Annotated in this window: 42 protein-coding genes and 1 tRNA gene; 31 read left to right on the top strand and 12 right to left on the bottom strand. The window is 62.1% G+C overall.

The window, feature by feature from the left end; all coding sequences use genetic code 11:
* Positions 1–184 precede the first annotated feature (184 nt).
* A complete protein-coding gene (locus HY921_08045; protein ID MBI5630819.1) occupies positions 185–532 on the top strand; it encodes a sterol desaturase family protein in 348 nt (115 codons plus the stop codon).
* A gap of 44 nt (positions 533–576) precedes the next feature.
* Here the strand turns inward: HY921_08045 and HY921_08050 are convergent, their stop codons facing one another.
* The 3 genes from HY921_08050 to HY921_08060 are packed head-to-tail and all read right to left on the bottom strand — an operon-like array spanning position 577 to position 2,826.
* Positions 577–1,395, bottom strand: coding sequence for a UbiA family prenyltransferase (locus tag HY921_08050; GenBank protein ID MBI5630820.1), 819 nt, complete (start codon positions 1,393–1,395; stop codon positions 577–579).
* Positions 1,392–2,216, bottom strand: a complete 825-nt coding sequence (locus HY921_08055) for a UbiA family prenyltransferase (protein MBI5630821.1) — start codon at positions 2,214–2,216, stop codon at positions 1,392–1,394. The genes HY921_08050 and HY921_08055 overlap by 4 nt, the downstream gene beginning before the upstream one ends.
* 7 nt (positions 2,217–2,223) lie before the next feature.
* Positions 2,224–2,826: a phosphatidylserine decarboxylase gene (locus tag HY921_08060; protein ID MBI5630822.1), complete on the bottom strand. Its 603-nt coding sequence runs from the start codon at positions 2,824–2,826 to the stop codon at positions 2,224–2,226.
* A 33-nt stretch (positions 2,827–2,859) separates the two neighbouring features.
* On the opposite strand from HY921_08060, the gene HY921_08065 reads away from it, so the two are divergent.
* Positions 2,860–3,804, top strand: coding sequence for a hypothetical protein (locus HY921_08065; GenBank protein ID MBI5630823.1), 945 nt, complete (start codon positions 2,860–2,862; stop codon positions 3,802–3,804).
* On the opposite strand, the gene HY921_08070 is transcribed toward HY921_08065, so the two are convergent.
* The gene (locus HY921_08070) at positions 3,786–4,631 is read right to left on the bottom strand and encodes a hypothetical protein (protein MBI5630824.1); all 846 of its coding nucleotides are present in this window, start codon (positions 4,629–4,631) and stop codon (positions 3,786–3,788) included. The two genes, HY921_08065 and HY921_08070, sit on opposite strands and share 19 nt — an antisense overlap.
* Positions 4,632–4,667: 36 nt before the next feature.
* Here HY921_08070 and HY921_08075 point away from each other — a divergent pair, with 36 nt between their 5' ends.
* Genes HY921_08075 through HY921_08085 form a run of 3 tightly spaced genes read left to right on the top strand, consistent with a single transcriptional unit; the run spans position 4,668 to position 7,421 of the window.
* Positions 4,668–5,900, top strand: coding sequence for a glycosyltransferase (locus tag HY921_08075; protein MBI5630825.1), 1,233 nt, complete (start codon positions 4,668–4,670; stop codon positions 5,898–5,900).
* Complete coding sequence (locus HY921_08080) at positions 5,866–6,663, top strand: ABC transporter permease (protein ID MBI5630826.1); 798 nt, start codon at positions 5,866–5,868, stop codon at positions 6,661–6,663. Before HY921_08075 ends, HY921_08080 begins: the two co-directional genes overlap by 35 nt.
* Positions 6,660–7,421 (top strand): ATP-binding cassette domain-containing protein, encoded by a 762-nt coding sequence (locus tag HY921_08085; protein ID MBI5630827.1) that lies wholly within the window; start codon positions 6,660–6,662, stop codon positions 7,419–7,421. The genes HY921_08080 and HY921_08085 overlap by 4 nt, the downstream gene beginning before the upstream one ends.
* Here HY921_08085 and HY921_08090 read toward each other — a convergent pair.
* Entirely contained in the window at positions 7,411–8,640 is a 1,230-nt protein-coding gene (locus HY921_08090) for a response regulator (protein MBI5630828.1), read from the bottom strand. The two genes, HY921_08085 and HY921_08090, sit on opposite strands and share 11 nt — an antisense overlap.
* Positions 8,641–8,804: 164 nt before the next feature.
* On the opposite strand from HY921_08090, the gene HY921_08095 reads away from it, so the two are divergent.
* From HY921_08095 to HY921_08175, 17 genes are all read left to right on the top strand, one after another.
* Positions 8,805–11,558 carry a vitamin B12-dependent ribonucleotide reductase gene (locus HY921_08095; protein ID MBI5630829.1) on the top strand — a complete coding sequence of 918 codons (2,754 nt, stop codon included), beginning with the start codon at positions 8,805–8,807 and terminating at the stop codon, positions 11,556–11,558.
* 12 nt (positions 11,559–11,570) lie between these two features.
* Entirely contained in the window at positions 11,571–12,626 is a 1,056-nt protein-coding gene (locus HY921_08100; GenBank protein ID MBI5630830.1) for a flippase-like domain-containing protein, read from the top strand.
* Between the two features lie 26 nt (positions 12,627–12,652).
* Entirely contained in the window at positions 12,653–13,147 is a 495-nt protein-coding gene (locus HY921_08105; protein MBI5630831.1) for an NADH-quinone oxidoreductase subunit J, read from the top strand.
* On the top strand, positions 13,144–13,440 hold the full coding sequence (locus tag HY921_08110; GenBank protein MBI5630832.1) for an NADH-quinone oxidoreductase subunit K: 297 nt from the start codon (positions 13,144–13,146) through the stop codon (positions 13,438–13,440). The genes HY921_08105 and HY921_08110 overlap by 4 nt, the downstream gene beginning before the upstream one ends.
* A gap of 1 nt (position 13,441) precedes the next feature.
* Positions 13,442–15,304 (top strand): NADH-quinone oxidoreductase subunit L, encoded by a 1,863-nt coding sequence (locus HY921_08115; protein MBI5630833.1) that lies wholly within the window; start codon positions 13,442–13,444, stop codon positions 15,302–15,304.
* The gene (locus HY921_08120) at positions 15,295–16,743 is read left to right on the top strand and encodes an NADH-quinone oxidoreductase subunit M (protein MBI5630834.1); all 1,449 of its coding nucleotides are present in this window, start codon (positions 15,295–15,297) and stop codon (positions 16,741–16,743) included. The genes HY921_08115 and HY921_08120 overlap by 10 nt, the downstream gene beginning before the upstream one ends.
* Positions 16,740–18,116: a hypothetical protein gene (locus HY921_08125; GenBank protein MBI5630835.1), complete on the top strand. Its 1,377-nt coding sequence runs from the start codon at positions 16,740–16,742 to the stop codon at positions 18,114–18,116. Before HY921_08120 ends, HY921_08125 begins: the two co-directional genes overlap by 4 nt.
* 1 nt (position 18,117) lies before the next feature.
* Entirely contained in the window at positions 18,118–18,471 is a 354-nt protein-coding gene (locus HY921_08130) for an NADH-quinone oxidoreductase subunit A (protein MBI5630836.1), read from the top strand.
* Positions 18,462–18,938 (top strand): NADH-quinone oxidoreductase subunit NuoB, encoded by a 477-nt coding sequence (gene nuoB, locus HY921_08135; protein ID MBI5630837.1) that lies wholly within the window; start codon positions 18,462–18,464, stop codon positions 18,936–18,938. The genes HY921_08130 and nuoB overlap by 10 nt, the downstream gene beginning before the upstream one ends.
* Positions 18,939–19,418: an NADH-quinone oxidoreductase subunit C gene (locus tag HY921_08140; GenBank protein ID MBI5630838.1), complete on the top strand. Its 480-nt coding sequence runs from the start codon at positions 18,939–18,941 to the stop codon at positions 19,416–19,418.
* Positions 19,415–20,734: an NADH-quinone oxidoreductase subunit D gene (locus HY921_08145; protein MBI5630839.1), complete on the top strand. Its 1,320-nt coding sequence runs from the start codon at positions 19,415–19,417 to the stop codon at positions 20,732–20,734. The genes HY921_08140 and HY921_08145 overlap by 4 nt, the downstream gene beginning before the upstream one ends.
* 368 nt (positions 20,735–21,102) lie before the next feature.
* Positions 21,103–22,497, top strand: coding sequence for an NADH-quinone oxidoreductase subunit NuoF (gene nuoF / locus HY921_08150; protein ID MBI5630840.1), 1,395 nt, complete (start codon positions 21,103–21,105; stop codon positions 22,495–22,497).
* A complete protein-coding gene (locus HY921_08155; GenBank protein MBI5630841.1) occupies positions 22,490–24,001 on the top strand; it encodes a (2Fe-2S)-binding protein in 1,512 nt (503 codons plus the stop codon). Before nuoF ends, HY921_08155 begins: the two co-directional genes overlap by 8 nt.
* Positions 23,998–25,050: an NADH-quinone oxidoreductase subunit H gene (locus tag HY921_08160; GenBank protein ID MBI5630842.1), complete on the top strand. Its 1,053-nt coding sequence runs from the start codon at positions 23,998–24,000 to the stop codon at positions 25,048–25,050. Before HY921_08155 ends, HY921_08160 begins: the two co-directional genes overlap by 4 nt.
* Positions 25,041–25,565 (top strand): NADH-quinone oxidoreductase subunit I, encoded by a 525-nt coding sequence (locus HY921_08165; protein ID MBI5630843.1) that lies wholly within the window; start codon positions 25,041–25,043, stop codon positions 25,563–25,565. Before HY921_08160 ends, HY921_08165 begins: the two co-directional genes overlap by 10 nt.
* Complete coding sequence (locus tag HY921_08170; GenBank protein ID MBI5630844.1) at positions 25,562–26,446, top strand: DNA integrity scanning protein DisA nucleotide-binding domain protein; 885 nt, start codon at positions 25,562–25,564, stop codon at positions 26,444–26,446. Before HY921_08165 ends, HY921_08170 begins: the two co-directional genes overlap by 4 nt.
* Entirely contained in the window at positions 26,443–27,489 is a 1,047-nt protein-coding gene (locus HY921_08175) for a DHH family phosphoesterase (GenBank protein MBI5630845.1), read from the top strand. The genes HY921_08170 and HY921_08175 overlap by 4 nt, the downstream gene beginning before the upstream one ends.
* 38 nt (positions 27,490–27,527) lie before the next feature.
* Here HY921_08175 and HY921_08180 read toward each other — a convergent pair whose 3' ends face one another.
* From HY921_08180 to HY921_08195, 4 genes are all read right to left on the bottom strand, one after another.
* Positions 27,528–28,268 carry a hypothetical protein gene (locus tag HY921_08180; GenBank protein MBI5630846.1) on the bottom strand — a complete coding sequence of 247 codons (741 nt, stop codon included), beginning with the start codon at positions 28,266–28,268 and terminating at the stop codon, positions 27,528–27,530.
* 154 nt (positions 28,269–28,422) lie between these two features.
* On the bottom strand, positions 28,423–29,403 hold the full coding sequence (locus tag HY921_08185; GenBank protein MBI5630847.1) for an electron transfer flavoprotein subunit alpha/FixB family protein: 981 nt from the start codon (positions 29,401–29,403) through the stop codon (positions 28,423–28,425).
* Entirely contained in the window at positions 29,403–30,188 is a 786-nt protein-coding gene (locus tag HY921_08190) for an electron transfer flavoprotein subunit beta/FixA family protein (protein ID MBI5630848.1), read from the bottom strand. The genes HY921_08185 and HY921_08190 overlap by 1 nt, the downstream gene beginning before the upstream one ends.
* Positions 30,189–30,348: 160 nt before the next feature.
* A tRNA-Tyr gene (locus tag HY921_08195) sits at positions 30,349–30,432 on the bottom strand.
* 234 nt (positions 30,433–30,666) lie between these two features.
* Here HY921_08195 and HY921_08200 point away from each other — a divergent pair.
* Positions 30,667–31,497, top strand: coding sequence for a class I SAM-dependent methyltransferase (locus HY921_08200; protein MBI5630849.1), 831 nt, complete (start codon positions 30,667–30,669; stop codon positions 31,495–31,497).
* Between the two features lie 102 nt (positions 31,498–31,599).
* The gene (locus HY921_08205; GenBank protein ID MBI5630850.1) at positions 31,600–32,193 is read left to right on the top strand and encodes a hypothetical protein; all 594 of its coding nucleotides are present in this window, start codon (positions 31,600–31,602) and stop codon (positions 32,191–32,193) included.
* Here HY921_08205 and HY921_08210 read toward each other — a convergent pair.
* Entirely contained in the window at positions 32,190–34,421 is a 2,232-nt protein-coding gene (locus HY921_08210; protein MBI5630851.1) for a hypothetical protein, read from the bottom strand. The genes HY921_08205 and HY921_08210 overlap by 4 nt on opposite strands.
* A gap of 86 nt (positions 34,422–34,507) precedes the next feature.
* On the opposite strand from HY921_08210, the gene HY921_08215 reads away from it, so the two are divergent.
* Together HY921_08215 and HY921_08220 are read left to right on the top strand one after the other, a co-directional pair.
* Positions 34,508–35,182: a hypothetical protein gene (locus HY921_08215; protein MBI5630852.1), complete on the top strand. Its 675-nt coding sequence runs from the start codon at positions 34,508–34,510 to the stop codon at positions 35,180–35,182.
* A 136-nt stretch (positions 35,183–35,318) separates the two neighbouring features.
* A complete protein-coding gene (locus tag HY921_08220; GenBank protein MBI5630853.1) occupies positions 35,319–37,952 on the top strand; it encodes a hypothetical protein in 2,634 nt (877 codons plus the stop codon).
* Here the strand turns inward: HY921_08220 and HY921_08225 are convergent.
* Both HY921_08225 and HY921_08230 read right to left on the bottom strand, forming a co-directional pair.
* Entirely contained in the window at positions 37,917–39,149 is a 1,233-nt protein-coding gene (locus HY921_08225) for an aminotransferase class V-fold PLP-dependent enzyme (GenBank protein MBI5630854.1), read from the bottom strand. The two genes, HY921_08220 and HY921_08225, sit on opposite strands and share 36 nt — an antisense overlap.
* Complete coding sequence (locus tag HY921_08230; protein ID MBI5630855.1) at positions 39,146–41,125, bottom strand: CHASE2 domain-containing protein; 1,980 nt, start codon at positions 41,123–41,125, stop codon at positions 39,146–39,148. The genes HY921_08225 and HY921_08230 overlap by 4 nt, the downstream gene beginning before the upstream one ends.
* 437 nt (positions 41,126–41,562) lie before the next feature.
* On the opposite strand from HY921_08230, the gene HY921_08235 reads away from it, so the two are divergent.
* From HY921_08235 to HY921_08255, 5 genes are all read left to right on the top strand, one after another.
* Positions 41,563–42,843, top strand: a complete 1,281-nt coding sequence (locus HY921_08235) for a tetratricopeptide repeat protein (protein MBI5630856.1) — start codon at positions 41,563–41,565, stop codon at positions 42,841–42,843.
* A gap of 6 nt (positions 42,844–42,849) precedes the next feature.
* Positions 42,850–44,154 carry a FecR domain-containing protein gene (locus tag HY921_08240; protein MBI5630857.1) on the top strand — a complete coding sequence of 435 codons (1,305 nt, stop codon included), beginning with the start codon at positions 42,850–42,852 and terminating at the stop codon, positions 44,152–44,154.
* A gap of 119 nt (positions 44,155–44,273) precedes the next feature.
* Positions 44,274–45,233: a hypothetical protein gene (locus HY921_08245; protein ID MBI5630858.1), complete on the top strand. Its 960-nt coding sequence runs from the start codon at positions 44,274–44,276 to the stop codon at positions 45,231–45,233.
* Positions 45,230–46,549, top strand: a complete 1,320-nt coding sequence (locus HY921_08250; GenBank protein MBI5630859.1) for a hypothetical protein — start codon at positions 45,230–45,232, stop codon at positions 46,547–46,549. Before HY921_08245 ends, HY921_08250 begins: the two co-directional genes overlap by 4 nt.
* Positions 46,536–46,705 (top strand): hypothetical protein (locus HY921_08255; protein MBI5630860.1); only part of this gene is annotated, 170 nt, incomplete at its 3' end. The genes HY921_08250 and HY921_08255, both read left to right, overlap by 14 nt.

Consider the following 46,705-nt stretch of genomic DNA (forward strand, 5'->3'; position numbering starts at 1 on the left):
AGCAATGTTCCTGCGCTGGCCGCGATTGGAACCGAAGAGCAAGCGGAGGTGAGGCAACTAGTCGCGGCCTAAAAAGTTAGAATGAATCCCTCACCAATTAGGTTACGCTACGCAATTTCCCCGGACATCGGGGCACGGCCGCGACACCGCTGCCTTGGCCGCTCTCGGCGCAAGCCTGCAAGCCATGATCGCCTGGAAAATGGCGGTTTACGGGGCCGTCTACTTCGAGCACAGCAATATTTTCCTCGGGGCGTCCCTCGAAGGCGTGCTGCGCAAAGGGGTGGTCACTCCGCCCATGCACATGGTCCACCATTCAACGGCCAGGTCCCAGGCCGACTCGAACTACGGCGTTATATTCTCCTTTTGGGACCGAATTTTCAGGACCTACGGAGCGGTCGCGGACCCGGAGGGCATCGCTTTGGGGCTGCCGCAGGAGCCCATCCGGGGCGCTGAAGTCATGCGCTTGCCGGAAGGCGCGCAGGAAGTAGAGAAAGCAAGCCAAGGACGATCCGGAACATGTTCAGAGGGGTAGGACGGGTTTCTCCGAGAGGGACAGCTTTAGTTTGGAGAGCGCCTTCACGGCAGGCAGAGGAGGAGGGCGGCGCACTGGGCCAGGATGAGCCCGTGATAATATAGGCTGCCGCGGGCGGCCGGCGCGCCCAGGGCGAAGGCGGCGACGATCAATGGGAGCCCTCTTTCGGGATGCCGTCCGGCCGGCCAAAAAACAGGAAGGCAGGCGGCCAGCATGAGGAGGCACACCATCCCAGCCGCGGGCCCGGCTCCCATAATCAGGGGAATAGTCCTATTCCCGCTGTCCCGGTCTCCCTCCATGTCCCTGATATCCAGCAATACCGCGGTGCCGAATATGATCAAGAAGAGGGGAATGCTGCCCAGGAGTATCCTCGGCAGGCCACGCCAGGGGAAGGGATGCCAAGCCAGGATCGGGGCCATGACGATGATCCAGAACCCGTTGAGCATGGTGACGCCCGCCTTGCTTAGGGGAAACTTTTTCAGGCGCCAGCGGTTTTCTCCCAGGGGCAGGCTGTAAAGGATGTTGAGAGCGCCCAGGCCCAGGTAAGGCCCCCAGAGCCGCGGCAGGCCCAGGCGGAAAAGATAAGCGAGAGGCGCCATAAACGCCAATGCCGAGGCGCACGCGAGAATCTTCCATTGGCGCGCGGTCAGGCAATTTTCCGGTGTGTTGACGGCGTCTTCCCGGGAATCATGCAGCTTGTTGAAAAGGTAGACGAAGGCGGCCAAGGACGCGAAGCAGGCGCCCAGCATCGCTTGGCGCGCGTCCAGCCTTCTCAGGAATTTCACGCTAAAATCCAGGTAGGCGGCGGCAAAGAGGAGCACGATGTCCCCGCGGAATTTGAAGAAGGCGTTGAGCAAAGTCATGGATGGGGGCCTGCCGCCAATGCCAGCCCGATCAACAGGCACTCGCCGATGACCAAGGCGTGGTAATAGAAGCCCGTCCTGGCGCGCAGGCAGCCCAAGGCGAAGGCCAGGATGAGGCCCGAGAGAGCCGCGATCATCGGGAGATGGAGCGCCGCCCCCAGGGCGAGGTTGCCCGCCATGAGCAGGGCGGCCAATGCCGCGGTCCTGCGCGCGCCGATCAATACGGGCAAGGTGCGGATACCGGCGGACTCGTCACCGGCGGCGTCCCGGATGTCCCAAAGCCATTCGGCGGCCATCACGCTCATAAGAAGGGGCAGCGAGCGCAGGAACGCCAGGCCCGCGGCGGCCGGGCCCAGATGGTAGCGGGCCGATAGGGGCAGGAGTATCAGCATGCCGAAGGCCAGGCAGACCGGGACGAGGGCCTTGGTCGCGGCGAAGGATTTGAGGCGCAGCTTTCGCGCCCCCAGGGGCAGGCTGTAGCAGGCGCCGACCAGGCCCATGACGAGGTAGCAGGCGAGCAACGGGCCTCGGGAGAGCCGGATCAAATAGGCGAGGGGGAGGCAATAGAGGATGAGGCTCAGCTTCAGGACGGCCCTTCGCTCTTCCGGTCCCAGGCATTCCGAGGGCGCGTTGACCGAGTCCTCGCGAGTGTCGCACGCTTTGTTGAAGAGGTACACAAAGCCGTAGAAGGACATGACGCATATCCCCAGCGGGAAAAAGCTCGGATGCCCGGCTCCCAGGATGAGGCGCGCGCAATAGAAGTAGGCCAGGCCGTAGAGGGCTACGACATGCCCACGAAATTTAAGGAAGCGGCCCGCCATCTAAGGCCTAATCGTAGCGGGCCAGGATGGTTTCTCCCGCCCGCACCTTACGGCCGGGAAAGGCCGCGGGACGGGCCGACTCGGGCAGCAGCAAGGTGACGGTGCTGCCGAGCCTGATGCGCCCCAGGCGCTGGCCCAGGGAAACGGATTCTCCCGGCTTCACGCAGGTTTCTATCCTCTTGGTGATCAGAGTCGTCATTTGGCGTACGACGTAGGGGCCGAGGCAGGATTGTATGGTCGTGACGGCGCGTACCCCCAGCCAATAATCCGCGTCGTCCGGATAGTAAAAATCCGCGCCTTGGCTTTCGACGCTCACGACGGTTCCGGCGAGGGGTATCCTCTGCACGTGCACGTCGGTCAGGCGCATATGGACGATGTATTCTATTTTCCCCGCTCGGGGCTTGATTTCCAGGATCCCATCGGCCGGCGAGACCACGACGGCGCCATCGGCGGGGGGGACGCGCTCGGGGTCCCTATCGAAAAACTCTTGGAATCCCCTCGGTAAGGAGTTTCGGCGCAGGCTCTCGAGCAGGGACTCCATGGTCCACGGGGATTGCGCGGGGACGTCGGCCTCGTCATAGATGTACTCCTTGGGAAAGGAAGTCATCATCGCGGATGATACCATTTTTTATAGAATTGGCCCGTGCTCGGCCCCCCAGCCCAAGGCGTCGCGATTCCATGGAAATTCCTGAAGTCCCTCTATTGGATCGCGGCCCTCTGCGCGACGGTGGCGGCCGGCGACGCTTTCGCGGGCGGGCCGCTCCGGCGGATACTCCCGCGCAATCCTCATGAACTCCTCTATTTCAACGTGTTTTTCGGTCTTCCTCATATTGCCGCGAGCCACCTGCTCTGGGCGGGATACTCCGACTATCGGGAGTTTTACGGGAAGCTCGAGCTGAGAGCCCTTATGGCTTCTTTGGCCGTGGTCGGCGCCTGGCTGTTCTTCAAGGAGCGCGCGGTTTTCATGGCCGCTTTCGGCGCCGCCACGGCGTACCACGTGGTGGGCCAGCAGATAGGTTTTGTCCCCGGGCATCGGCCGGAGTTGCGCCTATGGAAGCGCTTGGCCTGGGCTTTCGCCATATTGAACAATTTCAGCTGGCAAGCCCTGCCTGCGGGGTGGGCCCGGGCCGCGACTGTTCTCAGCGTCTCGTCGCTGGCCTGCCTTCTTTGGAGCACTTGGCGCTGCCGCCGCTTGGCGCCGCCCGGCAGGGGGCGGGATTTCCTATGGCTTAACGCCGCGATGCTGTCGGGCGTCGGGGCGCTGGGTTTGGCCGGGTATCCTTTTTTCTCCATTTTGGCCGCGAGACTGATCCATGACGTCACGGCGTTCACTTTTTACATCGTCCACGACTGCAACAAGAACCGGGAGGCCGCGGTCCATGCTCTCTACCGGCTGCTCGCGGTCCCGCCGCGCGCCGTGCCGGCGGCCTGCGTGGGCTCCGCGGTTCTTCTAACCCTCTTCCTGCAGGCTATGCGCGAGCCGGCGCTAGCGCTTGTCGCTTACAGCCTCACCTTGGCCCATTATTATATGGAGGGGGTGACTTGGAAGGCGGGATCTCCCTACCGCATTCAGGTCCCGTTCGGCTGAAACAGCCGCCGTATCCAGCCTGGATTTCGGCGCGACAGGGCCAAGGAGGAGGCGATGTGCGCGTAAGCCCACAGCTCTCCTTGGCGGCGCCACTCCAGCAGGCCCCAGCGCGTCAAAAGCCCCGCGTAGGGCATGGCGAGGAAAAACGCGGCGGTGGCGGCGGCGGCCTGCCCCAGGAATAGCAGCGCCGGCCTGGCTCCGGCGGCCCGCAGATCGAGGACCGGCAGGATTATCCAGACGCAGAGGTGGTAGAAAACGACGTCCAGGAATTGGACCGACCCTCCGGCCAGAACCAAAGCGGCCAAGACTCCCGTGCCCTCGAAAACGAGAAGGTTTCCGAATTGGGGCTTGCCCAGAGCCGGAAGGGAGCGCCAGGCGGCCGCGAGGAGCCAGGCCGAGCACAATAGGACGGCCCCTTGCCACGCGCGCTCGGGCATGAGCCGGAAGAACGGATCAGAGCCCCAAAGCAAAGTCCCGTATGCCGCGAAGCTCAACGAAATCCTGGCCGCCGTCAACAGCCGGCCATGCCTGGCGGAGCCCTCCGGCGACAAATAGGCTTCCGTAAAGGCGTGATGAGCGCCGAAGATCACGATCACTGATGGGATCGAGGCTGCCATCATCGACGCCCCCGCGGCTCCCAGGAGGGCCAGGCGCTCGCGCGCGGCGCGAGACGACCATAGAGCTCGGATCCTCCCGCGTGAATAGACGGCGGCCAGGACATAATGGGGGAAAAGCGCGGCGAAGAACAATGACCGGTACAACAGGGGAGGGCAGCCCGCTTTGAGCGCAAGGACAAGCAGAATGCCGGCGATCCGGATCGCGGCCATGCCGTTCGATGATAACATTTGTAAAATAGCCCCGATATGACAGAAGCCAGGCAGGACTCTCGCCCCAAGGTGCTCATGATCTCTCCTTGGGCGCCCTATCCTTGGGACGGAGGGTCCAAGAGAATACATACCCTCTGCCGGATGTTGGGCGAGCGCTTCCAATTTTCCCTGCTCACATTCGCGGCGGAGAATTCCGGCTCCCATGCCGCGGCCGCGGATCTCGCCGCGGAGCACCGACATCTGAGGCCGGTCTTCGGTGGGATTCATTGGGTGGGGAAAGGCCCCGAGCCTTCGGCTCGGGGCCTGCCGGAGGACGTGTCCCGCTTTTATCGGGAGTCCATGCGCCTGCGGCTTGCGGATACCTTGGCGCGGGGAGAGGCCGATCTCGTGCACGTCGAGTACGAGTTGATGGCGCCCTACGCGCGGCATATTAAGGGGGCGATTCCCTTGGTTTGGACCCAGCATGACATGGGAAGCCTTTCTATTTTCAATTCCTATTTTCGGGAAATGTCCGGCTTTGGGCGCCTGCGGCGCCTGCCAGATTGGTTCAAGAGGGCGGCTCTGGTCCGCAAGGCCGGCTCGTGGTTCGACCGGGTGGTGGCTATGACCGCCGAGGACCAAAGGAGGCTCTCGCTTTGGATGGACGAGCGGAAAGTCCGGACGATTTCCACGGGCGTGGACGTGGAGCATTTCAGCCCCCGCGCGGGGGCTGAGGCTGCCGAGGATAGCCTCGTCTTTCTCGGGCATTACCCGCATTACCCCAACGAGGACGCCGTCCTTCATTTTCACCGCGACATCTGGCCCATCATCCGGGCGCGCCGGCCCGGGCTGCGATTCTACGCGGTGGGCTCCTCCCCGACTCCGGCGGTGCGTCGTTTGCCTCACGAGGATTCCAGAATAACCGTGACGGGAACAGTGGAGGACGTGCGCCCCTATCTCCAGAAAGCCGCCGTGTTCGTAGCACCCATGCGCCTCGGCTTCGGCATCAAGGGAAAAATTCTCGAGGCCGCGGCCGCGGGCGTGCCGGTGGTGGCGACCTCGCGCGCGGCCGAGGGGCTGGCGTTGCGCGCCGGCCATGATTTCCTAAAGGCGGATGGCGCGCGGGAGTTCGCCCAGGCGGTCCTTCGCCTCTTGGAAGATTCCGGGTTGCGGCGGGAAATCTCGCTGCGCGCCCGGGCGGCCGTGGAAAAACGCTATGATTGGAAGGCCCAAGCATGTCTCTTGGGAGACCTTTATGAGGAATTGCTCAAAGAACGCGCGGGCCGCTGAGGCCTTCCCGTACGGATTCCTCTTCTGGGAGATGACTCGGACCCAGTTTCTGCTGAGAGACCAAGGCACGGCGTTGGGATTTTTCTGGACCCTCATGCACCCCCTGCTCATGTTCGCGGTGCTCTACGCACTGTTCATCAAATGGGTGGGCCGCTTCGTGAACCAATACGCGGCTTACCTTCTCGTGGGCCTGGTCCTATGGAATTTTTTCCAGAAGGCGACCTCATCGGCGGTGGGGTCGCTGCGGCGATCCCGGGGGCTGGTCCTGAACTACATATTTCCCCGCGAGATCATCGTGCTGTCGGCGGTGGGGGTGGCGCTTTTCACGGCCGCGCTCGAGGCCGGGCTCCTCATGGCCCTTCTCCCGTTCTTCGGCCAACCGATCCGCCAGGCCTGGCTTTTCCTCCCGGTTCTCATCGGGTGCCTTGCCTGCTGGGTGTCTGCCGTTGCCCTGCAGTTGGCGGCCTGGGGTGCGCGCTACCAGGACATGGAGCGCATCTGGGAGGTGCTTTGCGCCGCGCTGTTTTATCTCACTCCGGTCTTCTACCATTTGGACATGCTGGAGTCTCGCTGGCGGGGGCTTCTGGCCATGAGCCCTCTGGCATACATCCTCACCGCTTTTCGGGCCTGCGCCATCGAGGGGCGAATGCCCGCGTGGCCTTGCCTCGGTCTGGCCTTGGGGCTGGGGGCCGCGGCCGCGGCCGGGTCCCTATGGGCTTTCCGCAGGCAAGAGCAGAAGTTCGCCGATAGGCTCTTGGTATGAGTTCCATTGCGGTCGAGGCCTGCGGTCTCGGCAAGATTTTTTCCATCGCGATAAAAGAGGAGAGGAATACTTTCCTCAATCAGCTGCGGCGAAGCCTTACCGGTCAGGGCGCGCGCGGACGCTTCTGGGCCTTGCAGGATTTGAGTTTTAAGATCGCCAGGGGGGAGGTCTTCGGGGTGATCGGCCCCAACGGAGCGGGCAAGAGCACGTTGCTCCTGATCCTGGCCGGGATATTGGCTCCCAGCGAAGGCCAGGTCAATGTCCATGGAAGGCCCAGCCCTTTTTTCCAGCTTAGCGCGGGACTTCAGCCGCTGCTCACGGTGCGCGAGAATTTCTCCCTATGCGCCGCCCTCTTGGGTATGCCGCGCCGGGAATATCTGCGTCGGCGCGAGGAAATCCTGGCCTTCTCTGGCCTCGAGAAATATTGGGAGGCGCGCTACGGGGAGCTCTCAACGGGCCTTGCCGCGAGGATCGCCTTGTCGGCGGCCCTCCACTCGAACCTCGACGTGATCCCCATTGACGAGATGTTCTCGGTGGGGGACCTCGCCTTTCAAGGAAAGTGCTTGGAAGCCTTCGCACGCTTGCGCGCGAAGGGAAAAACCTTCGTGCTGGTCTCGCATGACCTGGGACTTATCGAGGCGGTCTGCGGCCGGGTGCTGTATTTAAGGGAGGGGCGCCCGGCCTTTCTCGGACCCGCCGCCCAGGCCGTGGAGCGCCTGCGCGCCGACAGTGGGAATCCCATTCGAACTACAAGGTGACGCGCATGCCTTCCTGCGCGGCAAAGCAATTGAAGGAATGCCCGCCCTTGGCCACGTGCTCGCGGCACTCGGCCACGAAGCGGTCCATCATCTCGTCGGTGTGCGAGGGGTCGTGGTGGAAGAGGGCGAGATTCTTGACCCCGGCCTTGGCGGCCAGGCCCACGACGTCGGCGAAGGTGCTGTGCCCCCAGGACTTCTTGGCGCGGTACTCCTCCTCGGTGTATTGCGCCTCGCTGATGAGCAGATCGCAGCCCGAGGCGAACTCCGCCACGGCCAAGTCCTCCTGCACGCTGAATTCTCCCTTGGCGTTGAGCCGCGAGTAGGGCTCGTGGTCGCTGAGGTAGCAAACGCTCCAGTCCTTGGTCTCCAGGCGAAAGCCGATCGTGATCCCGGGGTGGTTGAGGTAGTGGTAGCGCGCCTTGACCGCGCCCATCTCCCAGGGCCCGGAAAGCTCCACCGTCTCGACCTTCGAGTCGAGGTCGCGGAAGGAAACCGGGAAGTAGGTCGGGTGCATCTGGCCGCTTAGGACATCCTCGAACTTCTGCGTGGTCCCGTGGGTTCCGTAAATCGTGAACTTATTCTGGGGCGCGTAGAGGGGGCCAAAGAAGGGCAGTCCCTGGATATGGTCCCAATGGGTGTGGCCGATGAGCAGATGCGCGCGCAGGGGCCTTCCTTGGCTTTCCTCGGCGAGCGCTTGCCCGAGCTCCCGGATCCCGGTTCCCGCGTCGAGGATGAGGAGGTCGTCTCCCGCGCGAAGGCTCGTGCAGGGGGTGTTGCCGCCGTAGCGCAAAGTTTGGGGCCCGGGAGAGGCGATGGAGCCCCGTGTGCCCCAGAACTTAAGTTCTAGGGCTTTGGCATCCTTTTCCAGAAGAATCTTCACCTGACCGAGCAGCTCATCGATGGCGTACGGCTTGACGATGTAGCCGTCGGCGCCCGCCTGCTTGGCGGTTTGAATGTCCTTGGAGTAGGATTTCGACGAGCTGATGAGCACCTTGATGCGGCGCAAGGTCTCGTCGGCCTTGATCTTCTGGCAGACCTCGAAGCCGTGCATGCGCGGCATCAGAAGGTCAAGCACCACCAAGTCCGGCATGGCCTTCTTGACGAGCTCGAGTCCCGCCGCCCCGTCCTCGGCCTTGAGCACCTCGTAATGCGGGCCCAGGATGTCGGCGATGAGCTCCCGCATCGCGGGATCGTCGTCTACCACCACGATTTTCTTCATCTTTATTCGGCCTCGAAGGTCGAATTCCTTACCTTATAACAGGGATTGGACTGGGCGTCAATACTCGAAGCCGCCCGATGATTTGACGTTTCATCGGCGGCCATGTACAATCTGTATTCGGCGGCGGCACATTTGCGCGAGAGGCAGCCCCTAGGAGAAGCCCGATGCCCAGGACGATATCGAAGGCGCAAAACCCCAAGAAGGCCGGTTCCCTCCAGCTCTCGCGCTACTTCACCTCCAGCAAGGAGGATCCCTTGGGGGCCGTCGCGTACGAGCGGCGCGTCTCCAGCATCACCGACGCGGACGGGAGCTCGGTTTTCGAGATGAAGGATGTGGAGGTCCCGCAGGCCTGGTCTCAGCTGGCCACCGACATCCTGGCTTCCAAGTATTGCCGGCCGACTTCGCCGGACGCCTCGAGCCGCGAGAACAGCGCCAAGCAGGCGGTGGGCCGCGTGGTCCGGGCCATCCGCGGCGCCGCCGGGGAACAGGGGGTGCTCGGCGGCCCTGCCGCCAAGATCCTCGAGGATGAGTTGGCCCATCTCTTGATCCGCCAAATGGCGGCTTTCAATACCCCGGTATGGCTGAACGCAGGGCTTGCGCGGGAGTACGGCGTCCGCGGCCAGGGCGGCAACTGGTTTTGGAATCCCGAGACTGGCAAGGTCGAGATGGCGCGGGACGCATACACCCGCCCGCAATGCTCCGCTTGCTTTATCCAGTCGGCCGAGGACAGCCTCCCCGCCATTTTCGACTTGCTCAAAAGCGAGGCCCGCATTTTCAAATACGGCTCGGGATCGGGCTCTAACTTCTCCAAGATCCGCAGCCGCTACGAGAAGTTGTCCACCGGCGGGAGCCCCTCGGGCCTCATGTTCTTCCTGGAGGTGTTCGACAAGGGCGCGGGGGCGATTAAATCCGGGGGAATCTCCCGGCGGGCGGCCAAGATGGTCTGCCTCGACATGGACCACCCCGAGATCGTCGATTTCCTGCAATGGAAGCAGCGGGAGGAGAAAAAAGTCGCCGTCATGGTGGCCGCGGGATACCCTTCCGACTTCAACGGCGAGGCCTATCGCACGGTGAGCGGCCAGAACTCGAACAATTCGGTCCGGGTCTCGGACGCCTTTATGAGGGCCGTCCTCGAAGACGGAGCCTGGGAGACCGCTCTCCGGACGACGGGCCGGGTCTTCGAGAAGCATGAAGCCCGCAAGCTCATGAAGCTCGTCGCCCAAGCGGCGTGGTCCTGCGCGGACCCGGGCGTGCAGTTCGATTCCACGATCAACCGCTATCACACCTGCCCGGCCGCCGACCGCATCCGCGCTTCCAACCCCTGTTCGGAATACATGTTCCTGGACGACACCGCGTGCAACCTCGCTTCGCTCAATCTCCTGAAATTCCTGCGCGAGGACAACGTCTTCGACGTCGAGGCCTTCCGGCGCGCGGCGCGCGTCGTGTTCCTGGCCCAGGAGATACTGGTCGACTACTCCAGCTATCCCACGGAAAGGATCGCGAAAAACTCCCATGACTACCGCCCGCTCGGGCTTGGCTACGCCAATCTGGGGACCTTGCTGATGATCTTGGGCCTGCCTTACGATTCTCCCGAGGCTCGAAGCTGGTGCGGGGCCTTGACCGCCATCTTGACCGCGGAGGCCTACAAGACCTCCGCGGAGATCGCCGCCGCGAGGGGGGGCCCCTTCGCGGGCTTTGAGGAGAACCGGGAGCCCATGCTGGCGGTCATGCGCATCCACCAGGCGGCCGTCCGGCGCATTGAGCCGGGCTGCCCGGAATATCTTCTCAGGGCGGCCGGCCAGTCCTGGGCTCAGGCGGTGAGGCTGGGCGAGCGCCATGGCTACCGCAACGCCCAGGCCACGGTTCTGGCGCCGACCGGCACGATCGGACTCTTGATGGATTGCGACACCACGGGGATCGAGCCGGATTTCGCCTTGGTGAAATTCAAGAAGCTCGCCGGCGGGGGTACCATCAAGATCGTCAACCACTCCGTGGAGCGCGCGCTCAAGAATTTGGGGTACGCCGAGAGGGAGCGCAAATCCATCATTGCCCACGTTCTGGAGACCGGAGGGGTGGAGAATGCCCAGTATCTCAAGCCCGAGCATTTGCCGGTGTTCGATTGCGCCGCGCCCTGCGGCGGCGGAACGCGCTTCATCGCGCCGATGGGGCATGTGCGGATGATGGCCGCCGCCCAGCCATTCATCTCAGGCGCCATTTCCAAGACCGTCAATCTGCCCCATCAATCCACGGTCCAGGACATCGAGAGCATTTTCATCGAGAGCTGGAAGCTGGGCCTCAAGGCGATCAGCGTCTACCGGGACGGCTGCAAGCTTTCCCAGCCCTTGTCGGTCGCCCAGGGCAAGGGGGCCGAGAGCGAGGTGAAAATGGCGGGAGCGATCCTGGAGCGGCGCTACCTGCCCCAGAAGCGCGCCGGACACACCTACGAGGCGGCCATCGCCGGCCAGAAGATATACGTCAAGACCGGCGAGTATCCCGATGGCCGGCTGGGCGAGGTCTTCATTGATTTCAACAAGCCCGGCTCTCCCCTCCAGGAAATGCTCAATTGCCTCGGGATCGCCGTTTCCCTGGGCCTTCAATACGGCGTGCCTCTCGAGGATCTCGTCAACCGCCTCACCTTCACGCGCTTTGAGCCCGCCGGCCCGGTCAAGCATCCCCACATCAAGCAGGCGACCTCGGTGATTGACTTCATCTTCAGGCTGCTTGGGGTCGAATACCTGGGCAGGAGCGAGCTTGCCCATGTCCCGCCGGACAGGGAATGCCCCGCCAAACCCAAGGAGGACTCTCAGGCCTCGGGGGCCGCGGACGCGCCTTTCTGCGACGGCTGCGGGCATGTCACCGTACGAAACGGCACTTGCTATAAGTGCCTCAATTGCGGCAATTCGCTCGGCTGTTCCTAAGGGCCCAACTGCTTGAAGGAATCATGGTCTAAGGTCAAGCGGCAGGCGGCGGTCGCGGCGGGGGGCGTGCTCTCGCTGGCGATCTTGGCCTGGCTCGTCATTAAAAGCCTCCATCCCCTGCTTCACGTCGTGTCCGGCATCCTCTGGGGCTGGGTGGCGGCGGGACTCTTCTGCGCCTTGTCGAGCTACGCCATGGTGGGCCTGGCCTTGGGCCAAATCCTGTCCCTTCTCGGATTTTCCCAGCCTCTTGCCGAACTCCTGGGCGTGGCCTTGGTTTCCACCACGGCCAATTACTTCATCTCTTCGGCGGGGTTGAGCGGCTTCGCCCTGAAGGCCTACCTCCTAAGGAAGCGGCACGTGCCGTACGGCGTGACCGTGACCGCCTCGGTGCTGAGCTCGGCCATCCTTTATATCGTGCTGGCCGTGATCCTGGGGCAGGGCTTGATTTACCTCGTCTATCATTTGGGAGGGGGAAGGCTCCCTGTCATGGAAAGCGCCTTGGGCATGCTGATTCTGCTCGGCGTAGCCGTCCTCATCCTGGGCTTCTTCTTCAACCACAAGCTGAGAAACCGCCTCTCCCAAAAGCTCTTCCATGCCTTGAACCACGCGGTCTTCTATTTCTCGAAGGCGGAGATCCCACGCGAGGCTTTCGAGGAGTTCGAATCCCAGTTGAACCGGGGCCTCTCGAGGGTGCGGCAACATAAGAAACGGCTCACCAAGACCGTGGTTTACACGGGGCTTGACTGGTGCCTGGCCATGCTGGCGCTTTACTGCAGCTTCCGCGCTGTGGGGGTGAGCCTCGACGTCGGACATCTCAGCGCGGGGTTCACCGCCGGCCAGGCCGCCACTTTCATCCCCCTTCTGCCTGGAGGGCTGGGAGTTCTCGAGGGCTCCATGGCCGCGGTGTTCCAGGGGCTGGGGGTTTCCTGGGAACAGGCCTTGATGGGGGCTCTCCTTTATCGCCTGACATACTACTTGATTCCCGGCCTCATGAGCGTTTTCGTGCTTTGGGGTCTCAGTCTGGCGCGGCGGCAGGACCACCCGCCAGCCTGCCCATTGCGGGAATAATCCCAAAAAAATAAAATAAACAGCTCATGGTATTCAAAAACCTCGCCATGTGCGCGGCCGGGGCGGCGGCGGTATTGTTTTCCGGCCTCATGATCCGCCAGCGCTCCCTTTACGTGGGCGCCGTATGTCTGTTGGCGGTTCTTCTTCAGACCGCGGTGTTTTTCTTTCTGTCCCAGGCCCCGCTTTTGGCCTTTTTGCAGATCATGGTCCATGCTGGGGCCGTCATGGTCCTGATTGTGATTGCGATAATGGCTTCCTCCTCTTCCTTGGAGGAAGCCGGGGGTATTTGGGCGCGGCTGTCTATACCTTGGCCTTTGGCGGCCTTGGGCTTGCTCATCCCCTTCCTCCAGGTCGCTTATTTAATGCTCCGGGACGGGATGGCTCCGTTCGGAGCCATCCCGTCTTACTCGGTGCAGTCCCGGCTGGGCGCGGTCCTCTTCGGTTCCTACGCTCCGGCCACGGAGGCGGTGGGGCTTCTCCTGTTCGTCTCGGCCCTGGCCTTGGTGAACGGCAGAAGATGAGAGCCATGGTCTGGAGCGTGAGCGGTTTTCTATTCGCCTCCGGGCTGGCCATGGCGGTTTTCCGGCGCCAGTTCCTGGCCATGCTTTTTGGGCTCGAGCTCATGATCAGTGCCGCCAATATCGCGTTGGTTTATTGCGCGGGGATTTCCGTCGACCCGGAGGGGATGGGTGCGGCGGCCCTTATCATCGCGCTGGCCGCCGCCGAGGCCGTGGTGGGACTTTCCCTCATCCTGCGCCTCCAGCGGGAGGGGGCTCTCCTCGATTCCGCCGGTCTTGGGAGCTTGCGGGGCTAGCATGCACGCATTCCCGATGGAGGTCTACGTTCTTTTGGGCGCTCCCGTCGCCGCCCTCTTTTTGGGTTTCTTCGTCTTTAGGCGATTCAAGCCCGAGTGGACTCACCTTCCCATTCTTGCCTCCTGCGCCGCGGTCTGTGCCGCGAGCGTTTCCCTGGCGGCTCGGGTCTGCGCGGGCTGGGGCATGGACGCGCCCTTCTACACGTGGGTGGCGGTCGGCGACGTGGGCATCTCCTTCGGGGCCCGCTTGGACGGGCTTTCCATCTCGGTGTTGGCCATGGTCTCCTTGGTGGGCGGGCTCATCCATGTGTATGCCTGGGGTTATATGAAGAAAGATCCGGGATTCTCCCGCTTTTTTCTCCTGTTCCACCTGTTCTTTTTCGCCATGATCGGGCTTCTCATATCGAACAACTACGTCCAGCTCTACCTGTTCTGGGAGTTGGTCGGGGTATCCTCCTATTTTCTGATCGGATTCTGGCATCAAAAGGAGTCGGCCCGCCGCGCGGCTCTCCAGGCCTTCATGGTCAACCGCGTGGGGGACTTCGGCCTGATGCTGGGCGTGCTCATCCTGATGGCGACTTTCAAGGCCAATACGCGGTTTAGCTTCATATTTCAGATGATCTCTCTGGCGGACCCCGGATTTCTAGCCTTAGCCGGGCTCTGCTTCTTTTGGGCGGCCTGCGCCAAATCCGCTCAGTTCCCTCTCTATTTTTGGCTTCCAGACGCCATGGAGGGCCCGACCCCGGTCTCGGCCCTCATGCACGCCGCGACCATGGTGACGGCCGGCGTGTTCCTCCTGGCCCGCTCCTGGCCCTTGATATCGGCCGTGGCGTTTTTGGGGCCGGTCATGGCTTTAACAGGGGCTTTTACCTGCGCCGCCGCGGCGCTTTTGGCCTGCACCCGGACCGATTTAAAAAGGATACTAGCCTACTCCACTGTGAGCCATTTGGGCCTCATGGTCTTCGCCTTGGGCCTGGGTCAGACCGGGGCCGCGGTGTTTCATCTCGTCACCCACGGCTTCTTCAAGGCCGTGCTCTTCCTTTGCGCGGGGAATATCGCCCACGCCCTGCACAAACCCACTGTCTCGCTCTCGGAAGCAGGGGGGCTCTACAAGAAAATGCCGCTCACTTTTTTCTGCTTCACGGTCGCGGCTTTGTCCTTGGCCGGGGTATGGCCTTTCGCGGGTTTCTTCAGCAAGGACGCGATCCTGGAGGCGGCCCTGCGTGCCGGGGGGCTCACCGCCGCGACCGGGATCTTGATCGGGGTTCTAAGCGCGTTCTATATTTTCCGCATGCTGTTCCTGACCTTCTTGGGTGCTCGCCGAAGCCAGGCCCGCCCCTTGGGCGCGCATGAGGCCGAGGCCGTCATGGCCGCTCCCATGTTCTTCCTGAGCTTGGGGGCCTTGGGGGTGGGCTGGCTTGCCAAGGGTTTCATCTCGATGCTCCGCTCGGGCTGGGTTTTCGCAGCACCTCCCGAACTTCCCCCGTTCTCCATGGCGGTGCTCGCCGTGGGCTCGGCCGCGGCCGCGGCCGGAATCGCTTTGGCCTGGGTTTGGAGCTTGGGGCGGCCCGAGTGGGATTGGGAGTGGCGGCGGCGTTGGCCGGGGCTTGAGCGGCTTCTGAACTGCGATTTTGGCTGGAAGCATGCCGCGGGCCTTGTGGCCCGCGCCGCAGAGAGGTTGTCTGAGCTGCTGGGACGCCTTTGGGACAGGGCTCTCTGGGACGGTCTCATCGAAAGCTCCGGGTCTTTTTCCCAAATGGCGGGAGAGGCAGGGGGGCTCCTGGCCACTGGGCTCCTCAATGATTACCTCTGGTGGATGCTGGCCGGGGTCGGGGCCCTCTTGACGACGGTGCTATGGCTCTGACCTTCCTTTGGCTTGTTCCTTTCGCGGGGGCAATCGCCACGGCCTTGTCAGGCGTGGCCTCGGAGCGCGGGCCGCGGCGTATGTCTCTTTTATTCGCGGCCCTGAGCTTGGCAGCGGTTCTGGCCCTCCCCTGGGGCAGCGGCATCCAGGGGATCTCGGCCTTCGCGGAGCGCGGACCGGCCTGGGCCTTCGGGATTCATTATGCTCTGTCCATCGATGGGCTTTCCTGGTGCTTGTGCCTGCTTAACGCCTTCCTCACGGTGATTTCTTTGTTGGCTTCATGGGGAGAGAAGCGGGCCTGCGGGTATTGGGCGGCTTTCCTCTTGCTGTCGGCGGCATTAATGGGCGTGTTTCTGGCCGCGGACCTGTTTCTGTTTTACATCTTTTGGGAAGCCGCGCTCATCCCCATGTTCTTCATCATCGGCCTTTGGGGCTCGGAAGGCCGCAGGCACGCGGCCGTCAAATTCTTCCTATTCACGTTCTTCGGCAGCCTCTTCCTTCTCGTGGGTTTTCTGGCCTTGGTGACCCAGCATCATCAGGCTCTCGGGGCCTGGACCTGGGAACTGGCGAGCCTGAAGGCCCCGGCATCCGGCCGCTGGGCCAAGACGATTTTCCTGGCTATGCTCGTGGGCTTCGGGGTCAAGATTCCCCTGGTGCCGCTTCACACCTGGCTTCCCGACGCCCATACCGAGGCGCCCGCGGCCGGCTCCATGATGCTGGCGGGGGTGATGCTGAAAATGGGGGTTTACGGCTTCCTGCGGATACTTATTCCCCTGTTTCCAGACCTTTCCTGGGACTGGCTTCCCGCTCTTGGGGCCTTGGCCGCCGTCAACATCCTTTACGGCGCGGTCTGCGCCATGGCCCAAAGCGACTTGAAGAGGCTGGTGGCTTACTCGAGCATCGCCCACTTGGGGTTCTGCCTCCTGGGGATATTCTCGAAGACTTCCGAGGGGCTTTCCGGGGGTGCGCTCCAACTGATCAACCATGGACTTACCACCGGAGCCCTCTTCCTGATGGTGGGGATTCTCTACGAGCGCTCGCATCGCCGCGGCCTCTCCGACTTCGGGGGCCTGGCCTTGCGTGCTCCCTGGCTCTGCTTTTTCTTCGGCTTCTCGATCCTGGCGTCGATAGGCCTTCCCGGCTTGAACGGCTTCGTGGGGGAATTCATGGCGCTTCTCGGCATGATTCGCGTCCTGCCGGCCCTGGCCATAGCGGGTGTTTTTGGGGTGACCTTGGCCGCGGCCTACGCCTTGCCCGCCTACCAAGCCGTGTTTTGGGCCGAGGCCGGGCCGGGCTCGGCGTCCGGGCGGGTCACCGATCTCGACTTGCGCGAGAAGGGGCTTCTGTGGACTTTGAGCCTTCTCATGCTCGCGATAGGCCTTTATCCCAAGCCTTGGCTCGATGTCCTGCTTCCAGCGGTACAGGGGATTATCCGATGAGGCTCTTCATGCTGGGGCCCCAGTTGGTCTTGAGCGCCGGGGTTTTGGGAAGCCTCTTGACGGGGACGATTTTCCCCGACCCCCAGGCCAACGTCCGGCGCTTCTTGAAGGGACTGGTCGTAGCGGCGATCGCGGCGGCGCTCATGCTGGCCGCGTCGGGCGTTCCCTCCGAGTTCGGGCCGCTCATTCGCGTCGATGGGATTTCCTTGTCATGGCAAGTCCTGCTTTACGCGGCGGCCCTGCCCCTGGCCTTGATTTTAGGCGTTTGCGACGAGGTTCCGGCGGCCCTGCTTCTGGCGAGCGTCCTGGGCATGGGGCTCTTGGCCGTGTCCTGGAATTTGTTCATGCTTTTCATAGGCCTTGAGTTCATGTCCCTTCCGGCCTACCTCCTGGTCTCCCGATCCCGGGGCTCGAATTCCGCCGCTCTCGAGGCTTCGGTCAAATATTTTTTCGCCGGAAGCCTGGCAGGCGCCCTCTATCTCATGGGGATGGCGCTTTATTACGCCAGCGCCAAGAGCCTGGCCTTGGCCTCGGCTACGGGCCGCTTGGCCGATGCCAGCCTGGTCCTAATGGGAGCGGCGGCCCTGTTCAAGCTGGGTGCCGTACCTTTCCATTTTTGGCTGGCGGACGTGTACGAGGGCTCCGACCCGGAGCTCGCGGGGTTTCTCTCCACCGCCATGAAGTCCGCGGCCGTCCTATTCCTGATGCGCCTTGCGGCCCTGGCGCCGCATTCGACATTGGCGCGCGCGTTGCCTTGGGCGGCGGCTTTGACGATGCTCGCCGGGGCGCTCCTGGCCTTGCGCCAGGAAAACCTGCAGAGGCTCTTGGCCTACTCCTCCATAGCCCATGCCGGCAACGTTCTCCTTGGAGTCGGGTGCTGGGCGGCCCAGGGAGCGCTCCATTCCCAGGCCCTTGCGGTCTTCTTCTACCTGGCGGCCTACGCCTTCATGAGCAACGGGGCTTTCCTTTGGCTCAAGGCCTCCGGGATTTCCACCCGCCGTGAGCTCATCGGCTACGCGCGCCGAGATCCCCTTTCGGCGGGAGCCTTCGCGGCCTTGCTCCTGGCCTTGGCCGGGGTGCCGCCCGGGGCCGGGTTTTTGGCCAAGCTCCTGATATTCTGGGAGGCGTTGAAAACAGGCCTCTATATCCCGCTCGTCTGCGCCGGGTTGTCGGCCTTGATCGCGATGGGGTACTATCTGTCTTTGGTGAGGGATATGTATTTTGAAGAAGAGTCGGGGACGGGCTCCTCAAGCCCGTCTTCCCCAGGGGGAACGTTGGCGAGGACTTTGGCATTGGCATGCGCGCTCCCTTCGGCTGTTCTTGGTTTGATGCCCTGGATACTTGATTTCCTGGCAAGGGGGCTGGCCCGCTGAGATGAACGCCGTCGCCTTCCTCTTCAATTTGATCCTGGTCTCGGTCTTGATCACGGTATTGCTCAAGGCTGGGTCCTGGCTCGGGCCGCGCCCGGCCCATCAGGGAGACGCGGATATGCCCTACGAGACCGGGATGCCGCCGATCGAGGCGGCTGTCGGGAAAATGTCCGTGCTTTTTTATCGCTTCGCCGTGCTGTTCGTGGTATTCGACGTGGATCTGGCCTTTCTCCTGCCCTGGGCCCTCAATCGGCCCTTTTTTGGCCTAGGCCAGCTCCTGGTCCTGACCTCCTTCGTGGGGCTCCTGGGCCTCATGCTCTCCTATTTCTGGCGCAAGGGAGTCCTGGAATGCCGGTAGACGATTTCGCTCCCGCGGGCACGCTCACGACCCAGCTTGACGCGGCCCTGGGCTGGGCGCGCAAGTATTCCATCTTTCAATATCCCTTCGTGACCGCCTGCTGCGGCATGGAGTATATGTCCACCGCGGCCTCGCATTACGACATGGACCGCTTCGGTGCGGGGTTTCCGCGCTTCTCTCCGCGTCAGGCAGACGTCTTGATGGTGGTGGGTACCATAAGCCACAAGATCGCCCCGGTCTTGAGGCGCATCTACGACCAGATGGCCGCTCCCAAGTGGGTGGTGGCCTTTGGGGTGTGCACCTGCACTGGAGGTTTTTACAACGACTATGCCACGGTGCAGGGCATAGACACGATTCTTCCCGTGGACCTCTACATCCCGGGCTGCCCGCCTCGGCCCGAGACGGTCCTGCAGGGGCTCATTCTCCTCCAGGAGAAAATCCAGAGGCAGGGCAGGCGGGGGGCTTAAATGGAATTCGAGAGCCGCTGGGTGGGGCCGGGACGGGCCTTCGATGTGCTCAAATACCTCAAGGAGGAGGGATACAACGTTTTAGCGGATCTCTTTGGCGTGGATTATTCCAAGCTGGGACGAGAGCCTCGCTTCGAGGTGGTCTATCGCCTGGCGTGCCTCAACCCTGACACGGGCTTGGAGGACAAGCCTCGCGTGGAGGTCCATTGCGCGACGGCAGAGGAGCCGGAGCTGCGCTCGGTGGCTTCTCTTTGGCCGGCCGCGGATTGGCTGGAGCGCGAGGTTTGGGACATGTTCGGAATCCGATTTGTCGACCGCCCCGAGATCAAGCGGATCCTCCTTTACGAGGCGTTCTCGGGGCATCCCCTGCGCAAGGATTATCCCATCGCCAAGAGACAGCCCCTCATCGGCCCGCCCGCCGGCGAGGCAGAGAACAACCCGAGCTTCAACAGCCAAAGGCCCGCGCTCAAGTACGAATGAGAACCCAAAAAACCTATATGCTCAACATGGGCCCCGCCCACCCGGCGATGCACGGGGTGGTGAGGCTTATTCTGGAATTGGAGGGAGAACGCATCGTTTCCACCGACGTCGAGATTGGCTACCTTCACCGGGCTTTCGAGAAGCACGCGGAGTCCGAGACCTGGAACAACGTCGTGCCCTGGACGGACCGTTTGAACTACGTCTCTCCCCTCATCAACAATTCGGGCTACTGCCTGGCCGTGGAGAAGCTGGCCGGGATCACGATTCCCGAGAGAGGCCAATACCTGAGAGTGATCGCCTCCGAGCTCTCTCGCGTGACCGACCATCTGACCTGCGTCGGGGCCAGCGCCATGGAGCTCGGCTCCTTCACTGTCTTCCTTTATCTTGTCAAGGCTCGGGAGTACCTCTACCAGCTCATCGACAGCTTGACTGGCGCGCGCGTCACCACCTCCTACACCCGGGTGGGCGGGGTCAAGGCCGACATGCCGGCGGATTTTCCCGCGGGTTGCCTCGCGGCCTTCAAGAAAGTCCGAGAGGCCCTTGCCGAATCAGACAAGCTCCTCACCCGCAATAGGATTTTCATGGACCGCATGGAGGGAACCGGCGCCATCACCCAGGCAGACGCCTTGGCTTACGGCATAACGGGGCCCTTCCTGCGTTCGACCGGCATCCCCTACGACGTGCGCCGGGCCCATCCGTATCTCGTCTACGACCGGCTCGACTTCGAGGTCCCGGTGGGCGCCAAGGGGGATAATTTCGACCGCTATCTCGTGCGCCTGGCCGAGATGGAGCAGAGCCTGCGCTTAGTCGAGCAGTGTTTCAAGAAGATCCCGGACGGGGCGCACAGCCTCGAGCCCTCGGAGATGAAGGACGCCTTCGAGTTCCAGGACGCGGGCAAGCAGGGCGAGACGGCTCTCTTATCCAAGTACAGAGCCAAGGTGGATCAGACTTTGCAGGGGGCGGGCCGGGAGAGCTTCGGCGCGGTCAAGGCCGCGGAGCGTTCGGCCGTGCTGCCGCCAAAGGAGGAGACCTACGGCAATATCGAGGGGCTCATGAACCATTTCGAGCTTATCATGTGGAGCTGGGGGATCAAAATCCCGGCCGGCGAGGGTTATTGCGCCGTCGAGGGGGGAAACGGCGAGCTCGGGTTCCACGTCGTGTCATCGGGAGAAGATCGGCCTTACCGCGTGCGCTGCAGGCCTCCTTGCTTTTTCATCATGGCGGCTCTGCCCAAGCTCTTGAATGGCTCCTACGTGGCCGACGTGATCCCCACCTTCGGCTCCGTGAACATGATCGCGGGAGAGCTGGACCGGTGAACACATCCGAGGCCGCGTTCACATCCGAGCAAGCCGCCGCGCTCAAGGCGTGGGCTTCCTATTACCCCTACAAGCCCATGGGCCTTCTAGAGGCCCTGCGCCTGGTCCAGGAGTGGAACCTCTGTGTCAAGCCCGAGCATGAGCGCTTCGTGGCCGAGATCTTCGATTTGCCGGCCTCGCGCGTGCGCGAGGTGGCCACGTTCTTTCCGTTCTTCACCCAAGAGCCCACGGGCAAGAAGCGCATCGGCCTCTGCCACGGCCTTTCCTGCGCCATGGCCGGAAGCTCGGCCATGGCCTCTTGCCTTGAGAAGAATTTGGGTGTTCCGCCATTTAAGTCCACGCCTGACGGCCGTTTTAGCTTCGAGGAAATGGAATGCCTGGGGGCCTGCGACTACGCCCCGGCCCTGCTGGTCAACGAAACCTTGGTCGGAGCCGCGAGCCAGGAGTCCATCGCCGCGTCGCTGGGCCAGGGGGATATCCCCGATTTCCGGTCCCGCCGCGATCCCGTGGCCCAGGGCTACGAGACCACCCGAATATTGACGAGGCATTTCAATGAAGAGAGGCTTGCCGAACTGCCGGTGTACCGTTCTTTGGGAGGCTATCAAGGCCTTGAAAAGGCTCTGAGCCTCTCCCGGATTGAACTGATCGAGGAAGTCAAGAAGTCGAATCTGCGGGGCCTGGGCGGGGCGGGATTTCCGACGGGGATGAAGTGGGCCACGGTGCCTGCCGATGGAAAGGTTCCGGGCCCCCGCTACGTGGTGGCCAATGCCGACGAGTCAGAGCCCGGCTGCTTCAAGGACCGCGTGCTCATCGAACGCTCCCCCCATCAACTTTTGGAGGGCCTCCTTATCGCTGCTTATGCCATCGGGGCCAAGGACGCCTTCGTCTTCATTCGCGGGGAGTACGGGATCCAGTACCGCGTCTTAAGGAAAGCCGTGGCAGAGGCCGAGAAAGCGGGCCTTGTCGGCGGCAATATTCTAGGAAAGGAATTTTCCTGCCGGGTCAGGATCATGCGCGGGGCCGGGGCCTATATCTCGGGCCTGGACACGGCACTTCTGGAGAGCATGGAAGGCAAGAAGGCATGGCCCCGGCAGCCTCCGCCCTTTCCGACCGTGGCCGGCCTCATGGGCAGGCCCACGGTCGTCAACAACGTGGAGACTCTGTCCATGCTGCCCGCAATCGCTTTTAACGGCGGGGAGTGGTTCGCCAAGATCGGCGTCCCCAAATGCGGCGGGACCGCGGTGTACAGCGTGAGCGGCCACGTTGAGCGGCCGGGGGTCTACGAGTTCCCGATGGGTGCCCCGTTGCGCCGCATACTCGAAGCGGCGGGGGGCGTGCGCGACGGCAAGAAGCTCAAGGCCGTGATCCCGGGCGGGGCCTCCACGCCCGTACTCTCCTCCCATGAGATCGACGTGTCCATGGATTTCGAGGGCCTGCGCGGGGTCGGCTCCTTCCTGGGAGCGGGAGGCGTGATCGTCCTCGATGAGACCGTGAACATGGCGGAGGTCGCCCACAACATCGAGCGCTTCCTCGCCCACGAGTCCTGCGGACAGTGCACTCCCTGCCGGGAAGGCAGCGAGTGGACGGTGAGGATCTTGGAGCGGATCCTCGCGGGGCGGGGCGTGGGGGGGGATTTGCCCAACCTTCAGCGCATCGGCGAGAATATCACCGGCAAGGTCATCTGCGCCCTGGGCGACACGGTCGGGGTCGTGACCCGGGGCTTCATGAAGAAATTCCCCAAGGATTTCGAGAGGCATGGCTAAATTCACCTTGAACGGCAAGCCCGTGGAGGCTCCCGAGGGAACGTTGGTCTTGGAGGCCGCCAAGAAGGCCGGCGTCGAGATCCCGCATTACTGCTACCACCCGGCCCTGGGCAACCCCGGCAACTGCCGCCTATGCGTGGTGGAGGTGGAGGGCGCGCCCAAGCCCATGGTTTCCTGCCGCCTGCCGGTCAAGGATGGCCTCGTGGTGAAAAGCGATTCCGAGGCTGCTCGCCGCGCGCAGTCGGCCTCGCTCGAGTTCCACCTCGTGAACCACCCGCTGGATTGCCCGGTCTGCGACCAGAGCGGGGAATGCGGCCTGCAGGACTATTACATGAAGATCGGCCGCTACCAAAGCCAGGTGCGAGAGGATAAGCTCCACAAGGGCAAGCGCATGCCCATCGGCCCCCACGTGATGCTCGACCAGGAGCGCTGCGTTCTTTGCACCCGCTGCACGCGCTTCGTGGATCAGGTGACTGGCACCCGCGAACTCGGGATTTTCGGCCGCGGCCATATGGAGCGCGTGGACCTCATCCCCGGCATGGCCTTGGACAACGCTTATTCCGGGAACGTCGTGGACATCTGCCCGGTCGGGGCCCTCACGGAGCGTGATTTTCGCTACAAGGTTCGGGTATGGTACCTGGAAGAGACCGACACTATTTGCCCCGGCTGCGCGCGGGGCTGCAACATCTCGCTTCACACCAACACCCAGAGGACCTGGCACAACGAGGGGCGCCGGGCCGCGCGCATCAAGCCCCGCCACAACCCCGAGGTCAACGGCTACTGGATTTGCGACGAGGGCCGCTACGGCTACAAAAGCCTGGATCAAGACCGTCTGGGCCGCGTCATTAGGCTCAAACCCCGACAGGAACTATCCTGGGAGAGGGCTTTGGACGAGGTGGCCGCGGCCCTGAAAAATGGTTTCAAGGCCAAGGGTCCGGAGGGGCTTGCCGTGATCGCCTCGGGGGCCTTTTCCAACGAGGATTGGGCCGCCATGAAGAGGCTATTTTGCGACGTGCTGGGGGTGCGCCGCTTCCTATTTTCCCCGGAGCCCGACCAGGTCGGGGAGGAGGACGGGCTCCTGCGCCGCCGCGAGAAAGTGCCCAACCTCAAAGGGGGGGAGGCCTTCGGCTTCGGGACCGAGATCCCATCTAAGTCCTGGGAGTCCTTGGCTCGGGAGATAGAGGCAGGCCTGGTTTGGGGCCTCTACATCGTGGACCGGGACGCGGCCAAGGTGTGGAAGGACAAAGCCGCCGGGCTTTTCTCGCGCCTTGACCTCGCAGTTTTTCAGGGCTCATGTAAAGGAAAGACCGGTGATCTGACCCATTACCGCCTGCCCGCCACGGCCTACGCGGAGGAGGACGGCCATTTCACGAATTTCGAGGGCAAGACCCAATTCTACCGCAAGGCCTTGGAGCCGTTGGGCCAAGCGCGAACGGATTGGCGCATTTTTTCCGAGCTCGGCGAGCGCCTGACCCAAAGCGCGCCGCTGGAGGCGGCGCCGTGACCTTGTGGATTTTGGCCAAGGTGGCCTTCGCTTTGGGCTTGGGCTTGGGTCTTGCCGGGTTCCTTGGCTGGGTCGAGCGCAAGCAAAGTGCCGTGCTCCAGGACCGCGTCGGCGCCAACCGGGCCTCAATTTTCGGGATAAGACTGTTGGGGCTGTTTCATCCCATCGCGGACGCTCTCAAGATGCTGACCAAGGAGGACTTCGTCCCGAGGAACGCCCGTAGAGTTCTCCACACCGCGGCCCCGGCTATTTCCTTGGGATTCGCTCTCCTCTGTCTGGCGGCGTTCCCCTACGGGGGTGCGGTTGAGTTCGCGGGGAAGGCCTGGAGCCTTCAGCCAGTGGAAAGCCCCGCGGGCTTGGTCCTGGTCCTGGCCCTCTTGTCCTTGGGGGTTCATGGGATTGTGATGGCGGGCTACGCCTCCGGCTCGAACTACGGCCTTTTGGGAGGGCTTAGGGGTGCCGCGCAAATGATTTCCTACGAGGTGTGCCTGGCCTCCAGCGTGGCCGGGGTCGCCTTCATTTACGGGAGCCTCGACCTGCAGGAGGCCTGCCTCTGGCAGGGCCGGCTCCTGGGCGGCTGGCTTCCGGCTTGGGGGATTTTCCTCCAGCCCGTGGGTTTCCTTCTCTTCTTGACCGCGGGGGCGGCCGTCACCAAGCGCACGCCCTTCGACCTTCCGGAGGGGGAGGCCGAGATCGTGGGCTACCATGTGGAATACTCCGGCATGAAATTCGGCATGTTCCTCATGACCGACTTCGTTGAGTCCATCGTGATATCTGCCCTGGCCGTGACCTTGTTTCTTGGCGGCTGGCAGATTCCCTTCGTAGCGCCCGCCGGGCCTTGGGGGGGGGCGGCCATGGTGGCGAGCTTTACCGCCAAACTCATGCTCGTCCTCTTCTTCCTGATGCAGGTGCGCTGGACTTTGCCTCGCCTGCGCTTCGACCAGCTCCTGGATCTAAGCTGGAAGAATATCCTGCCTTTGTCCCTCCTCAATTTCATCGCCACGGTCTGGGGAGTCTACTTCTTGAAGGGGGGACGGCTATGGCGGTGATAGTCCGTCCCGTTTCTCGCCCGAGCCGCACTTTCAGGGAACAGATTTACCTGTGGGAAGTGTGGAGAGGCCTTCTCGTCACCTTCCGCCACCTGTTCGTGAATCTTTCTCGCCACGCCAGGCGCTCCGTGGGCCTTGCGGCGCCGGAGGGAGCCGTCACCGTCCAGTATCCGGAGGACCCGGCTGTCCTGGGAAAAAGGGCGCGCACCCGGCACAGGCTGCTCAAGCGAGGGGACGGCTCGCCGCGCTGCACGTCCTGTCTTCTCTGCGAGACCATTTGCCCGGCCAAATGCATCCATATCACGGCCGAGGACAGCCCCGACGTCCTGGTGGAGAAGCGCGCCAAGACCTTCGACATCGACCTCGGGCTTTGCGTCTTCTGCGGCTATTGCGTGGAGGCTTGCCCAGTGGACGCCATCCATATGGACGCCAACGAGGTCGAGCTTTCCTCGTACAGCCGCAAGGACATGATCTGGACCTTGCCCGAGCTCATGGGGGACAAGAAAAAGCAATGAACCAGAACCCTTTCGAGGCCTTCGGCCTGTCCGACTTCTTGGACATCGGCTTGGTGGCCGTGCTCATTTACGCCCTCTTGGTATGGTTCAAGCGCACCAAGACCGCCTTCGTGGCGCGAGGGCTTCTCATGCTGGCATTGGTCTACACCTTGGCCCGGGTCATGCGCATGTACATGACGGTTTGGATATTCCAGGGGTTCTTCGCGATCCTATTCATAGCCATCGTGGTCATTTTCCAAGAGGAGCTGAGGAGCTTTTTCGAGCGCATCGCGGTGTGGAGCCTCACCGGCGCCAGCCCCCAGGAGGAGCCGGTCTCGCGCCAGACTGAGATCATCGTGAGGTCCTTGTCGGATCTTGCCCACGACCGGATCGGGGCTTTGGTGGTCCTCAAGGGGCGCGATCCCCTGGACCGGCACGTGGAGGGGGGTTGGGACTTGGACGGGGAGATGTCGGAGGCCCTCATTAAGAGCATCTTCGACTCGCACTCCCTCGGTCATGACGGGGCTCTTCTCATCGAGAACGGCCGGGTCAGCCGCTTCGGGGCTCATCTGCCCCTGTCCAAGGAATTCGGGAAAATCACGAACATGGGCACGCGGCACACCGCGGCCCTCGGTCTCTCCGAGCGCACAGACGCCCTGTGCCTGGTGGCCAGTCAAGAGCACGGCACCATCGCCATGGCCCGGGGCGGGGAGATATCGCAGGTGAGCAACCTCAGGACCCTCCAGAAGACCGTGGAGAAATTCCTGGAGGCCTTGGCTCCCCATACCCGCGAGGAAAGCTTTAGGCATTTTTTCCGGCACAACGTGGGGGAAAAGCTCATTGCCCTGGGTCTCGCGGTCCTCATCTGGCTGTTTTTCGTGGGATTCGGCGGCATCCGATGAAAATCTCTTTTCATGCTCGGCGCCTTCTCTCCTTCCTGGACCAGGAGGCCGGCAAACTCAGACCCCTGACGATCTTGACCCACGACCATCCGGATCCGGATTCCCTCGCGAGCGCCTGGGCCTTGGCGCACCTTGTCCAGGGGGTGGCCAAGGTGCGTACGCGCATCCTCTACGGAGGAATCATCGGCCGGGCCGAGAACCGCCTGATGGCCGAACGCCTGACCATCCCGGCCCATCCCCTGCGCAAGGGAGAGCTTGCCCAGGCCCAGCATTTGGCCTTGGTGGACACCCAGCCGCCTTTTCGCAACAACCGCTGTCCGCCGCGCCGCAAGCCGGACCTCATCATAGATCACCACCCGCGCCACGCCGACACGCAGGCTGATCTTCTCCTGATAGACGAGAGCGTGGGAGCTACCAGCACCATATTGGCCGAGGCCCTGCTCGCCTCCGGCATCAAGATCCCCAAGAGCCTTGCCACCGCCATCGTCTACGGGATCGGCTCCGAGACGCAGAACCTGGGGCGGGAGGCCGGAGATCGGGACATCGCGGTCTACCAGGCCCTCTGGCCGAAGGCTCACATGAAGGCCCTTTGGCGGATTTCCTATCCCAAGAGGCCGGGGGCATTTTTTTCAATCCTGGCCCGCGGCATCCGCAACGCCTTTGTATGCCGCAACATCATCGGAGTAAGCCTCGGCCCCCTGCAGACCCCGGACCGCGTGGCTCAGATCGCGGACTTTCTCCTCACTCACGAAAAAATGGGCTGGTCGGTGGTCACCGGGCGCTGGCAGGGGCGGCTCTACATCTCGCTGCGCACCAACGATCCTTCCGGGAGGGCAGGAAGGCTCTTGAAGCGCCTGCTCGGGGGTGGAAACCGGGGCGGGGGCCACTCCATGATCGCCGGGGGCTCCATCGAGGTCGGGGTCGAGGCTCCCGAACCGAGATGGCAGGAGAAGGAGGAGGAGGTCGTCTGCGCCTTCCTCACGAGCCAGGGGATCAAGGAGCCCTCCCAGCGCGTTTATCCCTTTCGCGACGAGTCGGCGTAGCACATCAGCGGCAAAGCATTTTCTGATGCCGCTGAGTGCTAGAGCATCCCGGTCTCGACTTTGATCTGCGTTTCCGGCTCGCTCACCTTGAGCTTGGATTTGCTCCCGTAGAGCGCCAGGGCCTGCGAAGTCTTGATGGTCGAGATGAAGTCTCCAAGCTTTATATTCCCTGGGAATTTCTTGGCCAGGTAATTCTCGAACTGCTGGTGCATCTGGGGGCTGGCCTGGGTGAGGGAGCCCTGGAAGGCGCGGTCGGCCGACTGCTTTCCTACCGGGGTGAGCTCGAGCGCCACTTCATGGCCTGCTTCGAAATCCTGCCACGAGCCGCGCGTGAACCTTGCCTCGGCCGAGAAGTCCACCTTGAAGTAGAACCGGAACTCGTCGAAGTCTCCCTGCACCGTGCGGCTGACCTTGACCCACGCCAGATCCGGCCTGTCTTTGGCCGGGGAAAGGGCGATTTGCGAGGAGCCCTGAGATTTGCCGTCTCCCGGGAAGCTCGTCAGCGTTTCTTCGTGCATGGTGCGGGGGAATTTTCCTAAGGGAAAGCCCGGGATGTCGAGGATGGTCTCGACGAATCGGTTGGCCGCGGACTGGCGGAATTGAAACCCCCCGCTGGAGGCGTATTCGTCATGGCTTTGCGCCAGATTCATGGTGATGATGATGGGATAGCGGTATTCGGCGGCGGCGACCTCCACTTCCTTGAAGCCTACGGCAGGAATTTCCTGGGCCGAGGCCATGCCTAATCCTGACAAGAGTGCCAGACTTAAAAGATTTATCATGATTCCTCCAGGCTCGATTTTAATTCCCGAGCTTTTAAAATTTTACTGGTTTGAGGTTGAGGAAGAATGAGTCGAAGGGCCCAGGAAGACGGAGGAAGAGGTCCTAAGGCCAGCCGGGCTTTTCGGCTGGTGTCAGGGGTTTAATGGTTAGGCCTTAAGACTGACCTCGCCGCCTTTTGATCTCGGCGGTGATGAGTGGGAGGAGCTCGTTGAGGTCTCCCTGGACGGAGATGCTGGCCATCTGCATCATGGGGCAGTCCGGATCGGTATTGAGGGCGATGATGGTCCCGGAGGAGGACATCCCCGCCAGATGCTGGATCTGGCCGGAGATTCCGCAGGCCAGATACAGCTTGGGCCTGACGGTGCGACCGGTGAGGCCGACCTGATGGCGGTAGGCGATCCAGCCAGAGTCCACCACCGCGCGGCTGGCTCCGACCGCGGCCCCCAGGGCCTGGGCCAGCTCGCGGATGGCCTTGAAGGCCTCCGCCGAGCCAAGGCCCCGGCCGCCCGAGACCACTCGCTCGGCGTTGGCTAGGTCGATCTCGCTGCTCTCCTCCGGCTGGTAGGACAGGAATTCAATGCGACTCTCGACCGACGCATCCAGGGCGACGGGAACAATCTCCCCGGCGCGCCCCGCCTGCTTCTCAGCGGGGGGGAAAACCATGGCCTGGACCGTGAGGACTTGGGTCTGGGACTTGAACTCGAGCTCGGAGACTACGTTGCCGCTATATTGGTAGCGCTTGGCCTTGAGGCCCGTGCCGTTCTGGCGCACCTCGCAGACCTCCGAGGCTAGGCCCGCCTTGAGAAGGACCGAGAGGCGCGCGGCCAAGGAGCGCCCCGCCACGGTGGCGGGAAGAAGAATCTGGCCGAGGCCCTCCTTCCGGGCGAGAGCCGCCAGGGTCTTGGCGTGGAGCTCGTCGTTGAAGTTGTCGAGCCTGGGGTCCGATAGCGTGAAGACCTTGTCGGCTCCGCGCTCGAGCAGGTTCTTGGCGAACTCGGGGGCCTTGCTGCCGAGAACCGCGGCGCACAATGGCTCCTTGCGGCTGTCGGCAAGCGCCCGGCCGGCCGTCAAGAGCTCGTAGGCGGCCGGGATCATTTTCCCGCGCGGGGTCAGGGCGACTGTTAAAATAGCCATTAGATCAGTTTCCTCTCTACCAGAATATCCACGAGCTTCTTGGCTTTCTCTGCGGCGGTGGCGCCCTCGACCCTGATTCCCCCGGGGCGGGGAGGAGGGGGGGAGTAGCGCAAAACCGTGGTGCTGGAGAGCGCTGCCTGCAGCTCCCTGGGATTTAGGCCGAGGTCCGCGGAACTCCATTTGGGTATGGCCGCCTTTTTGGCCGCCATCTTTCCTTTGAGGGAGGCCAGGCGCGGTTCGTTGATCTCCTTGACCGTGGAGAGCGCGGCTGGGAGGGCGACCTTGAGGACCTCGACCCCGTCCTCCACCGTGCGCCACACCGTGGCGGACTTCTCGTCTATCGCGTCTATTTTCTTGATGGAAGTGAGGCCCGGCCAATCGAGCCAAGCCGCGGTTTCAGGCCCGACGGCGCCCGAGTTTCCATCGTTGGTATTTTTGCCGAAAAGGAGCAAGTGCACGGGCTTTTCTGCGTGAAGCTTCCTCACGGCCGCGGCCAAGGCGAAGCTCGTGGCGTAGGGATTGGCGTCCGCGAATTCCGGCCCCGTCACCAGCACTCCCGCGTCGCAGCCGCGGGAGATCGCCTCCCGCAGGACCGCCTCGCAGGAGGAGTCCGGGCCCAGAGTGAGTGCTGTGGCCGTGGAGCCGGGCAAGCGCTCCTTTAAGCGCAAGGCCTCCTCGACCGCGTACTCGTCGAACGGGTTCATGGCGTAGGAGAGCCCGGCGGTCTTGAGCTTCCCGGTGGCAGAGTCCACGGGCATGTTGACCGTGGCGGGAGTATTCTTCACACAGACTATGATATTGAGTGGCATATTGTCACCTGCTCCTATTTGGCGATAAGCGTGGTTGGGAGAGGATTCGCGGCGAGCCCAGGCGCTTGGCGCCTGACGGTAGGGGCTCGCCTATTCCCGATACCGGTTCAAATCCTCTCCCTCCCATAAAAAAGATTGGTTGGGAGAGGATTCGAACCTCTGTAGGGCGTAGCCCGACGGTTTTACAGACCGTTGCTTTTGACCGCTCAGCCACCCAACCCAAAACATTTTCCCGTATAGGTTGGGTGACGGGGGCGCTCCGCGCTTGACCCCGCCGCCCAACCGAAAGCATTCGCACCAACTTAACTGTGGGCGCCCACAGTTGGGTATGAAGCGTTGAGATTCTAGCAAATCATGACTGTAGCCGGCTACAGTCGGTCTTGATTCGATGCCTGGAACGTGCAGATTGGAAGTACTGTTGCTATGGCAATTGTAGGACCAAACGGGGCAAATATTGAAGAGCAATAAAGAAGAATTCGACGCCTGCTACCGCGGGTCGAGCCTGGCGGGGCTGCTGGCCGCGGCCGAAAACTACGGCGAGTTCTTGGACAAGGCTGCGGCCGTGGACACCAGTTGGGTCGGGCTTTACATGGGGGGATTTCGGGAGCGGCTCAAAGGATCCAAGGTCGTGGAGCTCGGCTCCGGCGATGGCTTGAACGCACTCATCATGGCAAAACTCGGGGCTGGGGTCACCGCCGTCGACTCTTCCGAGGTCGGCATCGGGCTTCTGCACCGGGCGTCCGCGGCGCTTGGCCTGCCGGTGGAGTGCATCGCCGGGGATTTCTTCCAAGCGCCGCTTCCGGCAGGCTCCTTCGATTTCGTGGTGGGGAAGGGCTTTCTTCATCATATCCCGCGAGAGATGGAGGATTCTTGTTTTTCGAGAATAGCCGCGCTCTTGAGGAAGGACGGCGAGGCGCGTTTTTGCGAACCGGCGGTCAATAGTTTCCTCCTGGATCGGCTGCGCTGGGCCGTCCCGGTGCCGGGGAGGCCTTCGAGTCTCGATCGCCGTGCCTTCCTGGCTTGGAAGGAGCGTGATCCTCACCCCGACAGGGACAACAGCTCGGCCCACTATTGGGACGCATTCTCGAAGCACTTCGGGAGCGTGGAGATTCTTCCTTTCGGAGGGATCGAGAGGCTTTGCCGCCTCCTTCCCAGAGGCCGCTGCAGCATCGGTTTTAGGAGATGGGCCTATCGCTTCGAACGCGCGCTTCCCTTCGGCGTCAACTCGCGGCTGGCCAGGGCCCAAGCCATCATACTGCGCCTTCCTTTGGCCGGCAAAAAATAACGCTTGCCAAATGCCGGGGCATATGCTCTAATAAAAGTGGATTTCGAACCTGTAACGAGAAATGTCAGGACCGACCCCTAGGGCGAGCAAAGCCCGGGGGTTTTGTGTTTTATATGGCTAAAATCAAGGAAGAGAAAAAGAAAGAGAGGTCTGGCATTACCGGCACCTACGTCTACGACAAGGAGCTTGGCCGCGTCATCCAGATCTCTGAGCACATCCCGAAGGTCGCCTCCAAGGGGAAAGGCTTTGCCGCGGAGGTCGGCCCTTGCGGGCGCTCCGCCTGCGGCGGCGGCCGCTGCCAACGTGGCGGGGATTAGCCCGGAGGAGCGCTTGGCCCGGCTGGGCGTTCGGGCGGGAGACTTGCGCGAGAGCTTCTCGCGTTCGGGGGGAAGCGGGGGACAGAACGTCAATAAGGTGGAGACCTCTGTGACTCTGGTGCATTTGCCGACGGGGCTTGCCGTGCGCTGCCAGGACGAGCGCTCCCAGGTCCAGAATCGCCTCCGGGCCCGCGAGCGCCTGGCGGAGCTCTTGGAGGACCGCCGGCGGCGCCTTGCCGCCCAGGTCCGCCATGAAAGGGAGCGCCTGCGCCGGCAAAGACGAGGTCGGCCCAAGGCGGTCAAGGCCCGCATCCTGCGCGACAAGCGCCTGCGCTCCGGCATCAAGCGATCCAGGGCGCGCCCGCGGCCGGAAGATTAAGGCCGTCGAAGCAAGGCCGAGGCCTCCGCCCGGGATTGGATGATTAATCGCCGCACATGCTCCTTCCTGCTTTTTAGGGAAAGGCTTCGATCGTAGACCCGCAAGGCGTCGTGATAGTGCTTTTGCGCGGTGTAGACGGCTCCGAGGCTCAAGGCGGCCTCCTCCATGCCCGGGTCCATGCGGAGAGCCGCCTCCAAGCTTGCAGCCCCTTGCGCCTTCAACCCCAGGCCGTACTCGCATATCCCGCGATCCTTGAGGAAGACGGCTTCTCGCGGATAATCCCGCGTCAGCCTTCGCAGGACCTCGAGCGCACGGCCCGGCAGGCCGGCTCCAAGGTAAAGGAAAGAGGATTCATGGAGCGCCTTTGCCCGTCCAGCGCAATCGCCCACGGCGTCCAGGATTTTCAAAGCCTCGTCCACGCGGCCCAAGCTGATTTCCATGCGTGCGGCTTCCAAGGCGAAAGCCGGGCTTTGGGGCCTGGCTTCCGCCAGGAGTTTGAGAAGAGCCAGGCGGAGGTCCCTGGGTTTACCATCGAGGATTTGATCGAGCCGGCCGAGGAAGGACTCGTCCTCCACGCTCCTAAGATTCCGGTCGGCTTCCGCCTCGCCGGAGTCGGCTGGGGGGTGGAGCATTCCCTGCCGGCCGCGCCACGCATCCAGGGCCAAAGCCGCCTGCGCCGCGGCCTCTTTTGCTTTTCCCGAGCGCAGCAAAGCCAGGGCCTTGTAGACGGGGATCTGGTCTGCGATGCTGTCGTTGAATGCAGGGGCTTGAAGGGGAGAAAGGCGCAGGAGCGAAGCGGGTTTCCCGCCTTCCGAGCGGGCCAGGGCCAGCTCGAGCTCGAACGCGGGAACGCCGGGCGCCAGCGCGTTGGCCCGGCTCAGGTCGCCGAGCGCTGCTTGAAGCGATCCCTGTCCCAGCTCCCGCTTGCCGCGGTGATGGAGAAGCCAGGGGTCAGCCGGGCTTGAGGCCGCGGCGTTTCTCCAAGCTTCATCCGAGTTGGGAGGGACGGCTTGGCACTGTAAGGCGTAAAGACTTATCCGTCCAAGAGCCCATAAGGCGAGAACTTGAAGGATAAGAACCAACGCGGTCAGGGCCTTCGTCGCCCAAGGCGAACTTTTCAGGCTATTTTTTGAAAAACGCAGGCCCGCCGCCGCGGCGATCAAGAGCGGCCACAACGGCTCGAAGTAGTTGTCCTCGACGGACATTAAACAATTAATTCCAAGAAAATAAATGGAAAATAAGCCGAGGACTTGGAGCTCTGCATTCTTCCTAAAACAAACGAGAGCCGCGAGTGCCGCAAAAAATAGAAAGGGGCGCAAGCGCCAAACATAGCGCAGCCTTCTCCCCACACCCCTCAGGTATTGACTCGGATGCCGCCTCACATAACCGGCCGCCCAGCCCGCCATCGAGCGGTAGCCGTCCGCGGGAGGCCCGTCCATGAGGCGGCGGAAGTCCCCGTGCGCGCAAGCAACGGTTCCCAGGGCCCCGGTCACGATGTTCATGTTGGCGGCGCCGTGCTCGAAAGGGACGAACTCGCGGTAGGCGGCCCAGTTCAAGGCGACCCATGGGGCTATATAAAGGTAAGGAACAAGAAGAAGGATGAGGACGCGCCTGCCGCGGTACTGCGAGCCGTCCTCCTTCCTGGAAAGCCAGGCTTCCAAGGCCGAAAGGGGCGGCAGAAAGGCGAGGGTCGAGCGGTAAAGGAGGCTTGCGCCCACAGTGCAGGCTTCCAGCAAGGCACTTCCCAAGGAAGGTCTTCGGCGGTTCAATACCGAGGCTCCCGCGGCGGCGAGCACGAAAGGCGTGAAGAAGAGCTGCTTGTAGAAGCCGCTTCCCAGGGGCAGAGAGGAGAAGAGGAGAAGCCAAAGCAGCGCCGAAAGAAGGCCCAGCCCGAGGTTTCCCGCCGCCGTCCCAAGGGCGAAAGTCAAGGCGGCGCTCATCAGGACAGCCGCGGCGGGCAAGCCCTTTTGAAGCGCTGCCGGGGCGTGAAACAGCCCCCAGGCCTCCAGCATGGGCCCCAACGGCAGGCGATAGGAGACATGAACGGCGGCCGGATGGGCCAGATGGATCAAGGCTTCCCCTTGAGTCGCATAGTTGAGATCGTAGAAATTTCGGCTCTCGGGCAAGAAAGAACCGAGGACCTCGAAGACCGCGAATCCGAGGCCGAGGCAGAGAAGGGCCCGGATGGCGATCCTCCAGGCGCAGCGCTTCGGTCGAGGTGTTTCCACCGCCTAGAGTTTATAGGTCTTTTGCCGGTCTCAGTCTAGGCCTTTAGACTCATAGAATAGTCTGTGCCGTTTTCTAGGATGTCGGCATGAACAAAAAATCGCTTTTGTCCATCTTTAGTTTTGTCGTGATCGCCGTTTTCGCCCGGTCTGGAGCGGGCCAAGTCCCCGTTGTGGGAAAGAGGGAAGTCTCCATCGCGGCCGGCGATCCAGCCGGGCTCTTGCTGCAGGCGCCGGGTTTTACGCGCTACGCCAAGATCGAGTCGCTCTTTAAGGCGGGCACTTTGCCGTCCCGCGAGGAATTGTCCGGGTGGCATGCAGGCCGCTGCTATTCGGAATCGGACCGCGACGCGGCCCTGGCGGGGCTTATGGCGGGCTTGAGCTTGGGGCATGACGGACCTCTATTTCCAGATGAATTCAAGGCATTTTCCATAACGACCTACGCGGATCCGAGCGCCTTCGATGAGCCGAGCCAATACGGGTCCTTTTCCACCTACAGCGAAATGATGAGGTCCATTTATAACGATGTCACTTTCGCGCGTGTAAAGGATGGATCATACGCGGCCAGGCAGAAGCTGTCGGAGCCCTATTATCGTTTCAGCCTTTTGAAGGGAGGCACCATAGAGCATCGGATTCGCAAAGCCGGCTCTTACTTCATCATCCAGCATGCGGTGATCTCGGTTCCGAAAGACAGGGAGTGGGTCGGAGCCAAGCCGGGGCAGATACTCTCTTATTGCTATTTCTTCAAGAAGATCAAGGACTAGTGCTCCGACCGAAGCGGCGCCGCGGTGCCAGGCACCGGCCATAGGACCTGGGGCCTAAAAAGCATGGGTCCATAGACCGGAGGAAAGGGGGACTATGGACCCCTCCCTTCCTTATCGAGCGCGGGTATAATACGGCATGAAGAAAACTTTACTTTCCATCGCACTGTCCGCGCTTTTTCCGCTTTCCCTTTGGAGCACAAACCTCATTCCCGAGGGCAATCCCCCCAGCGACAGGGCCTCGCGGGTTCCCGCGAACTTCGCCTTCTCGCTCGAGCTCCTGCCCGGCTACGGCTTTGATTCCGACGCTTTCCGCAAGCTCGATCCCTCAGAGCAGGAGCGCGTGAAGGGGTGGATCCGTGTCCTCGAGTTCGAGCGTCGAGAGGTTCGCCTCGCTCGCCCGGAGTTGTCCCTCAAAGGCCCGGTTGTGGCAGGGCCCGCCGCGGCCGCTCCGGTCCAAAATCCGGGGGCCGTGTTCGATGGGGGTAAGCCCCGCGAGTCCCAGGACTGGAACGTCAGCGTGGATTTCCGCAATCTCGAGCCCCGGCGCTTCGTCATCGCCAACCGTGACGGCCTCTCGTTTCAGGGCGGATATCTCGGGGTGGCCGGCCGCAGTCCCTTGATCGGAGTCAGTCCCTACTTCTCCGTGCGCCAGGACATCGAGGGAAGCAACAGCTGGGTGGATTACGCCGTCCAGGCCCAGGTGGGCGTGGTGGACTTGAAGAGCCGCTTATATTACGCAGATAACCCGAGCCTCGACTCCCGGATAGACCGCACCGTGGACGGCCTCTCCGGCTTGGACCCCAGGATCGGGTTACGGCCCCAATCCATAGAGTCCCTGCGCGATCCCATCCGCTTCTCCATGGATTTCCAGGGTCAAAATACCGTGATCGGCAGCGTCCTGGCCCAGGTCGGGCGGGCCTACCCGATCGTGGGGCCCCTGGACGCGGGCTGGAGCGCCATGCTCGTGGGGCGCTATAGCGGGGGATTCCCGAACGTGGTCTTGGACCAAAGCGGAGCCCTGCGCGTGCGCTTGGGGGAGGAGAACTATTTCGGCCTTTTCGGCGGGGTGACCGAGGCGGTCGGCCTTTTCAAGGAGAACTTCGCGACCGCGGCCTTAACCCAGGATAAGGTGAAGCTTCCCGTGCATCCGGACTTAGCACCCCATGCCTCCGTGGCTTTCTGGGGCAAGATGCCTTATCTTTCCGGCGCCCGCTACTCCGTGGAGGCGGGCAAGCAGTGGAACCCGATGACCACGGTCCAGACCGTGGCGGCCTCGGTGGTCGCCCCGGCCGGCAAGGAGGGGCATGTGGGCGTGCAGGGCCGCTATAGTAAGGAAGATGGGGCGGCCATAGAGTTCCACCGCAAGACCGTGTCGGCCGGGGTTGCCTACAGCCCCAACCGGGACTTGGAGCTTTCCGTCAACCTTCAGCAGGATCAGATACAGCTCGGCAACGCCACGGTCAAGAACCAGGGGGTGTTCTTCGGCGTGACCTACACCGGAAACGACCCCAACTCCGGAACCGGTCACTTCGATTTCCTGTCGGGAGGCAAAGACAAACTGATCGTTCCCGCCCATGTCCAGTCCGAGTATGTCAAGGACGTGCAGAAGGTCTTGGCTCGCTTCATCGAACTAAAAACCCAGCTCGAGGCCGTGATCGGCCCCGGAGGGCTCGAGGCAAGGCAAAACCAGCTCCAGGGACTTTATCAAGGCCTGCCCGCCGACGTCCGCCAGCAGTTGAATGACGCCTACCGCGCGGCCAACCCCGCGGGGCCGAGTCTTGAGGAGCTTATGGCGACCCCCATCCCATCCTTGGAGTCCATAAACCAGCTCGTGACCTTGCTCGCCGACGCGCAGGTCTTGGAGCGCATCCTGGTCCGCCATCTGCGCAACGCCATCCTCGAGGAGTTGAGCCATGCCGAGGTGAAGTTCCTGGGGCAAAAAATCAAGCTCAACGTTCCCGGCCTCATCGCGGGGGCGCATGCCTACCGTTTGGGCTTGAGCCCGCTTCCCGGCATCACCGAGAAGGACGCTCGGGAAGGCGTTGACGTTTTCCTCATCAAGAAATTCGCGACGAGCCTCGGCTGCAAGGACGGAAGCACCCCCGAGCAGGTGACCCAATGCCTCCTTCAGAGCCTGCCGGAGCCCACGCGCAACGCGATTCTCGCCGCCTACGGCGCCAACGTCCATGAGCTGTTGAAGAACAACGTGACCTGGATGAGCGACATTATCCGGCGCGAGATCAACGCCACCATCCTCCAGCTCTTCATCGCCTCCGAGCAGCTCCAGGAGCTGACCGTGGATCAGGGCGAGCGGCCGGCGGCCTTGAACGCCCGGGCCCTCGGAAAATCCTTCGCCAGGCTCGATGAGCGCCGCAGAGCCCAGGCCCTGGAAGTCTTGGGAGCCGCCAAGAGCGACGTGGAGGAGAGCCTCGAACGATCCCGGGAAGAGGTCCGCCAGGACCTGGCCGATTACGGGCAGAAAAGGCTTTCGGCGCTCATGGCGGAGGCCGCCTGGCCCAAAAACGTGGAGTTCTCGGTGAGGGCGGGGGATTGGCCGAGCCTCCTAGAGTCCTATGGGGACGCCCAGATTTTCCGCCTCTTCCTGAGGCTCAAGGCCCAGCTTGCCCAGGCCTCGGGCGGGGCACCCGTGTCCCTCCTCCTGGCGCTTGACCGCGATGGGATTTTCGCCTCGCCCATGCTCCAGAACGGTCGTCCGCTCGTCCTGACGCTTCCATCAAGGCCGGTGGATTTGTCGGGGGTGGCTCTTTAAGAGTTGGGAAAGGGCCAGGCCCAGCTCCTCGTATTGAGCCGGGCTGTTGTAAAGCTGGGCCGAGACGCGGAAAAGTCTGTCCGGGGGCGCGGGCCAGTTCCATACGGGAACCTCGATTCGGTAGCGCTTGAACAGGCTTTCTTGAAGCGGATTCTTGACCAGAGGGTTGCAGAGCCGCTGGTCATGCCCGGGCTCCGGCCCAAGGGGAAGGGCGGCCATGGAGCCAAGCATGCTGTCCGGGCATGGAGGCGGGACGCCGAGCTTTCGGCAAAGGATTTCCCGGCCTTCCAAGGCCAGCTTCCTGTTGCGCCTCATGACGGCGGCCCAGCCGCCTCCGACCAATGAGCCCATGAAGCGGACGGCCTCGGGCACGCACAGATAAGGGGTCGGGTCCGCGGTGCCGGTCCAATCGAACTCCAGTCTGAAGCGCGAGCGGTCCGATCTAGGGGAATTCATCCCGTGGCTGAGGGTCAGGGGATGGACGTCCTTCTGCTTGTCGCGCCTGACGTGGAGAAAGGCCGCGCCCTTGGGCGCGCAAAGCCACTTGTGGCAGTTTCCCGTGTAGTAGGCCGCGCCCAAGGCGCGGAGATCGAGGGGAATCATCCCGGGGGCATGGGCCCCGTCGATCATGGCGTCGATCCCCCGGCGAGATAGTTCCTTGACCAGTTCCTCCGCCGGGAACACGAGACCGGTGGGGGAGGTGACGTGGTCAAGAAGCGCCAGCCTCGTCCGGCGCGTGACGCCGGACAGGACCGTTTCCACGACTTGCCCTTCCCCTTGAATGGGGAAGGGCACTTCTGCGACGACGACCTTGGCCCCGCTCTCTTTGGCAGTGAAATCCATGGCGTTGCGGCAGGCGTTGTAGGCGTGGTTGGTGGTCAGGAGCTCGTCTCCGGGCTTGAGTTCGAGAGAGCGCAGCACCGTGCTCACCCCGGAGCTTGCGTTGGGGATGAAGGCCAGATCCTTGGGATCGGCCTTGACGAAATCGGCCAGGACCTTTCGGGCCGCGTCGGCAAGCCCTTCGAGCTCGCGCATGAAGAAGCGCACCGGTTCGGCTTCCATCCGAGCGCGAAGCTGGCTTTGCGCCTCCAGGACGGGCTTGGGACATGCGCCGAAGGAACCGTGGTTGAGAAATGATATCCGCGGATCCAGGTTCCAGTGATGGTGCAGGCCGTGCTGCTTGCGCTTGGCACTCATGCTTGGGCCTGCGGAATCGTGAAATGGAAGGTCGAGCCCTTGCCCGGCTCTGACTCGGCCCATATCCTGCCGCCATGGGCCTCGATAACGGAACGGCATATGGACAGTCCGAGCCCGGTGCCTGACACGCCGCGCTCCCGCTGGGCCGCGAGGTCGAATTGCTCGAATTTTCTGAAAAGCTTGGACAGATTCTCGGGGGCCATTCCCGGCCCCGTGTCGCGCACGCTGAAGCGCACCAGCCCCGGCTGGGCCTCGGCCAGGACCGATATCTTCCCGCCCGAGGGCGTGAACTTCAAGGCGTTTCCGAGGAGATTGTTGAGCACCTGCTCGAACTTCTCACGGTCCGCCGCGACGGGGGGCAGACGCCCCGGGATCTCGTCCTCGAGCGCTATGCTCTTGGCTTGGGCCGCGAACCTGAACAGCTCCAGGGCGCTGCGGGCGGCGTCCGCACCTTGCAGGGGGGCGAAGTGGTACTGCATTTTCCCGGCCTTGATCTTGGCCGCGTCCAGGATGTTGGCGACGAAGGAGTTGAGCTTGGCGCCGGACTGCTTGATGAGCTCGAGTATCCTTTTCTGCGAGTCGGTCAAGGGCCCGGCGCTTTCGCGGCTGAGCAAGGTCACCGCCGTGACCATGGCGTTGACCGGCCCGCGCAGATCGTGCGAGACCATGGCCACGAGCTCGTCCTTGAGCTGGTCGAAAAGGACGAGGCGCCGCCTCTCCGTTTCGCTTTGCCAATAGCTTGCCAAGGAAGAGGAAAGATAAACCAGCAAGGCCGCCAAGGAAGGAAACAGCGGATCTAAAAGCAGATGAAATTTTGAGAAGGCATACCAGGACAGGGGGAACGTTAGGGCGATGGCCCCTAGCCCTATCAGGCCGGACCACAGGGCTCCCAGGCGAGGCAGAAGCCAGATAAGGCCCAGGCCCAGAATTAAAAGTGCTGCGAGCTCGACTCCATCGGCCCAATCGGGCCTCTGCAGGAAATGCCCTAAGAGAATCTGTTCCGTCATTTGGGCTAGAATTTCAACTCCCGGGCATGAGGGATTTAGCGGAGTCGTCCTGGTGTCGCGGAGCCGCACAGCACTCGTGCCCAAAAAGACGATATGTCCGGCTATGAGAGCCCGTGAGACGTCTCCCGACAGCAATTTCCAGGCGGGAATGCTCCTTTCAGGGACTTCGCGGGTGTAATGCAGCCATGCCCGGCCCTGGGAATCGGTGGGGATGATCTGCGGGCCCACCTTGATCTGATTGATCCCGGTATGCTGCCCGAAATTGAATACGCCCCTGGCTCCAGCCGACTTGACCACATATCCCGATTCCTCCTGATGCACCCTTGCGGCCTCGAGAACGATGGAGGGATAAACATCTTTTTCGTATCTAAATAAAAGAGGAATGCGCCGAGTAATCCCGTCTTTTTCCGGCAGGATGCTGAGACTGCCGTTGCCCAAGGAGGCCTCCTCCAATGCCCGGGAATTAGCCAAGGCTCCTGAAAAGCCGGGCAGATAGCTCAAGGGGCTGTCCCCCGAGTAAGCCAGGCCGGCCTTCAGGAGGGGGCGAGTTTCCGTTTTATAGATTAATAGGGGGAATCCAGTGATTACCTTGCTTTTAGCCATGGCCTGGGCCAGGATGTGATCATGCCGAGGCAATTTCTCCAGCTTCGCTTTCAAGGCCTTGAGCTCCGGTGAACTGGGAATTCTTCGCGCGATTTGCTCCGGGGATGTTGCATCCGGCTCCGAAAATGTGATATCAAAAACGATAGTGGAAGCTCCCAGTTTGGAAAGGTTGGAGATGATCTCGGCCATTTTCGTTCTCGGCCAAGGCCAGGGCCCCAGGCGCAAGAGGCTCTCATCGTCAATGTCAATGATTCGCACCGGGACGGTTTGGTAGGAGCGGGGCGAGAGGGCTTGAAAGGCGTCGAAAATCTTATTTTGAGAAACTTCTATGAATTCATTGCCAGAGAGCCTGATAATAACGCACAATCCCAGAAGGAATCCGGGAGGCAGCAAAACGGAAATGCGCCGAAAATTTTGCCGTAACCTGGTTAGGCGTTCGGAAAGCATGGAAAGGAGCATGAGTCAATTTAGCTCTTATGGCAATTTTTGACAAGCCTAAGGGCTCGCAACGAAATAATATGACCAACTGGCAGGCCCAGATTCGAGTTGATTTCGAGGCGCGAGAAGGGAGCAATGCCGCAGCGCATTGTGACCGACGAGCAACGAAGAAATCGGCCGAAGATGAGCCTGCCCGAAGGGCCGAGGCACTTTTGGGCTGCGACTTCGTCTCTCGTCACTCACATACCGCTGCGGGCATGCTCGCTCCTCGATCCTCGTCTCGCTCCAAAATTGCCCCCGCCAGTTGGTCATATTATTTCATTGCGAGCCCTAAGACGGATTTTTTCAGGGTCATCGCTGTTGGTTTGCTTCTTTTCCTCCTTCAACCCCGGCTGGCCGCTCAGAATAAAGCCGACTTGGAGGATGTCAGCTACGAGCAGGTTCTTGCGGACCCGGACAACCCGGATCTTAATTATCGCTACACCCGCGCCCGCGTCGCAAGAGGGGATTTCAAGGGGGCCGTGGCCCCCCTGGAGAGGATTCTCGCCCTCTATCCCCAGCGCCATGATATCAGGCTGTTCTATGTGCTCGTCCTTTATCGCCTGGACAACATCCAGGACGCCGAGAGGGAATTGGAGAACTTGAGCCGCGAGCCCCTTGATGAAAAAATGAAGGAGGAGGTGGAGCGCTATAAAAAAGAAATCAGCAGCCTCAGGAAGCGCAACGTCCTATCGGGGCATCTGGGCTTCGGCTACGATTACATGAACAATCGCAACTTTTCTCCTTCCACGGGGCGCGTTCTTTTCGGAGACACCGTTCTTTTTGTGAGCGGCCAATCCTTGCCTCGCGACGACACGAGCCTCATGACCAATGGGCATGTGGAGTTCCATCATGACCTGGGGACGCAGTCCGGGCATGAGTTATTCGCCTCGGCCAGCTTCAACCGCACGGACCAAACCCATGTCAAGTCGCTCAGCCTCCAGGTTTATTCCCTCCAGGCCGGCGGGACCTTTAAATCGCGCTGGTTGGATGCAACCCCCACTTTGATGTTCGATTATCTTGTCCTCCACCAGAGGGCCTATCTCAGGAACCGCGGAGCCAGCGTGAAGCTTGAGAAGAAATTAACCCGCAAAGCCAGCGTCTATCTTTCCGGGACAGACGCTTATCAGCAATTCACGGCGACTCCCGATGTCCAAGCGGATTCGGCCGACCGCAGCGGGGTTGAAGCCGAGGCCGCCGGGGGCGGGAATTATTGGGTTACCCCCCGCATGATGTTGGGAGCCGGCTACGGCTATGGCTTTAAGCACTCGGCCCTGAAATACCTGGCCTTTGAGCGGCATTCTTTGCGAGGCACCCATACATGGCTTTTGCCCAAAAGCATGTTTCTCGCCTCCTCCCTCTACTTCAATTTCGACCACTATGAGAGACCCAATGATTTAGTCAGCACGAGAATGCGGCGTGACCATATATGGTGGGCTTCCACCACCTACGGCACGCCCTTGAGCTTTATAAGCTCCGCTTTTAAAGACTTAATATGGACTGTCACCTATGATTACTATCAGACCATCTCGAACATCCCCAACTTTTCTTATACCAACAACCGGATAGCCACTAAATTCAGCTACCAATGGAAGCTGGCGTATTAACCAACTATGAAAATTAAAACTTCGCTGGCGGTTTTTCTCGTGGCCGGCCTGCGCACCCCGGCCCCGGCGCAGACTCCGCTGCCGGGCCGTATCGGCGTGGCGGCCGTTGTCCGAGGCCAGGTTCAGGCAAAACCAACCGTGAATCCCGAAATCGGCAGAATTTTGAGCAGCGGCCAGCCTGTCTTTCTCAACGACAAGATATCAACCGCCCCGGACGGCCGCCTCCAGATCCTTTTTCAAGATGAAACGGTATTGACCTTGGGCCCGAACACGACGGTGATTCTTGACAAGTTCATTTATGACTCGAATTCCGGGGCGGGAGAAATATCAGCCAACGTCATCAAGGGCATATTTCGTTTTATTTCCGGCCGCATCGCCAGGAATAAGCCCAATAACATGAAGATACGGCTTCCGGCTGGCATTTTGGGGGTTTTCGGCACCATGGGCGAGGGGCAAGTGAAGGAAAACAGCGAGGCCACTGTGGTTTTCAATGGTCCGGGGATCAAAAATAATGTGGGAGAATCCCTCTCGGGCATTGCCCTGGAAAATCCTGACTTTCCCAACCAGGTCGTTGTTTCCCGGCCCGGCTTTGGAAGCTCGGTGAGCCCGGGAGAGCCCCCAAGCCTTCCCTTCGAAGCCTCGCGAGAAACCCTTAGAGACATCGCCGCCCAGCTTTCTTTGGAGGCGGCGCCGCAAGAATTTCGAGAGTCCAAAGAATCCAAGGGTGCTCCCATTCAGGCGGGGCCTGTTTCTCCGGAACAGGCCTCCGGCCAGGACCGCGCTCGGGGCAATGATAATTTTAGGGAGATGAAGTCCATCGCCAAGCTGGAGCAAGATAAGGAAGATTTGTCCAGCGGCCTTGCCCAAACCCTCATCCCCATTCCAAACAGCGTCAACACTTGGGAACAGCTTCGAGGCGTCTCCGGCGGAACGGGACAGTTCTCCGGGAGCGGCTCCTTTAGCGGGTGCGGGGGAGGCTGCAATGGGAGCTGGAATTTTTCCCTCGCGGTCAATTTCGCCACCCGCATCATCCAAGTCCAGGCCCAGGTCCAAACAATTCCATTCACAAATACCTTGGGCCTGACTGAATTTTCATACGACAATTCAACCTCTTTTACCGGCAACACGGTCTTTGTCCGTTCCTCTAACAATTTCGCTCCCGCTCAGCCTGGCGCTGTTGTTGACTATAACTTCAGCTTCAACAACAAGGACGGGGTGGTGGCAAAACAGGTGGAGGCCCGCAGTTCTTATAGCGACCCCGGCCCTCCAAGCAATGGGACCGGAAGCCCAATCTTTTCGGATAGACAGTGATGTCGGGTCTTTAGACCTGATTGTCCTAGGACCAAAGTCCCACCCATGAATGGCCCAAAGGGCCTAAGCCCGGTCTTGCCAGACTTGGCATAATCGCATTGCGGGAAATCGCCGACGTCATGAAGAAATTCGCTTTGTTTGCTTTCTGCCTCGTTTGCGCAATCCCCGGCGCGCAGGCCTCCCAGCAAGCGCGCAACTGGGGAGGACGCTGGACTCCGCCTTTCGACGGCCGGCAGACCATGTCCTCCGACGAGGTGCGCAGGGCTTTCCAAGCCTTGGCGCGCGATCCGAAGGCCGCGAATCTCCAGGTCTCTCTCGAAGAGATTCGCTCCATTTGGGAGGCGACCTACCTCCATCCGGTGGCGGGCCTCGACGACCCGCGCAAGCTTGAGTATTACGACCCAAGCGGGGGCGTGGGCTTCTGTTACGGCCGGGCCGCCTGCGCGGTGCTGGAGGGGACCTCGCGGGCGCGCCTGGCCCTTTCCTCCATGGCCAAGCTCTTCGTGGTCGGGGACCTGCGCCAGGGAGACGACCCGGAATGGCGCTTCCACGTCACGACCTTGGCCCGGGGCCCGAGCGCTCAATGGCACGCCGTGGACCCCATCATGCCCGTGCCCATGCGGGCCGAGGATTGGATGCGCGAGGTCAGGCGCATCTGGGGCGGCGGCCGGGACATCCATTTCTACCTCACCCCCGCCTCCGTCATCATCCCCGACTTGAGCTTGGTCCCGGTCCATGAGGAAGGCAAACGACTCATCGAAGTGAGTTTTCGCCCGGAGAGGCGGGAGGGATTTTCTCTAGCCCCTTCCTTGGAGGGGGCTTACTCCCCGGACGAAGCGCGCCTGGCTGAGCATTTTCAGAGTGACAAGGTCTTCAACTTCCTCGGTATTTCGATCAGTGACGGCTTGAGGGAGTTCCCGTTCCAATACAATGGATACTTCGAGCACTTGGTCAGGAGCTTCATGGAAGTCTCACCCACGGCGCGGCCAGCGCAAGCGCTTTCCATGGCGAGAGGCGCGGCTCTTGCCGAGCGCGCTCATCGGGGCATCATTAATAAGCTGGGCCTGAGGTTGCCGTGAAGTATTACGACGATTGGGAATCCCAGAGCGCCGAGGCTCGGCGGAGAATCGTGTCGCGCAAGCTGGGCGAGTACGTCCGCTATGCCCAGAAGGAGATACCCTTCTACCGCGACCGCCTCGAGGCGTATGACCCGAAGTCCGAGCACCCCCTGTCCAAGGTCCCGGTGCTTAACCAGGCCGATTTGCGCGAGCTCCTTCCTCCCAAGCGCGCGGGAGGCGGTCTCGTGGCCCGCGGGGCCCGGAATTACACGGTGTTCCAGAGCGGGGGGACCACGGGATATCCCAAGACCACCTTGTTCAGCCACGAGGAGATGGAAGGGCTTTACCTGCCCAACGCCCGGGGATTCCACGCCGTGGGGCTTTCCCGCGAGGATCGGGTGGCCAACCTCTTCGCCGTGGGCGGGCTCTACATGACGTTCCTCCACGTCCACAGAATGCTCGAGGCCTACGGCTGCATGAACTTCCCCTTCTCGAACCATACTCCCGTGGACTTCATGCACAGCGTGGTCAAGCTCTTCAATGTCAACTGCGTGGCCGGGATCGCGAGCATGGCCCGCAGCGCCTTGCTCGGCTTCGAGAGGCTGGGGCTCTCGGGCATACGCATCGAGAAGATTTTCTACGGGGGCGAGCACCTCTACGAGGCCGACAAGAAGGAGCTCAGGGAGAAATTCGGGGCCAAGGTCATCGCGGCCCCGGGCTACGGCACGGTGGACTCCTGGTATCTGGGCTATCAATGCCTGGCCTGCCCGACCGGAGTCTTCCACGCCCACGACGACCAGGCCTATATCGAGATCGTGGACGAGGAGACTGGACGCCATTGCCGTCCGGGCGAGAGGGGCATGGTCTACGTGACGGCGTTTCCCCGGCGGCTCACGCCCATCGTGCGCTACAGGGTGGGGGACCTTGCGCGCTGGGGGGCCGAGCTATGCCCTTGCGGCAGGACCACGCCCCTTTTCGAGCTCCTGGGCCGGGGAGACGACGTGCTGAGGATCGGCTTTGACTCCGTGGACTATGCCTCGATTCTCGACTGCGCGGGGCGCGTTCCCGGCCTCTCGGCCACGCTGCAGATGGAGAAGAAGCGGGAGAAGGGCCGCGACAGGCTGGTCGTGCGCGTGGAGACCGAGCTTTCCCAAGCCCGGCGCGCCAGCGCCGCCAAGGCCCTGGAGCGGGAGATACTAGCCCAGCGCCTGACCTTGCGCAAGGCCTTGGACGAGGACATGGTCTGGCCCGTCCAAGTCGAGCTTGCCCCTTCCAGGACGCTCGGCCGCAACCCCCGCACCGGAAAGCTCATAAGGGTCATCGATGGAACCCGCTAAGCCTTTCAAGGCGCGCCTCGAGATTGCGCCCCAGGAAGCCTTCCTGAGCGCGGCCGCGGACTTCGTCCTGGGCTACGCCGCCCATTTCGGCCGCGCCGCCGCGGAGCAGGACCTGCTTAAGGAGGCGAGCCTCGCGGCCTTGACCATGGTCAAGGC

The sequence above is a fragment of the Elusimicrobiota bacterium genome, from assembly GCA_016218575.1.
Taxonomy (GTDB): Bacteria; Elusimicrobiota; Elusimicrobia; order UBA1565; family UBA9628; genus JACRDN01.

Coding starts and splice junctions, on each gene's coding strand:
- HY921_08215 (MBI5630852.1), top strand. CDS start 34,508: ATGAACAAAAAATCGCTTTTGTCCATCTTTAGTTTTGTCGTGATCGCC.
- HY921_08125 (MBI5630835.1), top strand. CDS start 16,740: ATGAGGCTCTTCATGCTGGGGCCCCAGTTGGTCTTGAGCGCCGGGGTT.
- HY921_08225 (MBI5630854.1), bottom strand. CDS start 39,149: ATGAGTGCCAAGCGCAAGCAGCACGGCCTGCACCATCACTGGAACCTG.
- HY921_08140 (MBI5630838.1), top strand. CDS start 18,939: ATGGAATTCGAGAGCCGCTGGGTGGGGCCGGGACGGGCCTTCGATGTG.
- HY921_08180 (MBI5630846.1), bottom strand. CDS start 28,268: ATGATAAATCTTTTAAGTCTGGCACTCTTGTCAGGATTAGGCATGGCC.
- nuoF (MBI5630840.1), top strand. CDS start 21,103: ATGGAATGCCTGGGGGCCTGCGACTACGCCCCGGCCCTGCTGGTCAAC.
- HY921_08075 (MBI5630825.1), top strand. CDS start 4,668: ATGACAGAAGCCAGGCAGGACTCTCGCCCCAAGGTGCTCATGATCTCT.
- HY921_08095 (MBI5630829.1), top strand. CDS start 8,805: ATGCCCAGGACGATATCGAAGGCGCAAAACCCCAAGAAGGCCGGTTCC.
- HY921_08045 (MBI5630819.1), top strand. CDS start 185: ATGATCGCCTGGAAAATGGCGGTTTACGGGGCCGTCTACTTCGAGCAC.
- HY921_08115 (MBI5630833.1), top strand. CDS start 13,442: ATGCACGCATTCCCGATGGAGGTCTACGTTCTTTTGGGCGCTCCCGTC.
- HY921_08050 (MBI5630820.1), bottom strand. CDS start 1,395: ATGACTTTGCTCAACGCCTTCTTCAAATTCCGCGGGGACATCGTGCTC.
- HY921_08070 (MBI5630824.1), bottom strand. CDS start 4,631: ATGGCCGCGATCCGGATCGCCGGCATTCTGCTTGTCCTTGCGCTCAAA.
- HY921_08105 (MBI5630831.1), top strand. CDS start 12,653: ATGGTATTCAAAAACCTCGCCATGTGCGCGGCCGGGGCGGCGGCGGTA.
- HY921_08245 (MBI5630858.1), top strand. CDS start 44,274: ATGAAGAAATTCGCTTTGTTTGCTTTCTGCCTCGTTTGCGCAATCCCC.
- HY921_08085 (MBI5630827.1), top strand. CDS start 6,660: ATGAGTTCCATTGCGGTCGAGGCCTGCGGTCTCGGCAAGATTTTTTCC.
- HY921_08130 (MBI5630836.1), top strand. CDS start 18,118: ATGAACGCCGTCGCCTTCCTCTTCAATTTGATCCTGGTCTCGGTCTTG.
- HY921_08060 (MBI5630822.1), bottom strand. CDS start 2,826: ATGATGACTTCCTTTCCCAAGGAGTACATCTATGACGAGGCCGACGTC.
- HY921_08240 (MBI5630857.1), top strand. CDS start 42,850: ATGAAAATTAAAACTTCGCTGGCGGTTTTTCTCGTGGCCGGCCTGCGC.
- HY921_08170 (MBI5630844.1), top strand. CDS start 25,562: ATGAACCAGAACCCTTTCGAGGCCTTCGGCCTGTCCGACTTCTTGGAC.
- HY921_08185 (MBI5630847.1), bottom strand. CDS start 29,403: ATGGCTATTTTAACAGTCGCCCTGACCCCGCGCGGGAAAATGATCCCG.
- HY921_08090 (MBI5630828.1), bottom strand. CDS start 8,640: ATGAAGAAAATCGTGGTGGTAGACGACGATCCCGCGATGCGGGAGCTC.
- HY921_08175 (MBI5630845.1), top strand. CDS start 26,443: ATGAAAATCTCTTTTCATGCTCGGCGCCTTCTCTCCTTCCTGGACCAG.
- HY921_08145 (MBI5630839.1), top strand. CDS start 19,415: ATGAGAACCCAAAAAACCTATATGCTCAACATGGGCCCCGCCCACCCG.
- HY921_08120 (MBI5630834.1), top strand. CDS start 15,295: ATGGCTCTGACCTTCCTTTGGCTTGTTCCTTTCGCGGGGGCAATCGCC.
- HY921_08165 (MBI5630843.1), top strand. CDS start 25,041: ATGGCGGTGATAGTCCGTCCCGTTTCTCGCCCGAGCCGCACTTTCAGG.
- HY921_08055 (MBI5630821.1), bottom strand. CDS start 2,216: ATGGCGGGCCGCTTCCTTAAATTTCGTGGGCATGTCGTAGCCCTCTAC.
- nuoB (MBI5630837.1), top strand. CDS start 18,462: ATGCCGGTAGACGATTTCGCTCCCGCGGGCACGCTCACGACCCAGCTT.
- HY921_08155 (MBI5630841.1), top strand. CDS start 22,490: ATGGCTAAATTCACCTTGAACGGCAAGCCCGTGGAGGCTCCCGAGGGA.
- HY921_08110 (MBI5630832.1), top strand. CDS start 13,144: ATGAGAGCCATGGTCTGGAGCGTGAGCGGTTTTCTATTCGCCTCCGGG.
- HY921_08220 (MBI5630853.1), top strand. CDS start 35,319: ATGAAGAAAACTTTACTTTCCATCGCACTGTCCGCGCTTTTTCCGCTT.
- HY921_08080 (MBI5630826.1), top strand. CDS start 5,866: ATGAGGAATTGCTCAAAGAACGCGCGGGCCGCTGAGGCCTTCCCGTAC.